General features: G+C 44.9%; 29 protein-coding genes and 6 tRNA genes. 3 read left to right on the top strand and 32 right to left on the bottom strand.

Features of this window, described 5'->3' with window-relative positions; all coding sequences use genetic code 11:
- Together OCV54_RS14820 and OCV54_RS07120 are read right to left on the bottom strand one after the other, a co-directional pair.
- On the bottom strand, positions 1 to 104 hold a 104-nt coding region (locus OCV54_RS14820), incomplete at its 3' end, for a CHC2 zinc finger domain-containing protein (RefSeq protein ID WP_465245500.1).
- 79 nt (positions 105 to 183) lie between these two features.
- Positions 184 to 1,188, bottom strand: a complete 1,005-nt coding sequence (locus tag OCV54_RS07120) for a deoxyguanosinetriphosphate triphosphohydrolase (protein WP_055223254.1) — start codon at positions 1,186 to 1,188, stop codon at positions 184 to 186.
- 160 nt (positions 1,189 to 1,348) lie between these two features.
- On the opposite strand from OCV54_RS07120, the gene uvrC reads away from it, so the two are divergent.
- Positions 1,349 to 3,172 carry an excinuclease ABC subunit UvrC gene (gene uvrC, locus OCV54_RS07115; protein ID WP_055223413.1) on the top strand — a complete coding sequence of 608 codons (1,824 nt, stop codon included), beginning with the start codon at positions 1,349 to 1,351 and terminating at the stop codon, positions 3,170 to 3,172.
- Between the two features lie 13 nt (positions 3,173 to 3,185).
- Complete coding sequence (gene yfbR / locus OCV54_RS07110; protein ID WP_055147010.1) at positions 3,186 to 3,788, top strand: 5'-deoxynucleotidase; 603 nt, start codon at positions 3,186 to 3,188, stop codon at positions 3,786 to 3,788.
- 85 nt (positions 3,789 to 3,873) lie between these two features.
- On the opposite strand, the gene ftsH is transcribed toward yfbR, so the two are convergent.
- A complete protein-coding gene (ftsH, locus tag OCV54_RS07105; RefSeq protein ID WP_055147076.1) occupies positions 3,874 to 5,679 on the bottom strand; it encodes an ATP-dependent zinc metalloprotease FtsH in 1,806 nt (601 codons plus the stop codon).
- Between the two features lie 262 nt (positions 5,680 to 5,941).
- Between ftsH and OCV54_RS07100 the strand changes: the two genes are divergently transcribed.
- On the top strand, positions 5,942 to 6,655 hold the full coding sequence (locus tag OCV54_RS07100; RefSeq protein WP_055147013.1) for a hypothetical protein: 714 nt from the start codon (positions 5,942 to 5,944) through the stop codon (positions 6,653 to 6,655).
- Between the two features lie 76 nt (positions 6,656 to 6,731).
- Here OCV54_RS07100 and OCV54_RS07095 read toward each other — a convergent pair whose 3' ends face one another.
- The 29 genes from OCV54_RS07095 to OCV54_RS06955 all read right to left on the bottom strand — a co-directional run bounded on the left by OCV54_RS07095 (position 6,732) and on the right by OCV54_RS06955 (position 51,308).
- Positions 6,732 to 25,589, bottom strand: a complete 18,858-nt coding sequence (locus OCV54_RS07095; protein WP_055223252.1) for a fibronectin type III domain-containing protein — start codon at positions 25,587 to 25,589, stop codon at positions 6,732 to 6,734.
- Positions 25,590 to 25,791: 202 nt separating this feature from the next.
- A complete protein-coding gene (locus OCV54_RS07090; RefSeq protein ID WP_015533966.1) occupies positions 25,792 to 26,415 on the bottom strand; it encodes a hypothetical protein in 624 nt (207 codons plus the stop codon).
- Between the two features lie 104 nt (positions 26,416 to 26,519).
- Positions 26,520 to 27,482, bottom strand: a complete 963-nt coding sequence (gene srtB, locus OCV54_RS07085; RefSeq protein WP_055147022.1) for a class B sortase — start codon at positions 27,480 to 27,482, stop codon at positions 26,520 to 26,522.
- A 7-nt stretch (positions 27,483 to 27,489) separates the two neighbouring features.
- Positions 27,490 to 28,464, bottom strand: coding sequence for an LCP family protein (locus tag OCV54_RS07080; RefSeq protein WP_158576563.1), 975 nt, complete (start codon positions 28,462 to 28,464; stop codon positions 27,490 to 27,492).
- Between the two features lie 97 nt (positions 28,465 to 28,561).
- Positions 28,562 to 29,797, bottom strand: a complete 1,236-nt coding sequence (gene glyA / locus OCV54_RS07075) for a serine hydroxymethyltransferase (RefSeq protein WP_015533968.1) — start codon at positions 29,795 to 29,797, stop codon at positions 28,562 to 28,564.
- 46 nt (positions 29,798 to 29,843) lie between these two features.
- Complete coding sequence (locus OCV54_RS07070) at positions 29,844 to 30,806, bottom strand: glycosyltransferase family 2 protein (RefSeq protein WP_055147031.1); 963 nt, start codon at positions 30,804 to 30,806, stop codon at positions 29,844 to 29,846.
- 25 nt (positions 30,807 to 30,831) lie between these two features.
- The gene (locus tag OCV54_RS07065) at positions 30,832 to 31,773 is read right to left on the bottom strand and encodes a hypothetical protein (protein WP_055147034.1); all 942 of its coding nucleotides are present in this window, start codon (positions 31,771 to 31,773) and stop codon (positions 30,832 to 30,834) included.
- A 146-nt stretch (positions 31,774 to 31,919) separates the two neighbouring features.
- Positions 31,920 to 34,496, bottom strand: a complete 2,577-nt coding sequence (gene clpB / locus OCV54_RS07060; RefSeq protein WP_055147037.1) for an ATP-dependent chaperone ClpB — start codon at positions 34,494 to 34,496, stop codon at positions 31,920 to 31,922.
- A gap of 130 nt (positions 34,497 to 34,626) precedes the next feature.
- Positions 34,627 to 36,075, bottom strand: a complete 1,449-nt coding sequence (locus tag OCV54_RS07055) for an LPXTG cell wall anchor domain-containing protein (RefSeq protein WP_055223250.1) — start codon at positions 36,073 to 36,075, stop codon at positions 34,627 to 34,629.
- A gap of 207 nt (positions 36,076 to 36,282) precedes the next feature.
- Positions 36,283 to 37,731 carry a glycoside hydrolase family 1 protein gene (locus OCV54_RS07050; protein ID WP_055223249.1) on the bottom strand — a complete coding sequence of 483 codons (1,449 nt, stop codon included), beginning with the start codon at positions 37,729 to 37,731 and terminating at the stop codon, positions 36,283 to 36,285.
- 65 nt (positions 37,732 to 37,796) lie between these two features.
- Positions 37,797 to 38,519: an NAD-dependent protein deacylase gene (locus OCV54_RS07045; RefSeq protein WP_022216138.1), complete on the bottom strand. Its 723-nt coding sequence runs from the start codon at positions 38,517 to 38,519 to the stop codon at positions 37,797 to 37,799.
- A gap of 23 nt (positions 38,520 to 38,542) precedes the next feature.
- A complete protein-coding gene (locus OCV54_RS07040; RefSeq protein WP_022216139.1) occupies positions 38,543 to 39,802 on the bottom strand; it encodes a CdaR family protein in 1,260 nt (419 codons plus the stop codon).
- The gene (gene cdaA, locus OCV54_RS07035) at positions 39,792 to 40,715 is read right to left on the bottom strand and encodes a diadenylate cyclase CdaA (protein WP_055147046.1); all 924 of its coding nucleotides are present in this window, start codon (positions 40,713 to 40,715) and stop codon (positions 39,792 to 39,794) included. The genes OCV54_RS07040 and cdaA overlap by 11 nt, the downstream gene beginning before the upstream one ends.
- Before the next feature lie 91 nt (positions 40,716 to 40,806).
- Positions 40,807 to 41,829 carry a hypothetical protein gene (locus OCV54_RS07030; RefSeq protein ID WP_022216141.1) on the bottom strand — a complete coding sequence of 341 codons (1,023 nt, stop codon included), beginning with the start codon at positions 41,827 to 41,829 and terminating at the stop codon, positions 40,807 to 40,809.
- Between the two features lie 2 nt (positions 41,830 to 41,831).
- Positions 41,832 to 42,263: a hypothetical protein gene (locus tag OCV54_RS07025; RefSeq protein WP_015533974.1), complete on the bottom strand. Its 432-nt coding sequence runs from the start codon at positions 42,261 to 42,263 to the stop codon at positions 41,832 to 41,834.
- Positions 42,264 to 42,387: 124 nt separating this feature from the next.
- Positions 42,388 to 43,131, bottom strand: coding sequence for a tetratricopeptide repeat protein (locus tag OCV54_RS07020; RefSeq protein ID WP_022216142.1), 744 nt, complete (start codon positions 43,129 to 43,131; stop codon positions 42,388 to 42,390).
- Positions 43,128 to 44,075 carry a vWA domain-containing protein gene (locus OCV54_RS07015; RefSeq protein ID WP_015533976.1) on the bottom strand — a complete coding sequence of 316 codons (948 nt, stop codon included), beginning with the start codon at positions 44,073 to 44,075 and terminating at the stop codon, positions 43,128 to 43,130. The genes OCV54_RS07020 and OCV54_RS07015 overlap by 4 nt, the downstream gene beginning before the upstream one ends.
- Positions 44,076 to 44,094: 19 nt before the next feature.
- The gene (locus OCV54_RS07010) at positions 44,095 to 45,126 is read right to left on the bottom strand and encodes a vWA domain-containing protein (RefSeq protein WP_022216143.1); all 1,032 of its coding nucleotides are present in this window, start codon (positions 45,124 to 45,126) and stop codon (positions 44,095 to 44,097) included.
- Positions 45,117 to 45,593, bottom strand: a complete 477-nt coding sequence (locus OCV54_RS07005) for a hypothetical protein (protein WP_055147058.1) — start codon at positions 45,591 to 45,593, stop codon at positions 45,117 to 45,119. Before OCV54_RS07005 ends, OCV54_RS07010 begins: the two co-directional genes overlap by 10 nt.
- A gap of 45 nt (positions 45,594 to 45,638) precedes the next feature.
- A complete protein-coding gene (locus OCV54_RS07000) occupies positions 45,639 to 46,529 on the bottom strand; it encodes a DUF58 domain-containing protein (RefSeq protein ID WP_022216145.1) in 891 nt (296 codons plus the stop codon).
- A gap of 16 nt (positions 46,530 to 46,545) precedes the next feature.
- Positions 46,546 to 47,535, bottom strand: a complete 990-nt coding sequence (locus tag OCV54_RS06995) for an AAA family ATPase (RefSeq protein ID WP_015533980.1) — start codon at positions 47,533 to 47,535, stop codon at positions 46,546 to 46,548.
- Between the two features lie 283 nt (positions 47,536 to 47,818).
- A complete protein-coding gene (locus tag OCV54_RS06990; RefSeq protein WP_055223247.1) occupies positions 47,819 to 49,489 on the bottom strand; it encodes a Na+/H+ antiporter NhaC family protein in 1,671 nt (556 codons plus the stop codon).
- A 984-nt stretch (positions 49,490 to 50,473) separates the two neighbouring features.
- On the bottom strand, positions 50,474 to 50,653 hold the full coding sequence (locus OCV54_RS06985; protein ID WP_015533982.1) for a DUF951 domain-containing protein: 180 nt from the start codon (positions 50,651 to 50,653) through the stop codon (positions 50,474 to 50,476).
- Positions 50,654 to 50,768: 115 nt separating this feature from the next.
- Positions 50,769 to 50,841: transfer RNA gene (locus OCV54_RS06980), tRNA-Phe, on the bottom strand.
- A gap of 11 nt (positions 50,842 to 50,852) precedes the next feature.
- Positions 50,853 to 50,926: transfer RNA gene (locus OCV54_RS06975), tRNA-Met, on the bottom strand.
- Positions 50,927 to 50,940: 14 nt separating this feature from the next.
- Positions 50,941 to 51,022: transfer RNA gene (locus OCV54_RS06970), tRNA-Tyr, on the bottom strand.
- A gap of 37 nt (positions 51,023 to 51,059) precedes the next feature.
- Positions 51,060 to 51,132: transfer RNA gene (locus OCV54_RS06965), tRNA-Thr, on the bottom strand.
- Between the two features lie 16 nt (positions 51,133 to 51,148).
- Positions 51,149 to 51,220: transfer RNA gene (locus OCV54_RS06960), tRNA-Glu, on the bottom strand.
- Positions 51,221 to 51,236: 16 nt separating this feature from the next.
- Positions 51,237 to 51,308: transfer RNA gene (locus tag OCV54_RS06955), tRNA-Asn, on the bottom strand.
- Positions 51,309 to 51,503: the final 195 nt, after the last annotated feature.

Raw genomic sequence — 51,503 nt, 5'->3', positions numbered from 1 at the left:
CTGTTGACCTTAAATGACGGAGTCTTCTCATGGTGGAACGGACAGCATGCCTCGTAATTCGCGCCCTTCTTCTTAAGGCTTGCGTAGCTTCCGATAACATCCACTATATCATTTCTTGACAAGACTTCATTTATCACGTCATCCGAATAATACAATTCGATTCCTCCTGTTTGTCAGGTATGCTCAGACCTTCCAGGACTTCGGTATATATATACTCTTAAATGTCTCTATCGCATAATTGTCTGTCATACCAGCTATGTAGTCGCACACGACTGTCTTGGGATCCTCTCCCATATATATCATCTCAACACATTCATTTGTCAGCCTGCTGGCGTCCTCAATGAAGTATTCATACAATATCCTCAGCATCTTGTCGGCCTTGAGCTCCTCGCTCTTGGCTATCGGGTTAGTGTAGAGATATCTGAACATGTATGTTCTCAGCTTCCCCAGAGCATCCCCGATCTCCGCCGACATACCGACATAATCCTTGTCCTGACTCGTATTTATCACATCATGTATGAGACAGTTCAGTCTGGTGCGGGTATTCTTCCCGAGAATGTCGGTGATATTGGTCGGAAGATCCTCCTCCTTCAATATGTTACCCCTTATCGCATCATCTATATCATGATTGACGTACGCTATCTTGTCCGCCAGTCTCACACACTGTCCCTCCAGCGTATGCGGAGTGCATGATGTCTTATGGTTTAGCATTCCGTCCCGGACCTCCCAGGTTAGATTAAGTCCCTCACCACGGTTCTCAAGACGTTCCACAACCCTTACGCTCTGAACATTGTGGCTGAAATTATTGCCCGCGCAGGCCGCAAGTGTCCGCTCACCGACATGTCCAAATGGCGTATGTCCCAGGTCATGTCCCAGCGCTATCGCCTCCGTCAGATCCTCGTTGAGCCTGAGTGATCTGGCTATCGTCCTTGCTATCTGCGACACCTCCAGAGTATGGGTCAGTCTGGTCCTGTAGTGATCATCACCCGGCGACAGAAATACCTGAGTCTTATGCTTAAGTCTCCTGAACGCCTTGCAGTGGAGTATCCTGTCCCTGTCTCTCTGGTAGACCGTTCTGAGGTCGCACTGCTCCTCCGATCTGTCACGTCCTGTGGACTGATCACTGAACGCCGCATATCTGCTGAGCACTTCGTGCTCCCTTTTTTCCTGCTGTTCCCGTATCGTCATAGAATCTCTCCTATCACATGATCAATATTTCTTACCACACATTTTTATTATTCTCCGTTTTTTCTCAAAATCCTTTTTTATTTTTCAAATTTTCTGAGGAAAGAATGACATGATAGTAAGTATAGTGATATACTTATCTAAGATTTTTGAGGTGAATGACATGTTTGATTTTGAAGAAGAACTTAAGAAGCTCCCCCATGTCCCAGGAGTATATCTCATGCACGATTCGGGGGATCATATTATATATGTAGGAAAAGCCATAGATCTGTACAACAGAGTACATCAGTATTTCCAGACCGGCTACAAGAAATCCCCGAAGATTCAGAAGATGGTATCCCATATTGCATGGTTTGAATATATTGTCTGCGGTTCAGAGATCGAGGCTCTCGTTCTAGAGTGCAACCTTATAAAGGAGCACAGACCGCATTACAACACCATGCTCACGGATGACAAGGGTTATCCCTATATCCGCATTACTGTGGAGGAGGATTACCCGCGCATACTGTACAGCCATCAGATGAAACGGGATCACTCCAAATATTTCGGCCCATACACCAATTCCAAAGCGGTGAAGGATATCATAGAGCTACTGAAAAAGCTGTATCACATCAGGAGCTGCAACAAGGTTCTGCCAAGGGATATGGGCCTTGAAAGGCCCTGCCTGTATCACCAGATAAAGCAGTGCATGGCGCCCTGTCAGGGATATATCTCCAAGGAGGATTACAACAAAAATGTCCAGGATGCCATAAGCTTTCTGAACGGCAACCACGGTCATGTGATCAGGGATCTCGAAAAGCAGATGAAGGAGCTGTCCGAGGATATGGAATTTGAACAGGCCGCCGAGATCAGGGATCTGATAAAGAGCATCCATCACATTGAGTCCACCCAGAGAGTCGGTGACACAAGCGCAGACGACAGGGATGTGATCGCCATGGCCACCGATCTTGGAAATGAGTGTGTCATATCCATATTCTTCATAAGATCCGGCAAGATGATCGGCAGGGAACACTACCACATGAGCGGCGTAAATGCTGAGGCTTACAGCACGATCATGGAGTCTTTTCTCAAGCAATACTACGCTTCCACTCCATATCTGCCAAAGGAGATCATTATCGAGCAGCAGATCGAGGACTACAAGGTCATCGAGGAATATCTGAGCGCCCGCCGGGGAAGTCAGGTACACATCATTGTTCCCCAGAAGGGAGACAAGCAGAAGCTTCTCAAGCTGGCAAAGGACAATGCTTTTCTGGTCATGAACCAGGATGCCGACAAGCTCAAGCGTGAAAAGGAGCGCACTGAGGGTGCGGCAAATGAGCTGGCACAGCTTATCGGAGTTTCATCCGCAAGACGCCTTGAAGCATTTGATATATCGCATATAAGCGGCTATCACTCCGTGGCATCCATGGTGGTATTTGAAAACGGACGCGCCAAGAAGAATGACTACAGAAAGTTCAAGCTCAGGACCATAGACGGGCCGGATGACTACGCAAGCATGAGGGAGGTACTCACAAGAAGGTTCACAGACGAGCGGTTTAATATCTACCCTGATGTACTCATGATGGATGGCGGCCGGGGTCAGGTCAACATAGCTCTGGAGGTTCTTGACGAGCTTGGTCTCAACATCCCGGTATGCGGAATGGTAAAGGATGACCACCACAGAACCAGAGGACTCTATTACAACAACAAGGAGATAGATTTCCCTGCAAATACACAGGCCTTCAACATGATAACAAGACTTCAGGATGAGGCCCACAGATTTGCAATCGAGTACCACAGAAGTCTCAGAAGCAAATCCCAGATCCACTCAGTTCTGGACGATATTGAGGGCATCGGTCCGGCAAGGAGAAAGGCTCTTCTGGCATACTTCAAGGACATAGACAAGATCCGTGCCGCCAGCATTGCTGATCTCGAGATCCCGCAGGGAATGAACAAGACTGCAGCCACTGCGGTATATAACTTTTTCCACAACGATAAACAGATGTAACGAGGATTTTATGATGGAATACAACTTTTTTGCACTTATATCACGAATGAAATATATTGACAGATGGGCACTCATGAGGAACAACCGCGAGGAGAATCTGTGTGAGCACTGCCTGGAGGTGAGCATGATAGCCCACGCACTGGCAACCATCGGCAATGTACGCTACGGCAAGACTCTGAACGCCGAGAGAGCTGCACTCATAGGTCTCTATCACGATGCATCGGAGATCATCACCGGCGACATGCCGACCCCGGTGAAATACTACAACGATGATATCAAGACAGCCTTCAAGGATGTGGAAGATATCGCATGCCACACACTTCTTGACAAGCTGCCGGGCGATCTCAGACCAGCCTATGAACCGATATTTTTTAAGGATGCCGACGACGAGAACGATGTATATCTCTGGAAGCTCGTCAAGGCGGCTGACAAGCTGTCCGCCCTGATCAAATGCATGGAGGAGACAGGATCGGGAAATACCGAGTTCTCCAGTGCCATGGGTACGATCATGAATTCCGTGTCACAGATGGCTGAGACTTATCCTGAGGTAAACGACTTCGTGTGCGAGTTTTTACCGGCATACGGCAAGACCCTGGACGATCTTCAGCAGATATAATCTAAAGCAGATATAGAAAAAAGAGAAGCCGGAGCTTTTTGCCAGCCCCGGCTTCTCTTTTTTTGATCTTATTATTGTTTTAATTTTATTCCTGTTCAACATTTTGTTCAGCATTTTCAACTCTGTTGAATATCTCCATGAACTCCTGGCCTGTTATCGACTCCTTCTCTATCAGATACTGTGCGATGGCATCCAACGCATTCATGTGCTCTGAGAGAAGCTTCTTGGCCTCATCATATGCCTTCTTGAGCTGATTCCTAATCTCCTCATCGACCTTTGCAGCAGTCTTGTCTGAACACTGGAGCACTGCATTTCTGTCGAGATATTTTCCCTGAACAGTCTCAAGCTGCATGAGTCCGAACTTGTCTGACATTCCATACATGGTTATCATCGCTCTCACTGTCTTGGTCGCCTGCTCTATATCATTTGCCGCGCCGGTGGTCACTGACTCGAATTTCAATTCCTCTGCAGCTCTTCCGCCGAGGGTCGTCACAATGTTCGCCTCAAGCTCAGCCTTGGTCTCCATATACTTCTCTTCCTCAGGCACCTGCCATACATATCCCAGAGAACCCATCGTTCTAGGAACTATTGTAATTCTCTGAACAGGCTCAGTGTGCTTCTGGAGAGCAACCAGAAGAGCATGTCCAACTTCATGATATGCAACGACCTTCTTCTCCTGGTCGCCGAGCAGCTTGCCCTTCTTCTCTTTTCCTGCAAATACAAGCTCCACCGCACCAATCAGATCAGCCTGTGAAACCATGCTCCTTCCGGATCTGACCGCAGTGAGCGCCGCCTCATTTATTATGTTGGCGAGATCTGCTCCAACCGCACCTGCTGTGGCAAGCGCAAGCTCACGGAGATCCACAGTCTCATCCATCTTGACATTTCTGGAGTGTACCTTCAGCGTGTCTATTCTACCCTGAAGATCCGGCTTCTCAACTATTACTCTTCTGTCAAATCTTCCCGGTCTCAGGAGTGCCTTGTCAAGTGTCTCCGGCCTGTTGGTCGCAGCCAGTATCACTATTCCCTTGGATGTGTCAAATCCATCCATCTCGGCAAGAAGCTGGTTCAGTGTCTGTTCTCTCTCCGAATCACCGCCCCTCACGCTGTCTCTGCTCTGGCCTATGGCATCTATCTCGTCTATGAATATTATACAAGGAGCCATCTCAGATGCCTGTTTGAACAGGTCTCTGACTCTCGATGCTCCGACTCCCACGTACATCTCCACGAAGCTTGATCCCGACATGGAGAAAAATGGCACGTTTGCCTCTCCGGCAACAGCCTTTGCCAGAAGTGTCTTTCCGGTTCCCGGAGGGCCGACCAGCAGTGCTCCCTTTGGAAGCTTTGCACCTATAGCCATATACTTCTTAGGGTTGTGAAGGAAGTCGACCATCTCAGTCAGGGATTCCTTTGCCTCATCCTCTCCTGCAACATCTGCAAATGTGACTCCGGTCTTCTTCTCCATATATACCTTGGCGTTTGATTTGCCAAAGCCCATCATTCCGCTCCGCCTTGTCACTAACGAGAGGAACAGATAGAATGCAGCTATCATGACCACATATGAGAGTATCGTTCCGACCATGGCTGAACCGCTCTCGTCTTTGCCCTTGTATGTTGTGGCATACTTCTCATGGGCTGTCTTAAGTCTGTCTGCCAGCTTATCGTCGCTTATCCTCACTGTCACATAGGTGTTCTTATCCAGAGTGCCGTCAGACTCCTTTGAGGTAAATCTGATCTTTTTGGCATATATCTCCGCATTGTCCACCTCTCCCGAATCCAGCATCTCCACAAATCCGCTGTATGGGATCTCTTTTTTCGTTCCATTTGTGATCTTGTCGTATGCTCTCCAGCACAGCAGTGTCAATATCACCGAGATGACAAGCAGAACCATGACATTCCTGTTTTTGCCTTTGTTGCCATTATTCTTGTTGTCGTCATTCTTGTCGTTTTGTTCTTTGTTGTAATCGTTATTCAACACGTTTCTCCTTTTACTCTGATATGGATATCCCATTTATCCATCTATGACTTTACCGCCTAACAAATTATAAGTCAAGTAAACTGTTTGTATGAAATTGTCTTTATTGACATTACGGGGGCTCCGGGGGTACACTTTTTTACAAATTGACAAATATATTCTATATGGGAGGGCTGCAATGCCGGGATACATAATACACCTGTGCGAGGGCAGATACATCGCAGACAAACTTCATATTTCAAAGGAATCCCAGCCGGAGCTGCTGAATGATTTCCTGCTGGGCTGCGTTCTTCCAGATGCGGTTATGGACAAAGCCCTGACACATTTCAGGCCGGAATGGCAGAACGATCTCATAACAAAATATCCGGACATCGATCACATATTGTCAGAATATCCAGTGGAAGCTATGACACCTGCCGACCTTGGCATACTTGCCCATCTCATGATGGACGCCGCCTATGTGGAGGAATTCTGGCCGCAATATTTTCAGTTTGAGGCAGGCGATAACACTCCCACCTGTGTGACACGCGACATAGACCATGTCCGAATGCACGAGCTCAGCATGCAGCCGGAGGGAAGGAGCATCCCATTCCGGGATTTCTTCTCAGAACAGTTTTTCTACGGTGATTACAATGTGACAAATCCATTGTTTATCAGGGATTTCTCACCAATCATACCGAAGGTTTCATCACCTGATATGACCATAAAAAAATGTCTATGTTTCTCACAGAGCAGACTGCAGAATGATCTCGACTCATTCACCTCCATAGACACCGATGTAGGCAATAATACAACGAATGTATTTCCATATAAAGCACTTAAGGACTTTATCATCTCTCAGGCGGACAGATTCCTCCGCCTCATAGATAACAAAAAAGCATCCACCAGATAAGCCTGTTTCCAGGCTCACCCGGTTGGATGCTTTTTATAGTTTTATTTCCGGCTTTCCCTTATCTAACTGTCAGTCACTATTTGACAACGATCTTCTTTACTGTTGAGTATGAACTCTTATATGTTGTCTTACCTGACTTGTTAAATGCACGCACCTTGAAGTAATATGTCTTGCCTTTCTTCAGGCCTTTCTTGGTGTATGAAGTAGTTCCTGCCTTTCTTATAGTTGCAACAGCCTTATACGTGCCACGCTTTGATGTTGACATGTATACGATGTAACCTGTTGCTCCCTTGGCTCTCTTCCATGCAATTTTCGCCTGCTTGACTCCGGCCTTCGCTGATACAACAGGTGTTGCAGGAAGTGTAAATCCTGATACATATGTTCCGGCATTCTCTACGATCGCCTTTCCATCCTTCTTGTATGCCACAACTCTGTACTTATACGTTGTTCCGGCACTGAGCTTTGAGCTTACAAATACGACCTTTGACTTGCTTGTGATGGTCTTGATCTTGACTGCTCTGTTGCCGCGGTATCTGTAAACTATGTATCCATCAGCGTTGTTTACCTTGCTCCATTTCATCGTTATCGATGCATTGCTTCTGGCACTGATCTTAAGATTCTTGACTGCCGATGGCGTTGTCATGATCCTTGCTGTAGCATCCTCACCAACGAGCTCCTTGCTGCCGACCTTCTTGTATGCAACTACCTTGAATGTGTAAGCTGTACTTCCAGTCAGACCGTTTACATTATAAGCTGTCTTTGATGTCGAACCAAGATATTTGTAATTGTCCTTTGCTACAAGTCTGTATACCTTGTAGCCTGTAGCTCCCTTAACTGTATTCCACTTGAGCGCTATCGACTTCTCTGCCCTGCTGCTGAATGAAATACCTGAAACCTTAGCTGGCTTTGTTGCTGCATTTATGACTGTCTTCTCGCTATACAGTGTCTTGCCTGACGACTTCACATATGCTGATACCGCGAACTTGTAATCAGTTCCCGCTGCCAGACCTGTGATATTGCTGCTTGTGCCCTTCACTGTTGCAACCTTCACATATGTCTTCTTACCTGTATCATATCTGTACACCTCATATCCCTGGGCATATGCACTGCTGCTCCATGATAGCTTCAGTGATGTTGTTGTCTCACCGCTTGCCGCAAGGTTCTTCACCTTTGCAGGAAGGATGTTGAATGTAACCTTCTTTGTTCCGTAGAAGTTGTTAAGTCCTGTGATCGTAACACTTGCAACACCCGGCTTCACGTTGTTGCTGTACTCAACCGTGTACTCCTTTGGATTTATCACTGTACTGCCGATCTTAACTGTAACCGCCGGCTTGATCGCTGATCCTGTGTAGGTCTTGTCTGCTATCGCTGATACGGTTGCCTTTGATATGTCAAATGCCTTGATCCTGAACTGCTTTGTAACGCTTCCCTTGTAGTCGCCCATGAACTTCACAGTGACTGAAGCCTTACTTGTTCTCGTCATGGTGATTCCGCTGTTGTTCTGGTATGTGATCGTGTAATCTCTGCCTTCCTTCAGCACATTTGTTCCCCATGTTATCGTGACATTATCAAACTTAAATGCTGTGCCCTTGTATATAACCTCGGACTCAATTCCGTTTATAACAGCCGTGTTGCTTATATCTGCCTTGCTTATCACAAAGCTCTTCTTTACAGAATCTGTGTAGTTGCCTGCACCTGTTATTGTTATGACTGCTGTTCCTACATGAACATTGTTCTCGTACTTCACAGTATAGTCCGTTCCCTGGCTGAGCTTCTGTCCATCCAGTTCAACTTCAATATCCTGTGTTATTGCATTACCTGTGAATACCTTTCCTGTAATACCCTTGATCTCAGCTCCAGCGATACTCTTCTTTGTAATTGCAAAGTATCTTGTCACTGAATCCTTGTAGTTGCCCTTACCGGTCACAACCACCTTTGCGCGTCCTGTCACATCTGTGTTCATATCGAAGCTGAGTATGTAGTCAACTCCCTCTGTCAGCTCCACATCACCATTCTTTACCTTTACAACAGGTATGAGCTGGTTTCCTGTGTACTCGATCGATGTACTGCACTCAACTGTACAGTTCTTGATACTTCTTGCTGTTATCTCAAATGTACCTGTTGTCTCTCCGGTGTAGTTGCCCTTTCCTGTTATGCTTACCTCTGCGGTTCCGACCTCAGTGTTGTTACTGTAAGCCACTGTGTAATCCGCTGCTGATAACACAACACCGTTGACTGTCACTGTAACGGCTGGAGTTACCGGCTTTCCTGTGTATTCCGTATCCTCTGCCACAACTACTGCATTATCGATTGATGCCGCTGTTATGGCAAATGTTGCTGTCACACTTCCTGTGTAATTAGACCGGCTTCCTGCTGTAGCTGTAACCGTTGCTGTTCCAACGTTTACATTTGAAGCATATCTCACTATGAAGCCCGCGATATCTTCATCGTCAAGCACAAATGCTCCGTCACTGCTGTTAATAGCTGTAACTGATGGAGTGAGTGCCTTTCCGGTGTATGTCATGCTGCTCTTTGAAAGCTCTGCTACATAACCTGTTACGTCTCTCTTGACGATCTCGAAAGTTGCCGTCTTAGAACTTACGTAGTCTCCATATCCTGTGATCGTCACTGTGGCAGTTCCAACATTATAGTTATTGATGTATGAAACCTTGTAATCAGTTCCCTGTACAAGCGTCTTGCCACCGTATGTAACATTTACCGCAGGTGTGATATTCTTCTTTGCAAACTCCTGATCAGGTATTGCACTGATCTTGGCTCCGCTTATATTTACAGGATCCTTTGTAATGGTAAATTCTCTCTCCACAGTTCCTGTGTAGCTTCTCTTACCTGTTACTGTTGCCTTTGCCGACTGTCCGCCTGCTGTAGGCTCAATATTATTGCTGTACTCGATCTCGTAGTCAACACCCTCTACAAGCACCAGATCTCCATATGTAATTGTGAGCTCCGGCTCTATCTTCTTGCCTGTGTAAATCTGACCCTCGATCTCGCTCACATGACAGTCTGCAAGATTTCTTCTTGTTATAGCAAAGTATCTGTTAACACTTCCTGTGTAGTTGCCAATACCTGTGATGGTAACACTTGCCTTGTCCGTCACGTTCTTATTTCCACTGTATGATACAGTGTAGTCTCTTCCTGCCACAAGTACATCGTCGCCGTATGTTACCTTAAGTCCGGCAAATGTTATTGCCTTTCCTGTGTAGGTTACGCTGTCTTTTATACCTGTTATATCTGCATCTGCAATATCTGCACCGCCAATAGCAAACAGCTTGCTGGCAGTTCCTGAATAATTGCCCTTTCCTGTTATCACCGCAACTGCTGCCGTTGTCACCTCGACATTGTTCTTGTAGCTTACGGTGTAATCCCTGCCTGCCACAAGCTCTCTCTGTCCGTCAACAACAGTGAGCTTTGGTGTAACCGCATTACCGGTATAATTCTGTCTGTCGATGTCCTTTATCTCTGCAAGAGATATGTCTCTAGCTGCGATATCGAATTTCTCAACCGCCGTTCCAGTGTAGTTGCCTATACCTGTGATGGTAACGCCTGCCTTATCTGTGTCTGTTGTGACATTCACATTGTCACTGTATGAAACTGTAAAGTCTCTGTCCTCCACAAGAGCTGTTCCGCCAAGTGAAACTGTAACTGCAGGTGTAAGTGGATCTCCTGTGTATCTTGCCGATGCCACCGTAATGTCTGCATCTGCAAGATTTCTGGCACTTATCTTAAATCTTGCTGTGGTGCTTCCACTGTAGTTACCCATACCTGTGATGGTGAGCACTGCACTGTCTGTCACGTTCACATTGTTGCTGTAGTCTGCTCTGTAGTCGCGTCCCTCAACAAGTGTCCTGCCTCCGAGTGTAACTGTGTGATCCGGAGTTACAGCTTCACCCGTATAAACTCCGTTTCCAACCTTTACTGAAGCATTGTCGACTGAAGCACCTACTATTGCAAATGTCTTGCTGACACTTCCTGTGAAGCCTTCACCCTCAAGTGCCTTTATAGTAACCTTACCTGTTCCAACATTTGTATTTGACGAGTAGCTGATCTCAAGGTTGTCAAAATCAGTAACTGTCACTGTCTTTCCAGCTCTCTTCACTGTAAATGAATTGATCACCGGTTTTACTGCTGTTCCTGTATACATATACTCGGATGCATCAAGAGCTATCTGTCCATCACTTATATCGACCGGATTGATGTTAAACTTAGCCGATAAAGATCCGGTATTTGAATTGATACCTCTAACTGTTACGGTTGCCACACCCTCATCGATGTTGTCCACATATACGAGTGCGTAATCCTCGCCGTATACAAGTGTCTTTCCACCAAATGTAACTGTCACATCCGGTGTGAGCGGCTGGCCGAAGTTGTAAAGCTGATCACTGATCTTGCTTATCACAGCCTTGGATATATCCACAAGATTCTTAGATATCGTGAAGTTCACTGTTATGCTTCCTGTGTAGTTACCAGATCCTGTGATCTTGATCTCAGCCTTCGAGCTGGCCGTTGTCTCATTTATGTTGTTGCTGTACTCTGTCTTGTAATCTGTTCCAGACACGAGAACCTGTGTTCCGTCTCTCACTGTGACCTCAGGTGTTACAGCCTTTCCTGTGTGTACCTGTCCGCCAATCGCATCGACTCTACACTTGCTTATGTCCTTAGCTGTGATCTTGAATGTTCTGCTCAGCTCTCCGCTGTAATTGCCGATACCTGTTATCACAACCTCCGCACTGTCTGTCACGTTTACATTGTTCTTATACTCTACTGTGTAATCCTCATCCTCGGACAGTTTCTTTCCGACCAGTGTCACAACGATCTCGCCAAATGTTATGGTCTTTCCTGTGTATTCTGTGCCGGCTGGTATACCTGATACCTCTGCGTCCTCAAGAGTGAGACTCTTTATACTGAAGTTCTTCTCTACAGTTCCCTTGTAATTGCCCTTACCGGTTACGATAAGCTTGGCTGAATCTGAAACCTCTATGTTGTTCTCATATGTCACAGTGTAGTCCGTTCCTGCAACAAGCTGTACTCCATCGAGTGTCACCTTTGCATCCGGTCTGATCTCACTGCCGCTGTACATCTGATCCAGTATATCATTGATCTTCGCCTCATTGATCGCCTTTGGCTCAATGTCGAATGTAGCAGTCACAGTGCCCTTATAGTTTCCTGTTCCCTTGACGGTCACAGTCGCCTTTGACTTTGCTGTCGTAGCGTTCACATTGTTGCTGTAAGAAACAACATAATCAATGTCTGCATTTAATATCTCATCATCGAGAGTTACTGTCACAGCCGGTGTAAGTGGCTTTCCAGTGTAAACTGATGACTGGACATTCACATCTGCCTTGCTCAGATCCTTTGCAGTTATCGCAAAGTATGCGACAACTGTTCCCTTGTAGTTTCCTGTACCGGTCACTGTGAGGATGGCTGCTGTTCCAACATTTACATTGTTGCTGAACACCACATTGAAATCTGTTCCCGCAGTGAGTTTCTTGCCATCAAGTGTCACTGTATATGCAGGCTTTACTGCACTTCCTGTGTACACATGGTCTTCCACATCAACTACAGCCTGTGCGATATCCACCTCTGTGATCTCAAACTTCTTTGTCACAGATCCTGTAAATCCGCTTCCCTGTGCTGCCTTTATAACCGCACCAGCAGTTCCGACATTTGTATTGTCCGTGTATGTCACATCAAATGCTGTCATAGATGTCACTGCCGTCGCCTTGCCATCCCTGCTTACTGTTATCATCTTAACTGCAGGTCTGATCTCTGATCCCGTGTACTCAAATGAGTCATTCTCAAGTACAACCTCAGCAGTTGTTATATCTACTGGCTTTATGGCAAATGTTGTGCTCACCGAGCCTGTGTTCTTGTTGATACCATTTGCCTGTATCGTCGCCGTACCTTCATTGATATTGTCGATGTATACAAGCTCGTAGTCCACATCCTGTGTCAATGTCTTGCCGCCATATGTAAGTGTAACCTCTGGTCTTATGGCATTTCCAAAGTTGTAATACTGGTCATCGACCTTGCTCATTACAGCCTTTGATATATCCACAACCTCCTGTGTGATGGTGAATACCGCACTGTTGCTGCCTCTGTAGTTGCCCTTACCTGTTATGGTGACCTCAGCACTGTCTGTCACATCTGTGTTGTTGCTGTAAGTAATGTCATAATCCTTTCCGGTCTCCAGTATCCTTGCGCCATCTCTGACTGTGATCTCAGGCTCAACCGCCTTACCTGTGTATATCTGTCCGCCAATCGGATCAATGCTGCATCTGCCGATATTCTTAGCTGTTATGGCAAATGCTGTTCTAACCTGTCCGCCGTAGTTTCCTGTGCCCTTTATGATCACATATGCAGGATTCTTCTCATCTGTAACGTTCAGGTTGTTCTCGTAGCTTACTGTGTAGTCCGTACCGTTCACAAGTGTCCTGCCGTTTACTACAACTGCTATATCTGCAAATTCAATGGCATCTCCTGTAAATACTACCGCATCCTGGATTCCACTTATCTCTGCATTGTCTATGCTGTATGCCTTTATAGCAAATGTTCTGGTCACTGATCCCTTGTAGCTTCCTCTACCTGAGATAATAGCGCTGGCCTTGTCTGTAACCGAATCGTTGTTCTCGTATGCCACTGTGTAATCAGTGCCCTCTGAGAGAACATTGTTGCCATTTACAATTCTCAGTTCAGGTTTTACTGCCTGACCGCCGTATGTCTGATCTGGTATCTCCGGTATGTCAAGCTTTGATATATCCATAGGAGTTATAGAGAACTCTCCTTGGACTGTTCCTGTGTAGTTGCCTGTTCCTGTCACTGTCACAACAGCCTTTGCTGTGTCAGATGTGACATTCACATTGTCGCTGTAGCTGAGCTTATAGTCAGTTCCCTGAACAAGAGTCTTTCCATCAAGGACTACACTGACTGTTGTCGTAACTGCGCTTCCTGTGTATTCAGCATCATCGGCCTTTACCTCAGCCTGTGATATCCTCTTAGGAGTTATGCTGAACTTCTGTGAGAGCTTTCCGGTGTAATTTCCGGTTCCCTCTATAGTAACCAGTGCATTGTCAGTAACATTCACATTGCCTGAAACTGTTACCTTGTAGTCAACGCCCTCTGCAAGAGTCTTTCCTCCAAGAACTACTCTGCATACAGGAGTGATCGCGCTTCCCGTATATACTGCACTGTCAACGCTGACCTCTGCCTGCTCTATTGAAGCTGCAACGATCCTGAAGGATGTGCTTGTGCTTCCTGTATAGCTCTGGCCTTCGCCTGCGGCGATCTTAACTGTAGCCGTACCGACATTTACATTGTCTGTACATGTGATCTCAAATCCTGCGAGATCTGTGAGTACCTTCTTAACTCCATTTCTTGTGACTGTTATCGATTCTACATCTGCTGTTACCGCATCTCCTGTGAAACCATATGAATCCTTCACAAGTGCGATCTCTGCAGTTGTTATATCTATAGGAAGGATCTTGAATGTCTTACTTACCTCGCCCTTATTCTGGTCGATTCCCTTCACTGTAGCTGTAGCCGTACCGGCCTCAATGTTATCAGTGTAGGTTACGCTGTAATCAACATTCTCTGTAAGCTTTCTTCCTCCAAGATTTACACTGAGTGCAGGTGTGAGCTCCTCACCGAAGTTGTAATACTGATCTGCGATATCACTTATCACCGCATTTGAAATGTCGAGCACTTCCTTTGCGATGGTGAACTCTGCTGTAAGCTGTCCGGTGTAGTTGCCCTTACCTTCTATAACTGCCTTGGCATTCTTGCCCACCTCGATATTGTCACTGTAAGATACCGTGTAGTCTCTTCCATTTTCGAGTACCTTTGATCCATCTCTTACTGTAACCTCAGGGGTGATCTCCCTGCCTGTATATGTCTGTCCTCCGATGGCATCGACCTTGCACTTCTCAAGACTTCTTGGGGTTATGCTGAAGGCTGTTCTTATCTGTCCACCGTAGTTGTCGTTACCCTTTATGATAACGTATGCCATGCTGTCCTCAGTGGTTGCATTGACATTGTTCTCATAACTTACTGTGTAATCTGTTCCATATACAAGTGTCTTTCCATTCATCACAACTGTTATGTCCTTAAAGGTTATGCTGTCACCTGTATATTCTGCGCTCTCAGGTATTCCTGTCACAACCGCCGGTGCTATGCTTGCTCCGCATATCTCAAACAGCTTTGTAACGGTTCCCTGATAGTTACCCTTACCTTTGACTACTGCTCTCGCCTCTGTAGTCTTGTCTGTATTGTTGCTGTATGTTACATCGTAATCTCTTCCCGCAACAAGAACTGTGTCTCCGTTTCTTACGACCACCACTGGCTCTATCGCCTCGCCGGTGTATTCCTGAGCATCAATGCTGTCAACATCGGCTGCTGTAAGAGTCTTTGCCGTGATGTCAAAGTAAACTGTGAGCTTTCCTGTGTAGTTGCCCATGGCCTTGATGATCGCTGATGCCTTCTTCTCAGCCGTTGTGACATCTATGTTGTCTGCGTATGTAACTGTGTAGTCCTCACCCTTGGTCAGAGTCTTGCCTCCAACCTCAAGAACTACATCAGGTGTCAGCGCAGATCCTATATATACCTGAGCCGGTATGCTGCACTTTCCGCCGTCTATGCTCTTTGCACTGATCTCAAATGTCTGGCTCAGTACGCCCTCATAATTACCGCATCCGGTGATCTTTAACAGAGCGTCCTCTCCTGCCTCTACATTGTTTTCAGCCGATACCGTGTAATCCACGCCGGCTGTCAGCACCTTATCTCCCAGAGTTACCTTTACATCCGGTATAACCTCTGATCCGGTGTACTCAGCATCTGCCACGCTCACGACCGCACCGCTTATGCTCTTTCTTGTGATAGTAAATGTAGTTGATGCAGTTCCGGTGTAGTTCGTATCCTTTCCTGCACTTACAGTAACCTTTGCCGTTCCGGCATCTGTATTGTCACTGTATTCCACAGCGAATGAAGAGAGATCTGTGATACTCTCAGTCACACCACCATTAGGAACGCCAAGTCTTGTCACTGCAGGTGTAATCGCCTCACCTGTGTAGGTGAATGATGTTCCCCTGAGAACTACTGACGCCTTTGATATATCTGCCGGCTTTATGACAAATGTCTTTGTAACTGACTTGTTGTAATCACCTGTACCTATGATCTTTACAGTTGCAGTTCCCGCATCAATATTATCGGTATAAGTCACTGTATAGTCGGTGTTAAGTGTGAGTGCCTTTCCTCCAAAGCTTACCTTGACTTCAGGGGTTATGGCCTGTCCGAATGTATATGTCTGATCCGGAATAGCCTCTATCTCAGCCTTTGATATATCTGTAAATACTCTTCCTATAACGAATTCCTTCGTTACCTTTCCTGTGTAGTTGCCCTTTCCTGTGATTATAGCCTTAGCCTTTGTTGTCTCTGTAGTCTCATTTATATTCGACTCATATGTGACATCATAGTCAACGTCGCTCACAAGAAGAACATTACCATTTCTTATCGTTACTTCCGGCTCTATGGCCTTTCCTGTGTATACCTGGCTTTCAATCTCCTCGACATCACATTCCCTGAGATCCTTTTCCGTAATCACAAAGTGTACATCCTTGCTTCCGGTGTAATTGCCTGTACCTGTTACTGTAAAGTATGTACCATCCTCTGTTGTGACTGCCTTGTTGCCTGTGTATGTGATCCTGTAATCAATTCCCTCTGTGAGGATCTCGCTTCCATCGGCAACTATAATATCTGCAAATGTCACATCAGCACCTGTGTAAGCCACAGACTCACTGTATCCGCTGATGGCGACTCCTGTAAGTGACTTAGGTACTATCGCAAATGTTGTTCTGAGGGTTCCTACATAGTTGCCCTTTCCTGTGATAACCACCTGTGCAGGTGCATCCTTTGTCGTAACATCTGTGTTTCCTGTGTATTCAGCCTCATAGTCAACACCGGCTTTCAGTGTTGTTCCATCAGCCATGCTTACTGTCACTGCCGGGGTGATAGGATTTCCGGTATATGTCTGATCACTGATCTTATACGCAACTGCACTTGAAATGTCTGCTGCAGCTATTCTAAAGGTCTTTGTGATAGTGTCTTTATAATTGCCGGTTCCCTTTACTACAACGTTTGCCGTGCCGACATTGACATTCTTCTCATAGGTAACTGTGTAATCCACACCATTTGTCAGAAGCTTGTCTCCAAGTGTTACTTCCACATCAGGAGTGAGCTCCTTACCTGTGTAGATCTGATCTGCGACTTCCACATCGGCATCAGTGATCGTTCTCTCTGTTATAGCAAACTCTGCACTGACGGTTCCCTTATAATTGCCACTTCCTGTAATCTTTACAGTACCCTTGCCTACGTTTGTGTTACTGCTGTAGCTCAGAGTGTAATCCCTGCCCTCTGTCAGAACCACTGTACCAAGTGTTACCCTGACAGCCGGGGTAAGAGGTGTTCCCTGATATACCGCATCGTCTACCTCAACTGCTGCGCCTGACAGATCTGCCTCTGTTATGGCAAACTCACCTGTCACGCTGCCCTTGTAGTTGGTGTTGCTCTTTGCTGATACGCTGATGGACGCTGTTCCTACATTGACATTGCTGCCAAAGCTTATGTCAAAGCTGTCCATATCAGTTATCATCACATCTCCAAACTCTATGCCTGTAACCTCAGGCTTCTGGCTCTTTCCTGTGTACACAAAGCTTTCCTGATCTATAACCACACGGCCTGCTGATATGTCCGCAGGGTTGATGGCGAAGCTTACTCTCTTTGTCTTGGAGTAATACTTTGTTCCGGTTATGATCACATATGCTGTTCCAGCATTTATATTGTTCTCATATGTTAAGGTGTAATCTGTATTCTCTTTCAGTGTAATTCCGTTATACATAACAGTGACTGAAGGAGTTACAGCCTTGCCAAATGCATATGTCTGCGCCGGTATAGCCGACACTGTAGCGCCGTTTATATCCACAACGCTTCTTGTTATCGAGAAGTAGACTACAGCAGTTCCTGTATAGTTGCCAATACCGGTGATCTCTGCCTTCGCCTCATCCGTCTCGTCTATATTGTTGCTGTATGTAACTTCATAGTCTGTTCCAGCCTTCAGGGTGACGCTGCCATTCTTTATGGTGAGCACCGGCTCTATGGCCTTACCTGTCCATGTCTGTCCCTGGATCGGGCTGATTTCGCAGTTTGCTATATCTGCCTTTGTTATCTTGAAGGCTGCAGTCTTCTCACCGCTGTAATTGCCTGCTCCGATGAATCTGACAGTCGCTGTTCCGATCTCCTTATTATCAGTGTACTCAACAACGTAATCCTGATTCTCTACAAGTTTTGTATCTCCAAGTGTGAGCTCATATCCTGTGAGGACTATGCTCTCACCGGTATACTCTACACTCTCAGGTATTCCTGTTATGACTGCATCTGCAAAGTCTGCCTTTGTTATCTCAAACTCAGCCACACACTGACCTGTATAATTTCCACGGCCTGTGATAGTTGCCTTTGCCTTTCTTGAGTCTGTTGTAACACTTACATTGTCGCTGTATGTGACGTCATAATCACTGCCCTCTGTCAGAACTATCTCTCCGTTCTTGACTGTAACCTTTGGACTGTGGGCTGTTCCGTCGTATACAACAGACGCTATAGGTGAGACCACGCACTTGCTTATATCCATTGCGGATATGGTGAATGTCTCTGATGCTGTTCCTGTGTAATTGTGCTTACCTGTTATCGTCACTGTGGCTGTACCCTTATCGGTATTTCCACTATAGTCAACATCATACTCGGTGTCTGTGATCTGCTTTCCACCTAATGTAACTGTTATCTCCGGTGTAAGCGGAGCTCCAGTATACACCTGATCTGCAACAGTTATCTTTGCTGCACTTATGGATCTTGCTGCGATCTTGAAGGTCGTCTTAACTGTTCCGGCATAGTTGCCCATACCCTTTACAGTAACCGTTGCTGTTCCGGCATCGGTATTGTCAGCATATCCCACTGTGTAATCTGTTCCCTCTATAAGCTTTGTCTGTCCCAGATATACTGTCACTGCCGGCTTGAGTGCAGCACCTGTGTATGTCTGATCGGCAACCGTGAGCTGGGCATCTGTGATGTCTGCCGCAGTGATCGCAAACTTGCCTGTAACTGTTCCCTTATAGTTTGAACTGCTTCTGGCTGTGAGAGCTATCTCTCCACTGCCTACATTTATATTGTTGCTGTATGTCACGTCAAAATCTGTGCCAGGCTCTATGCTGCCGCCAGCCAGAGTGATTCCTGTCACTACAGGCTTGATCTCGCTTCCGGTATATCCGTAAGCATCCTTCTCAAGCTCAAGGACTCCTCCTGTCACATCGAGCTGTTCGATAGTAAATGATGTATCTATGACTCCATGATACTCTCCGGCTCCTGTCACGATTATGTATGCCTTTCCGGCATTCACATTGCTCTGATAGCTTACTGTATACGCATCCTCTGGAAGCACCTCTCCATCCAGTGTAACTGATATAGCCGGTGTGATCTGCTTGCCATAGTTATATACAAATGGTCCCTTGTCTGTTATAGAGATGACCGCAGGTGTTATATCTATAACTCTCTCTGCTATCATAAATGTCTTCTGTACAGATCCGGTGTAGTTGCCCTTTCCTGTGACAACCGCCTTTGCCGGCTTGTCTGCTGTTGACACCTCAATATTGTCGCTGTATACGACATCATAATCCGTGCCCTTCACAAGAGTTCTGCTGCCATCCTTGACTGTTATGTCAGGTGTAAGTGCCTTTCCTGTGTGGGTCTGTCCCGGAATATCGCTGACTGTACAATCCTCTATGCTCTTTGCTGTGATAGTGAATGTCCAGCTTGCTTTTCCTGTATAATTACCCTTTGCACTGAAGATGATATTCGCCTTGCTGCTGGCAGTAGATACATTCAGATTGTTGACATATTCAGTCTCGTAGTCCACACCATTTACAAGCTTAACACCGTCCACAGTGAGCACAGCCTGATCAAATGTAATAGCCTTTCCTGTGTATACGACTGAACTCTCCACGCCGTCCATCTCTGCATCTGTTATATCCTTCTGTCCAATTGTAAATTCTACACGTCTTGTTGTACTGCTGTCATAGTTACCCTTACCTCTGACTATAACTGCAGCCTTTGAATCTGTGGTCGATGCATTGACGTTATTCTCATAGTCGACAGTGTAATCTGTTCCCTCTGTGAGAACCGCATCTCCATCCTTAACTGTTATATCCTGTGTTATCTCAAATCCGGTGTATGTCTTATCTGCCACACCTGCAACCGTAATGCCCTCAGCATTTATACTTCTCACATTTATGACAAATGTGCCGTCAAGCTCTCCGGTATAGTTGCCCTTACCTTTGATCTTGAATTTACCGGTTCCTGCATTTGTAACTTCGCCTTCTACATACTCTACTGTATAATCCTGGCCCTCCACAAGTTTCTCGTCTCCAAGTACAACTGAGATCTTCGTGGTGAGCGGCTTACCTGTATAGCTCTGTGCCTGAGCACTTACCTTTGCTCCCGTGAGCGACTTCGCACCGATAGTAAAGAGAAGCTTTACCTCTCCTGTATAGTTACCTGTACCTGTCACCATCACGCTTGCCTTATCGGAACACTCCACATTGCTGTCGTAGCTGAGTGTATAGTCGACATCCTTCTTGAGAATGACATTTCCACTTCTGACAACCGGCTCAGGAGTTATCTCAGATCCGGTATAGCTGAACTCTGTCTGCTCAAGGCTTGCCCAGCTCTCCTCTATCTTCGCTGCAGTTATTGTCACTGCGATATCAAAGCTTCCTGTAAAGTTACAGTCAGCCTTTGCAGTAACTGTTATTGTTCCTGTTCCAACATTTATCAGGTTCTTCTGTGTTACAGTGAAATCTGACATGTCCGTCACAGTGTACTTCTTGCCATCAACTGTGATGTCAAAGCTCTCCACTGTAAATGTCCTTCCAGCCGGTGTGTACACCGCTGAATAAGTCTTAGATGCCACTGCCTTTGCAATAGACAATGGAAGTATCTTGAATGTCTTCTCGACAGTTCCTGAATATCCCTGTACGGCGATACCTGTAACTGTCATTGTCGCAGTTCCGACATTCACATTGTTTGTATAAGTTACCGTATAGCAGTCAGCGTCAAGCTTCACGCCATCCACTGTGACTGTTGCAGCCGGCTCTATCTTATCTCCCATGTGGTATGTCTGATCTGCTATATCAGCAACATCCGCATCTGTTATCTTGACGATCTTCTTGGCAATATCAAATGTTGCCTTCACAGATCCCTTATAGTTGCCTGTTCCACTTATATCAGCAACAGCCTTTGACTCGGTTGTTGTGACATTGATATTGTTGCTGTATGCAACGGTATAATCCGTTCCCTTTACAAGAGTGTTTGCACCGTCAGTGACAGTCACTTCAGGCTCAACAGCCTTTCCTGTATAGATCTGTGCGCTGATCGGCTGAACTGTGCAATCTGCTATATCCTTCTGCTCGATCACGAACTGAACTATCTTCTCACCGGTGTAATTGCCCTTACCTGTGATAAGTATCTCTGCCTTGCTGTCAGTTGTGGAAGCATTTCTGTTATTTGTATATTTCACTGTGTAGTCAGCAGCAGTGAGCTTTCTGCCCGACACTGTAACTGCCAGTCCTGCAAATGTTATATCTGCGCCAGTGTATACCACACTGTCCTCAACGCCTGTTACAACTGCCTTGCTGACTGATGCAGGAACAATATTGAACTCGATCTTCTTTGTTCCGCTGTATACGCCCTTACCAGTTATGGTTATCGACGCCTTAGCTGAAGCCGTGCTGACATTCTCATTATTATCATATGAAGATACAACATAGTCCTCACCCTCAACAAGCTCGGTGCCATCGTAGCTGACTGTTATATCCGGTGTTATCGCTGAGCCTGTGTATGTCTGGTCAGCTATATCAGCCACATCGGCTCCGGCAATATCTATAGCCTTTATCTCGAAGCTTCCTGTAGCGGTTCCATCGAAATTGCCATTCTCCAGAGCTGTTACCGTGATCTTAGCTGTACCAACATTGATATTGTTGGCATACTCAACGCTATAACTTCCTGAAGGCACTGCCATTCCGTCCTTGCATGTAACTGTCACCGCAGGAGTCTGTGCCTTACCTGTGTATGTCACACTTGAAGCTGAAACTGTTGCACCTGTAATACTCTTCTTGTATATTACAAATTTCTGTGTGAGCTCTCCTGTATAGCTGCTGTCCGCCTTTGGAGTGATGGTCACACTTCCATTTCCAACATTTGTATTCTCACCGTATGTGACATTGAAATCATCAAATGATGTTATTCTGTTGACGGTTCCAACCTTCACAGCCACAAGTGATGGCTTGATAGCAGTACCGCTATATTCAAATGTGTCGCCTGATATGATCAGTGTATCACCTGATATGTCATACTTGGCGATCTTGAACGTGTATTCCTTTGTTCCCTTGTACTTGCCCACACCTGTTATGACAAGTGTTGCGGTACCGACCTCATAGTTGTCCTTGAAGGTATATGTATAATCACCGTTTGATCCGGCTGTCATCTCCTCGCCGTCATAACTCAGAGTAAAGCTTGGTCTGACCGCCATGCCAAAGTTGTATGACTGATCCTCAAGTCCCGTCAAAGTGATCTTGTCACTTGTGCTTATGTCTATAAATTCCTTAGTAATATTGAAGTATTTGATGATCTGACCTGTGTAATGATCACCACAGCCTGTTATGGTCACTGACGCTTTTCCGGCATCCGTGTTGTCTGCATACTCTACTGTGTAATCCTCATTCTCAACAAGCTTGATCTCACCGTTGTATATATTGATCTCAGGTGTTATAGCTGACCCTGTCCACAACTGATCCGCTATAGCATCCATCTGACAGTTATACACAGCTCTCTTCTCTATCTCGAAACGTATAACCTTCTGTCCTGTGTAATTTCCTATACCGGTTACAGTGATCGAAGCCTTCTCTCCTGAACCTGTTACCTCTATATTATTCGCATACTCAACAGTATAGTCCTTGTCTCTCTCCAGCTTGATAATTTCACCATTAACGTATCTAGTTACATTTATCACCGGTTCGATGGCCATACCTGTGTACATCTGTGACTGGTCGGCCTGGGTTATTCCCATTCCGCTTGAAGATGAAATGATTGAAACAGGTGTTATCTTGAAATACTTGACGATCTCGCCTGTATAATTATCATTTGCAGCCTTTATTACGACCTTGGCCTCATCTGTCACATCCGTGTTATTGCTGTACTCTACCGTATAGTCTACATCCTGCTCCAGCTCAACACTGCCATTCTTGATGGTGACTGCCGGCTCTAATGCCTCTCCTGTGTACTGGCTGTCGGATATATCTTTGACATCGCAGTTCTCAAGAGGCTTAGGTAAAATGTTGAACTCAAGAACCTTAGTTCCGCTGTATGAGCCCATTCCTTCTATAGTAATAGTAGAAGTTCCTACCTTGTCATTGTTCTTTCTGTCGGTGACTGTGAAGTCTGTTCCCTCCTTCAGAACATAACTGCCATTCTTAATGGTAAGCTCCGGCTTCACCTCGCCGCCGTTATAATACTGGTCAGGTATATCCTCATATGTAAGTTTGCCCATATCACCTGACGGAGCAACTATAGTGATCTGGAATGACTTTGAACCGGAATAATATACCGATGCTGACATGGCAATAACTGTCCATGTTCCGGTCTCCTTGTAGCTGAACGGGAAGGTGTAGTTAACTCCCTCAACCAATGTCATTCCGTTGTATGTAATTGTTATATCCGGCTTTATGTTCTCTCCGGTATATTCATAACTGGACTTATTCACAGTCAGCTTTACATCGGCATCTGAGAATGACTTTGCAAGTATGTTAAATGATTTGTACACAGTACCCGCATAGTCTCCCATACCTGTAAATGTAACCTTACCATTGTTGGTTCCCGGCACGATATTCTCGCCGTAAGCAACAGAGTAATCGGTTCCCTCCACAAGTGTCTTGCCGTCGTATGTCAATGTCACATCCGGCTTCAACTGTGCTCCGGTATATTTCATCGATGATATCGTGGAAAATTCCACATCATTCATGCTGATCTTAGATGTCTTTATCGCAAATGTACCTACACATGTTCCCTGGAAATTGCCGAGACCCTTGATCATGACTCTGGCTGAATTTCCGATCTCCACGTTGTTCTCATAACCTGATATCTCGTAGTCAACGCCCTCCACAAGATCCGTATTGCTGAATGTGACCTTTGACAGGGTTGTGGTCACCTCAGAACCTGTGTACTCGGCGTCATCGGCAGTTATTACAGCTTTGGATATATCCGCTGCAACAATCTGGAACTCACATGGAACAGTTCCAGTGTAATTTCCAATACCTACTATATTAAACTTATGTGTTCCTACATTGTAATCCTTGGCATTCCAATACTCACTGAAGTCATATGAGAAATCTTGGGATAACTTAAGTGTAGTTCCAAGTTCCTTATCCTTGACAGAAATATTCTGTGGAGAAACCTGTATCGTTATGTTGTTTGCGGTGTTGAACACTGCATCATCAAATGTTACGGAGAGATTTTCCGTGCTCCTAGGCTTGATGGTGAAGTTCACCGTCTTTGAACCCACATATGAACCAAGTCCTGATATAGTCAGTGATGGCTTAGATGTGGATGTGGATGCATTTGTATTGTTGGTGTAGTATGACACCTTATAATCCTTGCCCTCGACAAGTGTCGTGCCCTTATACTTAACCACCGGACTTGGAGTCTTGGCAGTTCCGTCATATACAAGGTCGTCATCCACCGTAACGTCAGCGTCTGCTATGCTGTATACCTCAGTTCCCTGATCCACGATCTGGAAAGTCTTGGTTACAGTTCCCTTGAATCTGGTAGGTGCTCCTGTTATTGTGACAGTCGCTGTTCCAACATCTGTATTGTTGGTATACTCAACCTTGTACTCATAGTCATTTGTACCCCACTCGTCTATGCTGTGCAGATACTTGTTGTTGGTCTTGTCCAGTATCTTAACAGCCGGCTTTATAGGTTTTCCTGTATATACAAATGTATCACCCTCCAGTGATATCTCCTGATCACTGAGGTTTGCAGCGCTGATTCCGTAGTATATGTAATACTCTCCGTCGCTACCGATCTTATAATTGCTGTTCTTTGCAGCGGACACTACAACTCTAGGGCCGTCCCCAAGAGGATCCTCCACTACCTCTGACTCCTCGTCGTTGTTATAATAATCGACAACATAGTCAGTTCCTTCTGTAAGGAAATATCCTGATGATGTATTCGCTGTCTTTACATATATCTGCGGCCATACACCACCAGCCTGATATGTGTAAATTTTATTTTTGCAATTTTTATGCTGGTTCGCTTTCTCTTTTCCATCTATATAGAAAAGTGCAGTCGAAGTTATACTCTTTGCCTTTATAGTAAAGGTACATGTAAGAGTACCGCTGCAGTTCATGTCTGCATTACCTCTGACTGTAACTGTTGCCGTACCAACATTAACATTGTTACTGTATTCTACAGTATAATAATCTGACGACAGCTTCGTGTCGTTGGTCGTATCTCCAATCTTCTTTACCACCAGCTCTGACGAAGTGAGCGTCCATGGTTTTCCCGAATACGTCTTACCGGATGTCACCGTTGTATAACAATAATATCCGTCCGCATTCAGATCTATGGCATCATCCGCCGCCAGCGTGGCAACAGAATCCCCCACATCACTCTGCTTCTCCGCATCACTGGCCGTCGCCACATTCTGTGACTGTGCCGCCAGCACCTGCGCAATCCCTCCGATCGCAATATCACTCTGGAACAATACGGACAATGCCATAATGAATGCCATGAGAAATGCGATCATTCGTCTGCCATAACTTCTTCTCATAAATTACTCCCTGCCTTTCTTGATATGTACATTTGCGGAATAACCAGTATAAGTGTCTGGAACCCCCATTTATATACAATTTTACCAAAAATCAATATGTTATTCAATGTGCTTTATGAAATAATCACTTGACTTTCTAAACATAAAAAAGAACTTTTGCACATATATATGCAAAAGTTCTTTTTTTTATATACACTATATATTATTTTCTTATCTTTCTCACTGATACAACCACAAGTGCCGCCGCTACGATTCCGGTAAATATGTATATTGGAAGTCTGTCTCCTGTCTGTGGTGCCTTTCCTGCCTGTGATACACCCGCAGTCTGAGGATCATCATCATCCGGTATATCTATGTCATCCTTGACAAACACTGCAAGCTGTCCATCCGATGGGAATTCTGCCAGAAGAACTCCGCTCTCTACGCTGAATGGGATCTTGGTCCAGTCTCCGTCATCCGGAAGAAATCTCACCTGAACTGTCATATCACTGGTGATGGCCGCTCCTCTGATCTTTGTCGTCTCTATCTCAGAATAATCATAATCATTCACCGCTGTAACTGAGAACACTGCAAGAGTTGAATATCCATCCAGTGATTTATCTCCAAGCACCTCCGATGGTGCATCTCCAAGCATGAGATTGTCAATATCCGCTATAGTTGTATCCGCCTCGGATATGAGAATGTGTGTCGAATCTGTCTCATAATCATTCTCCGGGCTGTTATTCGCAAATGCTGTTGTTCCGCAGCCTAATGTTATCGCCACCGCTGCAAGCCAGGCTGCCGCTTTTCTCTTAAATGAAGCTGCCTTCCCCAATCTTGTTGTCATAACCTTCACTCCTTGTCTCCCTGATGTCCTTCTCCTGACATCATACTTTGTTCCAAAGTATACCATCATAAAAAGAGAGCGTCAATTGTGCAAAACTCCCTTTTTTATCTGGCATCCGCTTCTATTTCCCCTGTGAGTACCGACTGCACGATCCATCTTTTTCCATCCATTCCACAACATGTAGAAAGAGTCAGCAGTCTGCTGTCAACATCTATTTTTTGGTCATTTTGCACAACCCCAGTATCAAAATTCTCGTCAAATATTCCATCTATGTACGACCGTCTGCCTTTTTTGTCAGAGAAATCATTGTATGTGAATATATGTCTGTCATTTGTCCTGTATGCAGCAAACACCGTATAACACAGCGTACTGTTCGGTGTGTATACATACACATTCCTGTTGTTTCTGAGGAATTCCTCATCCTCATAATTGTGCAGAGTCTTGAACATAGTTCCACTGGACATGTTGTGTCCATACATGACCGTATCAAAATCCGAAAATCCTCTGGAATTTGCAGAGTCTATGAAGATTGCTCCATCAGGGCTGTACTCCCCATATGCATCATGGCTCAGATAATAGCTGTTGTCACTGCCCTGCAGTACCGCATAATCGACATCTGTTCCAGGTATGTATATCCACGCACATATATCCTGATTCTTTTTCTGAAGTTCATCAAAGTCCACCTTCACATGCGGGAATATCACATCATCAATTCCTGCATCCTGCTTGGACGAGGCATCGCTCTCCGTAGCTCCATCTGTTCCATAATCCACATACTCCCTGAGTGCCCGGTTTGCACGGTTGCTCCGGTTATGTGCAAACGCATATCTCACGATCAGGCAGATGCACACCAGCAAAACCACCGATGATACCCCCAAGACCACCTTCCATAAGAGCTTCTTACGCTCTCCTCCCGGTTCGGTCATCACTGCCTCTATCTCAGGGCTGTCGGTATTTCCATTTTCTGCGTGACTTTCCCGCTCATTGTCCTCGACAACGGATTGCGCGAGCGCCACCGCCTCTGCAATTTTTCTTTCTAATTCTTCCTGTCTATCATCGTTCTGCATACAGGCATTACTCCACTTCTCTGTAGAACATTTCGACAAGCTGCTCCTTTAACGCCGCATCGTCAACAATATATTCATCATAATAATTCTCTCTCTCATATGAACCCGGGAACTCATACATTCCGTCATCAGTAAACTCCGCCCCGGCAAATTTCCACGCCAGATACAGCATCCCGGTTCTGGATATGTCTGTTGATATATATCCCGACATCTGTTCATACATATCCCATATCTTCAGGGGATTTCTCTTAAGCTTTTCCTTTAGCAGGCCGCACCATGCACACATGTACTGCTTCTGCCTGTCCATACGGGCGGCATTTGTTCCTATATCCTCCGAGGCACTGTTGCGCTCCGTCACATAATATACCGCCTGCTCCCCCGACAGTGTCACTGTCTCGCCCTGGCGTATATCTGCTCTGTCCAGATCCTCCATGGCTTTCACCGTCACTCCTCCGACAAGCTCGTTCATCTTGCTGATCCCATCAAAGTCAAGCGTCACATATGCATGTATCGGAAGTCCGTCAAGCAGTTCTGATACCGTATATTCCGTGAGTTCCGCACCGTCAGCCACATCACTGCCATATGAAAATGCCAGTGCTGCCTGAAGATTCTGGGTCGTGATATATTTGCCCGCAACACCAAATACCTTGACAGGTGCCAGAGTATCCCTGTTGATATTCAGGCATCTTATCGTCTTGTCCCTGACATTGAGTGTGACAAGTATCAGGGCATCCCCCTGTCCCACGGTGTCAGCCTCTCCTCTGGCATCCACACCGATACACAGTATATTAATGTTGTCTTCATCATACATGTAGCTGTGACCTTCATACAGCATTTCAGCATCCCTGGATCTTTGTCCTCTGAGGGAGCTTCTGCCCGCATGAAGATATGCCGCACATACCAGGATCACCGCCACAACTATAGCCAGAACAGCCACGGCTGCTATGAGTAATTTTTTCTTAACTTTACTGTTACTTTTCATGTTCATGTTCTCAAAAAGCGGCACGGAAACTTCCGTGCCGCTCTTGTTCTTATCTTATATGCCTGACGTACTGCAATGCATCAATATTTCTTATCGATTATGCATACAGTGGATACTTCTCTACAATACTCTTTACAAGCTGCTCAGCCTTTGCCTTATCATTGTCAAGGACTGCTGCCTTTATGGCGTCTGCTATGATCTCCATGTCAGCCTCATTTGCACCTCTTGTGGTAACGGCTGGTGTACCAAGTCTTATTCCACTTGTTACAAATGGTGACTTAGGGTCGTTTGGAACAGTGTTCTTGTTTGCTGTGATATGAACCTCGTCAAGAAGCTTCTCAACTTCCTTACCTGTAAGTCCAAGTCTCTTGAGATCCATGAGCATCAGATGATTGTCTGTTCCGCCTGATACAATATCAAAGCCTCTTGCCATGAGTGCCTTTGCAAGTGCTGCCGCATTCTTGACAACCTGCTCCTGATATGCCTTGAACTCAGGTGTAAGAGCCTCCTTGAAGCATACTGCCTTACCGGCTATCACATGCATGAGAGGACCGCCCTGGATTCCAGGGAATACGGCCTTGTTGAAATTAAACTTCTCATTTATCTCGTTGCTGCACATGATCATACCACCACGAGGTCCGCGGAGAGTCTTGTGCGTTGTGGTTGTTGTCACATGGGCATATGGGATTGGGCTCATGTGAAGTCCTGCTGCCACAAGTCCGGCGATGTGTGCCATATCTACCATGAGATATGCTCCAACCTCATCAGCGATCTCTCTGAATCTCTTGAAATCAATAGCTCTGGCATATGCTGAAGCTCCTGCTACGATAAGCTTTGGCTTGCACTCCTTTGCGATCTCGAGAACTCTGTCATAATCTATAAATCCGTCATCGTTTACACCGTATGGCACGCAGTGGAAATACTTTCCAGACATGTTGACCGGTGAACCGTGGGTGAGATGTCCGCCGTGATCAAGATTCATTCCCATAAATGTATCGCCAGGATTAAGTATTGCGAAGAATACTGCCATGTTTGCCTGTGCTCCTGAGTGTGGCTGTACATTCACATACTCACAGCCAAACAGCTCCTTGGCTCTCTCTCTCGCAAGGTCCTCAACAACATCCACATACTGACATCCACCGTAATATCTCTTACCAGGATATCCCTCTGCATACTTGTTGGTGAGATGGCTGCCCATGGCTGCCATAACCGCCTTTGATACGATATTCTCGGAAGCTATGAGCTCCAGATTGTTATTCTGTCTGTTGAACTCGTCTGTCATTGCTGCCGCTACTTCTGGATCTACCTTTGTTATCTCGTCAAAACTGAACATCGAATTTACCTCCATCAAAAATTTGTTCCTATTATACTCATATATATCACTGTTTTTCAACAGTAAAATTTAACATGTCCTTGTACTGGCCATACTCGTACTCATTATAAAAATATTCCTCAGGTCTTGCGGATATTCCAAGCTCGTCATACCATTCGCCGAGAAGCTTCTCTCTGAGCTTTGTCTTTGTCGGCTCCGCCAGCGTGTTGTAGTTCCACAGGCTGAAGTGAAGAGCGTAATTTATATAGTCCTTCTCTATCTCTGTGTACAGACCGTGATCCTTCAGCATCTGTCTGAGTGCCAGCAGCATGTGATAGAAGTTATCCCACGACTTCTCTCTGGTCTTGGACAGCGAATCCCGGGTATCCACTCTTCTGTGGATGAGTATCTCACTTACTGTACATATGCGCTCAGCCAGCACCAGCGCGCTGAACACGAACAGCGCATCATTTGTGGTTCTCTGCTCCTGAAATTTCAGATCATTCTTCATCACAAATTCCCTGAGATACAGCTTATCCCACGCCCATCCCACAAATGCTCTGAATATATTTGTGGATATCTGTCTGCGGTTAAACGGCTCATACGGTGGAAGTGCCCACTCTATCATGGCCCACTTCTCATATACATACTCCTCAGTATCCATGTTGTACTGGTCTGATTTGTAGATGACTATCTCCGCCTGCTCCTCCTCGGCTCTGCGGAAAGCCTTCTCTACCATCTCAGGCTCGTAGAAATCGTCGCAGTCGAGAAACAGTATATATTTTCCTGTTGCCTCCTGCATTCCACGGTTTCTTGCCGCACCCGCTCCGGCATTCTTCTCTCTTATAAGTACGATCCTGTCATCCTTCTGCGCATACTGTTCTATGATCTGCGACGAATTATCGGTGGATCCATCGTCAACGCATATTATCTGTATATTTCTAAGGGTCTGTCCGGTTATCATGTCCAGACATCCCTCTATGTAACTCTCCGCATTGTATACTGTCAACACAATCGATACATCAATCACTGATACACCCCCTCCATCTCATCTGTTAGTTTCTATGCAAAAGCTTCTTTACAGCCTTCTTCAGTGTCACCGGAACAAACATCACAGCCTTGCCCACACGGAAAGTGGTTGATGTCTCATAATTGATCCGCTGAGCTTCCATCTCTCTTCTGAGTTCATCATTTTCTCTGTGACTCGCATCCAGCTCTTCAGCGCGTCGCCCCAGTTCATTGTTAAGGTCAAATATCTTTTTGCTGTAGACTACCTTGCCGAGATAATATCTCTTGAGAAATCCCGGATCCTTAGCAAGAACATAAAGCCCTGTCTTCTCCTCCTGGCTGAACAGCTCCTGGTCAAGCTCATCAAGTTCCATGCTCCTGTGGAAATCAACAGCCATACGCTCAGCAAACTGCCAGCCCGCATCCTCTGTCATCCAGTGAAGCATCTCGTAGTAACATCTCCATCTCTGAAGAGTGTAATATCCCTTCCACTTCTCCCACACAGACCAGTCCTGCATGAGATGATCCTTTATGCGGTCGTAGGTTATATTGACCGTGTACGCCGCATCCACATCGTCTATCCACACTGTGTCTATCTCAACTCTGTCACACATGTCACAGGCTGCAAACATCGCCCTATCAGCATGTACAAATGCCATCCACAATATATACAGATCAGGAAACAGCCCCTGCTGATGTGCCTCCACTCCGTCGCAGTATGTGTCCAGAAAGCTTCTGCTGTAAAGCCCCGCGCACACATGCCGTATCGCTATCGATATCTCAGGAGACGATGCCAAGCTCATAACCACTTCCCGCTGGACACTGTCATCCATTCTGTCATCAAACACTCCGATAAATTCCAGTTTTCCCTGCACGGCCCTTTCTGCCAAATGCTTCACAGCCTCCTCCGAAACAGCCACGCATGGTCTCGCCAGAAAAACATAATCGCCAAGATCTATCTTTTTTAAGCTGACATTCTCTGTACTCACTCCCTGCCCTCCTCATGTAAATTTCAAATAATATACCGAACATTTTTCATCAGCGCCAATTATACCATTAATTTCATTTTTTGTGAATACAGAGAAGGGCACAGGAGTATTACCCCTGTGCCCTTCTCTGTATGACCTGTATTATTTTATCTCTCATTTCCTGCCACAAGAGCCGTTCCATCATAATCGATGACTATGGCTGACTGTGTGCTCACGCTGCCCGCAAGTATCATCCTGGCAACAAGCGTCTCCACATTCTTCTGCAGATATCTCTTGAGCGGTCTTGCACCATACACCTGATCATATCCCTGATCGATGATGTGCTGCTTTGCACTCTCCGTAAGTTTGATAGTGATCTCCCTGTCTGCCAGTCTGCTGTTGAGATCTGCCATGAGAAGATCAACGATACCACTGATGTTGTCCTTGGACAGTGCCCTGAATGTAATGATCTCATCAATACGGTTCAGGAACTCAGGTCTGAATCTGCTCTTAAGCTGAGCCATTACGTCATTCTTCAGTTCATCTGTGATCTCTCCGCCGGCAGCTGCAATATCTGCACCACCGATATTTGATGTCATGATAATGATCGTATTCTTGAAGTCCACAGTTCTGCCCTGAGAATCCGTGATACGTCCATCATCAAGCACCTGAAGGAGCACATTGAACACATCCGGATGTGCCTTCTCTATCTCATCAAAGAGGACAACCGAATATGGCTTTCTACGAACAGCCTCTGTCAGCTGACCGCCTTCATCATAACCTACATATCCCGGAGGCGCTCCTATAAGTCTTGACACACTGTGCTTTTCCATGTATTCACTCATATCGATACGGACCATGTTCTGCTCATTGTCAAACAGCGCCGCAGCAAGACTCTTTGCAAGCTCTGTCTTACCTACACCGGTTGGTCCAAGGAATATAAATGAACCGATTGGCTTGCTAGGATCCTTTATTCCTGCTTTTGATCTGATGATCGCATCGCTGACATACTCAACAGCCTCATCCTGACCTACAACTCTCTTCTTAAGTTCACTGGCAAGATTAAGAGTTTTACTCTTTTCACTCTCCGTAAGTTTTGCAACAGGTATTCCCGTCCACTTGGATACGATCTTGGATATCTCGTCCTCTGAAACCACCTCATGTACGAGCTCCCTCTCCTTATCTGAAGCTGTAGACTCAGCCTCTGCAAGTTCCTTCTGGATAGCAGGAAGCTTACCATACTGAAGCTCTGCTGCCTTGTTCAGGTCATAGTTTCTCTGAGCAGCCTGTATATCGGCCTTGACCTGCTCCATCTCTTCCTTGAGTGTTCTTATCTTCTCAACTGCAGCCTTTTCATTCTCCCACTTTGCTTTCAGGGAATTTGCCTGATCCTTGAGTTCTGCCAGTTCAGCCTGAAGGTCTGCCAGTCTCTGCTTTGACAGATTATCCTCCTCCTTCTTAAGGGCTGTCTCCTCAATCTCCAGCTGCATTATCTTACGTGTGATCTCATCCACTTCAACAGGCATTGAATCAAGCTCTGTCTTGATCATGGCACACGCCTCGTCAACAAGATCTATTGCCTTATCCGGCAGGAATCTGTCTGTTATATATCTGTTGGAAAGAACCGCTGCACTTACAAGGGCACCATCTGATATCTTAACTCCATGGAACACCTCGTACCTCTCCTTGATTCCTCGAAGGATAGATATTGTATCTTCAACGGTTGGCTCATCCACCATAACCGGCTGGAAACGTCTCTCAAGAGCCGCATCCTTCTCTATATACTGTCTGTACTCGTTCAGTGTTGTGGCACCTATACAGTGCAGCTCACCTCTGGCGAGCATAGGCTTAAGCATGTTTCCCGCATCCATTGCACCATCAGTCTTGCCTGCTCCGACGATAGTGTGAAGCTCATCGATGAACATAATCACTTCACCCTCAGACTTCTTAACCTCATCAAGGACATTCTTAAGTCTCTCTTCAAATTCACCTCTGTACTTGGCACCAGCCACAAGAGCTCCCATATCAAGTGCAAATATCTTCTTGTTCTTAAGTCCCTCTGGTACATCACCTCTGAGTATCCTCTGTGCAAGTCCCTCTACAACCGCAGTCTTACCTACACCAGGCTCACCGATAAGCACCGGATTGTTCTTTGTCTTCCTTGACAGGATCCTGATCACATTTCGTATCTCAGCGTCACGTCCTATTACCGGGTCAAGTTTCTGCTGTCTTGCCCTCTCGACCAGATCATATCCGAACTTCTCCATAGCCTCATATGAGCTCTCCGGATCATCACTGTCCACCTTGTGGTTACCTCTGATTTCTGCCAGCTCCTTGAGGAATGCATTCCTGCTAACTCCCCAGCCTTTAAGAAGCTCCTTGATATCCGAATCAGCCTTATCCACCATGCCGAGGAACAAATGCTCAACAGACACATATGTGTCGCCCATCTGCTTTGCTTCCTTCTCTGCCTGGATGAGAGCCTTTGAGAAGTTATTTCCGGCATACATATTGCCACCGCTGACCTTCGGCAACCTTGCCAGCTTATCCTCCACCGCATTCACGGCACCAGTAACATTCACGCCCATCTTCTCAAATATCTTGGCTATCAAACTGTCATCTATCTCAAGCAAGCCAGCCAAAAGGTGCATCTGCGTAAGTTCCTGATTGTCGTACTCCAGAGCTTTTTCTTTTGCTTTCTCTACAACTTCCAACGATTTACGTGTGTATTTATCCATCTCCATAGCTGTTTACCTCCTAAACTAAACTTTCAGGGAACTGATACCTTAATATCACTTCCCTGTCTGATGATAATATAACACACTCGTTAGCACTCGTCAACACTGAGTGCTAACATTTTTTTATTATTTTAAATTATTTCTCTCTATGGTAAACTACCACCCCGGCAGCCCCTAATAAACATGCCATCATGACTATGAGCATCAATGCCACATTTCCGTCATCTCCGGTATTTGGTACACCTGACCCCTTTTTTGAGTCTGCTACAGTTGTATTCTCTGTTGAGGTCACGTTAGTTTTCTCATCGGTTGTCTGTCTCTCTGTTGTTACCTTCTCTGTCGTCTGCTCACTTGACGTTGGTTTTTCAGTTGAAGGTTCATTTGTAGTCGGTTCATTTGTTGCTGGTACATTCCCCTTCTTTACCACTACCTTTGCAGCAGGAGATGCATAATAATTTTTGGTCTCCTTATATCTCACATAATAATTTCCATCTGCAAGTTTCTTAAGTACCGTGCTTTCACAATCCAACCATTTTTTCTTGTCGACACTATATTCCATTGACGTCTTCAGATTAGATATCTGACCATCATTTTTCCCATCCACAGTCTCTGCCGTTGCGACCAAACCTGTAGGTGCCTTCTGCTTTGCCTTATCTATTGTGAACTCTTCCACGATCTGTCCGTGCATGGTATTTTCACCCTTGATAGTAACTGTAGCTGTTCCCGCATCAATATTATCCGCATATACACATGAGTAACTTTTTCCTTCTGTCAGAGTCTTTCCGCCATAAGAAACCGTAACCGCAGGTTTCTTTTCTTTTCCATCGTACACATACGATTTTGGAGCAATGCTGACAGCGACATCTGCACCATCCGACAAGCTGCGGTAACGGAGAATAAAATCCTTAGCCTTGGCTCCTGTCTCATCATCAATGATTGTCGTTCCTTCTACAGAAAGTCCCTCTGGTACAAACTCCTTCACACCGTCAAATCCATCTGCAATATGCCCAAAGTTGCTAAGTCCGTCACTGTTCTGTACCGTAAATACACAGTCTGTATCCATCTCAAGTTTTTCAAACCAACACTGTGAACCGTTGAGCGTCACATTTGAGCCATTATTCAGACAGATTCCATCTTTTGTCATCCAGTTGATACTATCCGTAATGAATTTGACATTTGACAAAGTCAGCATAGCATTAGTAAATCCAACACTTCCATTTGTGATACCGCAATTTAATGTTCCGTTTTTCACGTATAACGAATAATCAAAATTCATCATCTGCAAAGTGACACTTTTACCGTTGAGATCTATAATGATATGTTTATTATGTTCACCATCATTGTATCCTATAGAAGCCGAAGGATCATATATATCACTAATTATACATATTGTATAGCCATTCTGTGCGGCTGCAAATGCATCAGCCAGTGTAGCATATGATCCGATCTCATCGCCATTGCCATCCGTCACAATTGCCACATCCCCATCCGCGGCCTGCACCTTCACAGAGTTCTTTCCCGCAATAATCACTACAGCAAATATACATGCCATAATCAACCCAGTTACCAATTTCTTTGATTTCATAATTATCCCTTTCCTCCTGTCTTTAATCCCTGGCAGTTACTGCCAGATATTGCCATCAACATAACAAATAATTATAATACACTGAGTTTTTTAGTAAACTAGCCAAACGGCTAGTTTTTAAAATTAAATGACTAAATGCATAACTTTAGTACGAAAAAGAACCAGCACTCAAATGCCGGTTCTCCCTGTTATGATATTATTCTATTATCACAGCTCCTCACCATTGGTCTCTATAACATGTTTGTACCAATAATAAGAATCCTTCTTGTATCTGTTCAAAGTTCCACTGTTCTCGTCCTCTTCTCTGTCCACATACACAAATCCGTATCTCTTCTGATATCCGTTGAGCCAGCTGAGAAGATCTGTGTAAGACCATGTGCAGTATGCCAGGACACGGCAGCCATCATCACACGCTTTCTTGAGCTCCTCTATGTGATGTTTCAGGTAATCTATCCTGTACGGATCATGGATCTCCCCATCCTCGAACTTGTCAAATGCACCAAGACCATTCTCAGATATTACGATCGGAAGGTCGTATCTTGAAGTGATCTGTCTGCAGCACATGCGAAGTCCCATCGGATCGATGGTCCAATCCCAGTCTGTCGTAGGAAGGAATTCATTTGCAGGATTCTTGTAAAGTCCCGGAACACCCTGAACCTTTGCCGTGCCCTTCTTGCCGGTCGTGTTCATCTCGTGAGTCGTTCCCACTCCGTTTATCGGGTTGTGCTCGACAACGCATGACTGATAATAGTTTACACCCATGAAATCTATGAGACCTGCAGCCTTCCTGAGGATATCCTCGTCACCGTCCTCCATAACCGGAGTTAGATTCTTGCTCTTGAGGTAAGCAGCGGCAGCCCTTGGATAACGACCATAGGCATACATATCCATCCAGTAGAAGTTGTTCAGATCATCATAATCCATCTTCGCCATCGCATTTTCAGGCTTTCTGTCAAATGCGTATGACGGTGTGTATGCGAAGGATGAACCGACCTTAGCATCCGGGCAGATCTCCTTGAGTGCAATAACGCTCTTGGCGTGTGCCATAAATGCATGATGGTTTACCTGATAGAACATCTTCTGGTCATCAACCTTTCCTGGTGGGTGCATTCCTGCATTCCAGCCAAGACCTGTAAATACATTCTGCTCATTCATGATTATCCAGTGCTTTACCCTGTCACTGTATCTCTCAAACAGAACCTTTGCGTATCTGACGAAATCATCGACTATTCGTCTGCTCTCCCATCCGTGATACTGCTCCTCAAGTGCCTGTGGCATATCCCAGTGGTACACTGTTACCATAGGAACAATTCCATACTTAACCAGTTCATTGATCAGGTCATCATAGAACTGTAAGCCCTTTTCATTTATCTCGCCATTGCCATCAGGTATGATCCTTGGCCAGGATATTGAGAACCTGTAAGTCTTAAGTCCCATCTCCGCCATAAGTGCCACATCTTCCTTGTATCTGTGGTAATGGTCAACCGCCTTATCACCTGTCGTAGCCTTAAATGTTTTTCCCGGGATCCTTACGAACTGATCCCAGTTGGATGGGCCTTTGCCATCCTCATTCCACGCTCCCTCTATCTGATATGCAGCAGACGCACTGCCCCACAGGAAATCTTTCGGGAAGCCATTTGATCTGTCAAAATACATAAACCGTCCTCCATACTATATAGAATCTGTATAGCATGCCTTCAACATGCCTTTGTCGTCATATGCTACAGACTGCCCAGCACATCTCCTATCTTATCCGCTATCAGAAGATCTGCATTGCTGTCCGACTGTGTCGGGGACATATTTATAACCACCAGTTTCCGCCCCCTGAAATATCTGATAAGTCCTGCTGCCGGATACACAACAAGCGATGTACCACCGATTATCATCGTATCCGCCTCGGATATATACTGGAGTGCCCTCGACATATTGTCCTCATCAAGTGCCTCCTCATACAGCACCACATCCGGTTTTACAGTGCCTCCGCACTTTTCACACTTAGGCACACCATCCGAATTGACTATATAATCCAGGTCATAGAAAGCATGGCATTTCTCACAGTAATTTCTATGAACAGAACCATGGAGCTCTATGACATTCCTGCTACCTGCCATCTGGTGAAGTCCGTCGATATTCTGCGTTATCACCGCCTTGAGCTTTCCCTGTTTCTCAAGCTCCGCCAGCTTTATATGAGCCTTGTTCGGCTTTGCATCAGCAAATATCATCTTGTCCTTATAGAATCTGTAAAATTCCTCCGGGTTACGTCTGTAAAAGCTGTGGCTGATTATAGTTTCCGGCGGATACTTATACTTCTGATTATACAGTCCATCCACACTTCTAAAATCTGGTATACCGCTCTCCGTCGATACTCCTGCACCGCCAAAGAAAACGATATTATCCGAATCTTCTATGATCTGTCTCAGCTCATTCAACTTTTCTGTATCCATATACATACACCTCCAGACAATGACTACTGTGTCTCAGTAACCTTTACCATAACTGTACACGTATTTACCACGGTGTACTTATCTCCATCAGGGACACTGAGCGTGATCGTATTATCGCCATATGAGAGCTTGGAAGCATCTATGGACAGCTTCAGGCTCTTGGCCGATACCTTGGACACCGCACTTGAGATTCCACTCACGGTTATCGTATTGCTATCACCCATGCTCATCTCATAGCTGTATCCACTCTGCTTGCCCCTCAGGATGATATCCCCTGTGGTCACCGTTATATTTCTTGTAACTGATTTCTCGATCGCTATCTTCACATTGATGTATGCGCTCTCCTTTGTCACGACCACACCCTCTGGAAGATACTTTGATACATCAAGTGTCGTCTCAACATCTGCTGTACATCCGCTCACATCAACATCCGTTATATCAAGGCTTGTTATATCCTTTATTATCGATGCGTCTCCACCTATATCAACGGTCTCCGGTACATATGTTATATCTGATACAAGATATCCATCCGCAGGATCTCCTGTGACATCCACATGAACAGGTATATTCTTAGTCTTGTATACCGGAACTGTGACTGCTATCGATATCTCATCGTAGGATATCGACTTGTCTGATATCTTCTCACCATCAGCGGTTACAAATACAGGCGTACAGTTTGTCGTTATATCATCCTTTGCACTGGTCACATCAACTGTCACCTCTGCACGATCTATGCTCGAAACTATACTTGCAGCACCCTTTATCGTTATGAGGTTTGGAGCTGCCACACTGTTACCAACCGTATATCCGGAAGCAACCTCGCCTGTTGTCACCACGGACACAGGAACTGACACTGACTTCTCGTCCTCAAGTTCAACTGACAGCACGTTGTCCACAACAGTTATGCTGACCTTTTTAGCTATGTTGGTGCTGTTCGCAGTTACAGTGATAGGCACCGCATTTGTTATGGATATCTTTGACATATCCGCTACAGCCTTGAAATCCGACGCATCAAGATCGCTTATAAGTGATTTACGTCCTTTGACGACTATATCCACGGTATCACCTGAAGTTATCGTGTACAACTGATTCTGACTTGTTATGGCGTCAGTATTTACCAGATTGACCGGAATGTCCCTTATGGTCCTTGTCACGGCTGAATCATCGATGTTCAGTACAAGAAGCCACACCAGAAATCCAAGCACAACCGACAGAAGCTTAAGACCTATATTGCTGTATATCTTATTTGCCTTTTTCTTAGGCTCTGCGCTGTTATTTTTCATTCTCATCAGCCTCCTTTCTGGAAGCTTTATTCTTATTCTCCACAACGACTCTCTTTCTCCGCTTAACCGGACGGGCACCTGAAGACCTGTGGCTCTTTCTTCCATTATACTCCTTGCACAGCGTCTGAAGATGCCTTCTCACGCCCTCGCTGTCCAGATTCCTGAAGAGCTCGCCTCCCTGTGCAATGGATATTGAACCTGTCTCCTCAGATACGATAAGAGTCATACTGTCTGACACCTCACTGATACCTATACCGGCTCTGTGTCGTGTTCCAAGCTCCTTGTTGATGGAGTCATTTGCAGACAGTGGCAGATAACATGTGGCAGAAACTACCCTGTTCTTTCTTATGATCACCGCACCATCATGAAGCGGTGTGTTGTGCTCAAATATATTGAGAAGTAACTGGTTAGTCACGACCGCATCGATCGGTATTCCCGTATCAATATACTCGCCCAGTGCAACTTCATTCTCAATGACTATGAGTGCACCGGTACGGTTTGCAGACAGGACCTGGGCCGTCTTCACAAGCTCATATATCGTTTTCTCCGATATAACACCATCATCCTCGCCATCTCGTATAATGTAATTGATCAGCTTCTTTCTTCCAAGCTGTTCAAGTCCTCGTCTGAACTCCGGCTGGAACAGGATCACCACCGCTATTATTCCCACACTGAATGCATTCTTAAGCAGATATAAGATCGTATTGAACTGGAACACCGCCGCAATGGCAGTGAAGAGCACGATCATAACTATACCCTTCAGAAGAGTCCATGCTCTGCTCTGCTTGAACCACAACATGATCCTGTATATAAAGAATGACAAAATAAGTATCTCTATTATATCTACTGTGCCTGGAACTGTTATATAAAACCAATCAAAATACGTTGATATAAACGTTGATATCTTATCCATTTCATCCTCCTTTCGGTATATAAATACTCCGTATAATTAATGTGACCTGACAAAAGTCAGGTCACTCACATGTAAGCTCTTTTCAATGTATCTATCTTGTTGATCCTGTAACAGAATCTTCCTTTGCCGCAGACCGGCTTCTCTGTGCGCCTGATCCGGACGAAGTCGACCTCTTCTGCTGTGGTCTTGGCGATGGCTGCTCTCTTCTGGCTGCCTTTCTCTGGGCACCACCCATGACCTTTGGCACAGCCTTTACATAGTAGTAGTAGTCATCGTCCTCAAACTGTGTATTCTCAACACTTGAGTAGTCCACAACTATCTTGAAGAACTGAACCACTATGGCCACCAGTATCGCCAGTATGCATCCAAGCAGAGCCCCCGCAAGGGATACCTCAACTTCCATGGACAAAGTTCCAACCAGGAACAGTATGATCTCTACCACACCGCCTGTGATGATGGCAACGTACCATGAATATGCAAATGACATTCTATATATTATGTATGTAAGAACTATAACAACTGCAAACACTATTATGGTGAGCAGAAGTGTCTTATCCTGCACCAGATGCTGGAAAATATACTTGTATCCCTCTATCAGATCACCCTCTGCTGAACTTGAGCTTAAAGCAACGTAATCAGCAGTATGCTTCAGGAAGAAGTAGAATATACAGCCAAATGCTGCAGGAACCATTCCTGTGAATCCAGCTGTCATTCCAGCCAGGATCGGCATGAAATACTGGAACTTTATAATGTAAAAGAATGGCATAAACAGAATGATCCATGATGCCTTAGGGAAAAATCTTATATATACACAATACATTATCACAAATATGACAACAAATGAGATTCCAAGCTCCAGACTTGCGCTGGCAACCTGGGCACATGCGTACAGTCCTGCAATGGCAAGTGTGAGCTGGCCTGAAAGGAACGCACACACAAAAGCTGCTGCCAGGACCACTACGATACTGCTTATCGTGCTGTTATATCCTGTAAGATGGTTTATTGACCAGAACACAACAAGTGCCAGTATAAACTTACACAGTGGTGAAACAAATTTATCATACTTACTACAAAAATTCTTTACTCCATCGCGGAAATCCAGAAGTGTTGACATTATCAGTTAGCCCTCCTCTTTTTTTTGACAGAACGGCGTGTTCCGTCCTCGTTCTCATAAAATTCTATCAGTTTCTTAAGATTCTGGTTATACTTTATGAGTTTTGGCTTTGCCTTCATATATCTGTATGTATATAAGACCCACGCGAAAAGCGCAAATGCAATACACACCACTGCATAGCCGCCCACAATGCTGCTCGCCACCTTCACATAGTCAAGCTCTGTGAGCTTCTCAACTATATCTGCAAGATTATAGTATATGTAAGCTGCGGCAAAAACTACAAACAGCACCGTAGATGAAACAATTGTCTTAAGACAGTTAAGCTTCACATAGTCACTTTGAAAATATTTACCCTTTTCGAGATCCTCACGCCCAAGCGACTCCTTGTACATGGCGATCTTCGTCATTAGAATGACCTTTTCTTCATTTACCATTGCTCGATTCTATCTCCTTATTCTGGTCACTTTTCCACAAATGACCATAACTAGCAGTATTATACCCCGCGTCTTAATATTGCGCAAGTTTTATATTTAGAATTTAATGTCTATTAATGTATGATCACCAAGTGCGTCCGCCGTAGTAATCATGTTCATTTTTGTATGTCTCGTATGCATCCATCTCCTGATTTCGTTGCTCAAGACTGTCTCCCTGGATGGCATCGAGCTGCTTTCGTATCTCCGATTCCTTATCAGAAGACTGAGGCTCCTGTGTATCCTCTTCGTTTTCATCGTCACTGCCCTGATCCTTCTGGTCATTTGGATCCTGATCACCTTTCTGATCCTGTTCCTCCGTCTGCTTCCTGAGCTGTTCCTCAAAGGCATCTATCTCATCCTTCAGAGTCTGTGCATCCTCGTAATGTCCATCCTCATCATCCCTATGAGCGCAGTCATTCTCTATGAGAATGTCCTTTGCCCCCTCAAGTATGTCTATCACCTCATCCAGATTCTCTTTGGTAACACCCTCAGGATCTATCTGCTTCACTATGGACAGCGCAAGGTTGACCCTTGTCTTACAGTCGGACTCACCACCCGGCTTCTTTTCAAGTGCCTTACGAAACTCCTGCTCGGCGCCCTCGTAATCTCCCTGACTGTAATATACATCACCAAGATTATAATGGTATATATGTGGCTGAGTAAAGCCAAGCACGGCGTTCACTGTGCTGTCCACATATTGTCCCTTTTTGTATTCACTTATAAAATGCTCATTGCACAGATAATTCACCAGAAGCACCGCCATACACAGCAGGCTGACAGCTCCGGTCACTGCAGCAACGATCTTTATTATTCCTGATCTGTTTTTCATTTTATGACTTTCTTTCTCATATCAAAAAATTCATATACAACAAGTCCTGCAAATAATGCTGCAAACAGATAATATATATCCACATATCCTATGGTCTTACCCTTATCCGTTGACTCAGCGGTTCCCCGTGACTTCTCCACAACCTTATCCAGCGCAGAACCATCGTTCATATTTATATAGTCGACGCCCAGATCATCGGCAATCTTTTTCAGATTATCCTCATCGATCTTCGACACCGCTGGTTTATACGGGTAGTCCGATGTGTCCTCAAGCAGCTCCTTCCGGTCATCGTAATATGATTTCACATACATGTTACCGCCTTCCTTTGTGCCGTACCCCAACACTGCGCCTCCATCAATATATTTTTTCGCCCCGTCAAATGACTTGAGTCTGTCGTCGTTGGTTATTTCACCATCGCTTATAAAGAACACGACCACATTTCCATCATTTTTCTCCTTTGCACGCTTAAGGGTATCCGTCATCACATCTATGCAGACATTCATGGACGACCCCCTGGCATATAGCGAATCCAGCGGATATATTGAATCCAGAACACTTTTTGCAAAATTTGAATCATCCGAATATGGCGATATCAGATTTGCACTATTATTGAAAGTTATGACTGCAAATTTAGCACCGTCCATCTCATCAACTATGTGCTCGCAGTCTTTCTTCACCGCCGTCAGCCTCTCTGTATCCCCAGCATAATCCTGAGCCAGCATGCTTATGGTGTCATCCACAACGAACAGCACATATGTGTCAAGCTTCCGGACACTTGTCTCCACGTTGCTGCTTGGGACCATGATCCTCAGATTGATGAGAAATATCAGTATGATGGCAGCTATCTGCCTTATATATGCGCTTCTCTTCCGCCTTTTCAGGAACGCCATGCCAACGCACAATATGAGCATAAGCCAGATTGGTATAATTGGATCTATTCTCATAATTCTCTCCTGTAACGTCTTATAATTTGAGCCAGCGGCCAAGTCCTAGCATTCCTGCAAACAGAACCAGCATCAATACAAATGGATATAACAGCTCAGGTGTCTCAACATCCACCATCCTCACCTTGACCAGATTCTTACTCAGCTTTTCTATCGATGATACTATCTCTCCAAATGATCCGGATTCCTCCTCAAGATAGAATTTACCACCGGTCTTCTCCACCGCATTCTTCATGGACTCCTTGTTTTCCGGTGTCATCTCCTTTGTTCCAACTCCATACACCGTGACATTGTTTGAAACACATATATCGGCCGCCTCATCCAGAGTTGCCACCGGTGTTCCCTGTATATCATTGTCAGTGGAGAATATTACCACCTTTGTCCTCTCCTTGTCAGCATCCGAAAAATCGATTGCCGCAGCAGCAAGGCCGTCCCCTATAAGTGAGCTTCCCCTCTGCTCATTTCCAATCAGAGTTCCAGATGATATATATGCCTGATAATATATCCAGTCGTACCCCGATGAAAATGCATCGTCCAGATTCACTTCATTTCTGCTCTTCAGACACTGTGCGATCAGATCAAGCTGATCCTTCACATACTCATAATCATCCGTGAGCGGAGTAAGCAGCACCGGACTTGTGTTAAATATCACGATTCCAAAACGTTCGCCCTGAAGCTCATCAACTGTTTTCTTCAGCTTGTCCAGCAGATTCTCGTTGAGATAATCCACGGATGTTGATATGTCGATACACAGAATGATGTCCCTGCAATACTTTTCATCCTGCATACGCCTGCTCGTGTATGGTTTTGCCATGAGCAGGAATGCCGATACGACAACCAGTACGCAGCATATGAGCGTGGCTGTAAGCCCGGTCTTATATAATATTTTTCTTTTCCTGAAATATGCCTCATCTTCCTGGCATATGAGCCCTGCGATCTTTTTTCCTCCGGCATATTTCTTTGTCTTTTTGTATTTCACAAACACAAATACCAGCATAAACAGCGCAATAGCCAGGCCTGCATATAGAACAATATGATATTTTATTGCCATCTCTCAATCAAACTCCTTGTCTTCTCAAGGGAAGCCCTCACATCACCATCGGACTTTCTTGCAAATTCCGGCGCATAATACTCAGCCACAAGATAGTACAGCTCCGGCATGTTTAATCTTTCTATATCATACAGAGTATAATTCTGAACCCTTATGCCGGTTGCAGCATGAACAAATCCCCTGATACAACGGCTCATACGCTGATATGCACCTCTTACATCAAGTTTTCCCTGATCATACTGTCCCGCAATATCCGCCAGTTCTGACAGATATCTGGCCTTCACTCTACCCATATCCATAGGCGCAGGCTTCACCACCTTCGGCAGCTCCGCCGCCATTTTTCTACGTCTTCCCAGATACCAGCAGACACCAAAGAACAACAGCACTGCGGCTGTTATCGCTCCGGTCAGCACGATCGGCCATACCACATACGAAAGCGGCTCCTGCAAATTCACTGAACTTTCCATATCTTATATCTTCTTCCTCTTATCTCCGGGCATCAGCCCATTTAACTACTTTCCAGAGCTCTCAGTCTTGTGCTTGTTGAGCAGCTCTACTATCTTTTCATCCATGCTGTCAGAAGACCTGACCGTCAGGTACGAAATACCAAGTTTCTTAAGCTTGTCGTCACAGGCACTTGAAAGCTCCTGCCTTTTCCTCTCTTCTTTCTTTGCCAGCTTCATGTCCCTGGTAAAAAATTCAGGAATATATGTGTCACCGGATATGTCATATACATTCTTACCGTTCATCCCGGCATCCTCAACATTTATAAGCAGTATATCATGCAGTACCTTTAACTGCTTTACAGTTGCCTCCGACATATTCAGGATACCTCTGGTGTCCGTCACCACAAGTATGATCATTCTCCTCCTGAAATTCCTCGCAATGAAGCTCAGCGCATCCCCCGTATCCGAGTCATTAGTCATGGTAACGTTCCTGTGGTAACCCGCAAGAATATTTTCGACATTTGCAAAGCCTGTCTTAAACGGATAGTGCTCCACGCCCCTGTCTGAAACATAAGTAGCGCTCACATAATCACCATTGTCACACACCATATATGCCAGGGTTCCTGCCGCCATAAGTGCAACGTCACTCTTCTCCTGAACATCATTGGCATATCCAAGCATACGTTTTCCGGCATCCATCACCAGCATTATATTATGCTTCTTCTCGGCGATATACTGTCTGACCAGAAGCTTCTGGCTCCTGGCAGATGCTTTCCAGTCCATGTCCTTGATATCATCGCCAACGACATACTCCCTGAGCTCATCAAAGTTCATACTCCTGCCCTTATAGATGGAATTGTACGAACCATCGATTATCCTCGACGTTGCCTTGGTAGTATATATGGTCTTATATCCCTTCATATTTCCCTGTATTCTGGATATATATGTCATCTTCATAATTAACTGTCTTCCCCTACGGCGTCTTAACCGAACCTATTATGGCATCTATAATCTTCTCAATCTTCACGTCTTCCGCAACAGCGGCAAATGTAAGCATGATCCTGTGTCTCAGGACTGAATATCTGAGTGCTTTCACATCATCAGGAACACAATATCTTCTCCCATTTATAAGTGCGATTGCCTTTGCTACCTCCATGAACGCAATAGCCGCTCTTGTGCTCGCACCCATGGCAACATACTGTGCAAGCTCAGGTGCAAGTATCTTATCCGTCATTCTGGTTGCCTGAACTATATCAACTATATATTTCTTTATCGCCGGATCTATATAAATCCTCTTGCACAGCTTCTGAAGATACACCACATCGTCAACGCTGGCAACGGACTTCACGTCTGAAAAAACTCCTGCCTCCACTCTGTTGAGTATCTCCATCTCATCCCTTGCGCTTGGATATGTCACAGTCTCCTTGAGAAGGAATCTGTCAAGCTGTGCCTCTGACAGCACATACGTACCCTCAGATTCGATCGGATTCTGGGTCGCTATTACCACGAACACCTCCGGCAGCTTATATGTCTTTCCTCCTATACTGACTTCTCTCTCCTGCATCGCCTCCAGCATGGCACTCTGTGTCTTCGCACTGGACCTGTTTATCTCATCGAGTAGTACAAAGTTCGAATAAACCGGACCTATCTTATCCTCAAATGTATTGGTCGCCATGTTGTACATCTGGGTTCCAATTATGTCGCTCGGTATAAGATCCGGTGTACACTGGATCCTTGAAAATGATCCATTAACCGCCTCTGTCATAACCCTGGCAGCAGTGGTCTTGGCAAGTCCTGGAACGGATTCCAGAAGCACATGACCGTTTGTCATCATTGCAACCAGAAGTGAATATCCCAGATAAGGCTGTCCCACAACCTTACTGTTATAGTAACTCAGCAAATTGTTGATTATCTCCGAAGCCTTCTGGACTTCTTCATTTGTTATCTCTCTGTTATCCTGCATAACTACTCTCTTTCCTTTATTTATTATGATGTCTGTCTCCCCGGCATCTATGGTATATAGAATATACCTTTACATGTGATTGCTCAAGTTAACAAATATAAAGTGCCCATGCTATATTTTGTCCATATAAACAAAAAAGTGACCAGGGGGTACCTGGTCACCATAATGAGGGGAGAGAGGATTCAAATAAATGAAAACTCTACTCTCACATATTAACTTATGTTCCATCATAAGTCAACTATTTTTTTCGTTAAATATACCTTTTATTTACAATTTGATCTGCCTACTCCGCATCCGCTACTCTAGTATCCGCATTCACATAACTTGCAGGATTCCTGCGCTTGATGACCCTGAGTACAAATATCAGAAGAACCATCATTGCTATGAATATCGGAAGCATGATAAACCACTTAACATGCAGATGGTATGTAAGCGGTCCAACTATAGCATATGACACGAATGACATGATAGCCGCTGTTATCGCATATGGAAGCTGTGTTGCCACATGATTTACATGGTTACACTGCGCTCCTGCTGATGCCATGATAGTGGTATCTGATATAGGTGAGCAGTGATCTCCACACACAGCTCCAGCCATACATGCTGATATCGCTATGATCATAAGCTCATTATTCTTACCCTCAAATACTGCACACACAATAGGGATAAGTATTCCAAATGTTCCCCATGATGTTCCTGTTGCAAACGCCATGAGACATCCAACTATAAATATAACCGCAGGAAGGAAACTAAACAGACTTCCCGATGCAGATGTCATTGCTGCCTGTACAAAATCCTTTGCACCCATCATATCGGTAGTTCCCTTGAGCGTCCATGCGAATGTAAGGATCAGTATAGCCGGTACCATTGCCTTAAAGCCCTCTGGTATAGCCTCCATACATTTACCAAAATCCAGGACTCCTCTTATCACATACAGAAGAATTGTAATAAGCAGTCCGAACAAGCTTCCAATTGCAAGTCCAACAGATGCATCACTGTTTGAGAATGCCTCTACAAAGCTTACACCGCTGAAGAATCCACCTGTGTAGATCATTCCTATAATGCAGCAGATAACAAGACATATGATAGGTATTATAAGATCAACTACCTTGCCGTTGCTGTTGACCACATCAGTCTCCTCTGCTGTGACAGTCTTCTTGCCATCTCCCATTGAGAGAAGATCTCCCTTCAGGGCATTGAGCTCATGCTTCTCCATGGAACCAAACTCAACCTTCATAACGATCATTGCGATCATCATCGCAAGTGTGAGGAATGAATAATAGTTATATGGTATGGCTTTTATAAACAGACCAAAGCCATCCTCACCCTTTACAAATCCACTGACGGCTGCAGCCCATGATGATACAGGGGCTATGATACATATAGGTGCCGCTGTTGCATCTATAACATATGCAAACTTCGCCCTTGATATCCTGTGTTTATCAGTTACAGGCTTCATAACACTGCCGACTGTGAGGCAGTTAAAATAGTCATCGATAAATATCAGAACTCCCAGAAGAACTGTGCAGAGCTGCGCGCCCTGTCTGGTCTTGATATGGGTAGCTGCCCAGTCACCAAATGCCTTGGATCCACCTGCCTTGTTCATAAGTGCAACTATGGTTCCAAGAATGACAAGGAATATCAGTATACCTACATTATATGAATCTGAAAGCTGTGCGATCAGTCCATCCTGCAGTACATTCGATATACTGCCCGTAAAACTGAATCCGGAGGCAAACACACTTCCTATTACAATTCCTATAAACAGTGAACTGTAAACCTCCTTCGTTATAAGTGCCAGCGTGATAGCGACAACCGATGGTACAAGTGCCCAGAATGTCGCATATGTCGATGGCGATGGAATCTTATCTACATATATAGACAGAATTCCGAGAACCGCAATAATGAGAATTACCACGGCGATGGCAATAAGATTTTTCTTGCTGCTCTTCATCTTGATCCTCCCTGATCTTTTTTCGTATGCATATTATCTGTGATAATTCATCTGTGGAATAATGTATTATCACGTCATATAAGTAAAGTTATATCACATAAACATACCATTTGAATAGTACAAATGTCTGATTTATTCCTTTTCAGTCAAAAACAGTCAAAATTTATTATGAATATGTGAATATGACGGAAAACAGTCAAATGCTATTGCATAAATAACGTTTATGTCATATTATCAGCTTGTAAGCAAGAGATACAAAAACAACAGAAACATCTTCAGCTTACACTGGAATTTGACAATTTACTATTTTTTGTTTTTACTCCCTTTTTTCGTAGTCAGAAATGACTACACCCCCCAATCCCTTAATTGACGCAGCCGTCAAGCGGCTGCGTCCCTCCCTTAAAGGTGAGTAACCAAATGTTATGATATATTCAATATCAGCTCACAAAAAATCTTATATAAATAAAAAGAGCAGAAGCATGATCGCCTAATCGTGATTCTGCTCTTTTATTATTATATATCTCTTCTGTATTGCGCAACTTGTCTGTGTGCAACTTGCGCAATATCGTTGCGTTATGTTACATCAGATGATTTTTTACGATTATACATGCAAAAGTAGTCAAAAACAGTCAAAATCGCCAACAAATATGGCATTATAACCTAAATGAGCCAAATGCTATTGCAATCCTGATCCATTTATCATATTATCAACTTGTAAGCAAGAGATACAGAAAGACAACAGAAAGCGTTGACAGCTTACACTGAAATTTGACAATTTACTATTTTTTGTTATTTACTCCCTTTTTTGTAGTCAGAAATGACTACACCCCCCAATCCCTTAATTGGCGCAGCCGTCAAGCGGCTGCGCTCCTCCCTTAAAGAGAGTAAAGCTAATATATGAGTTATACTCAATCGGCTCACAAAAAACTTTATATAAAAAAAGAAGCAGAATCATAATCGCCTAATCATGATCCTGCTTCTTTTTTATTCTTCAATAAATCCCTTGAAGTTCTTCTCCACCAATTTTCTGGGCACCATGACCTGATGATCACAGCCAGTACATCTGAGTCTGAAATCCATTCCTACTCTGAGTATCTCCCAGGAATTCGTTCCACAAGGATGCGCCTTCTTCATCTTTATAACCTGTCCAACCTCAAATACCATTCTGATATCTCCTCCTTCGGAATCCTATAAATATACATACTGTACGTTTTGGAGGGCTTTGCCCGCATAAACAAATAAAAGCTGAAACTCATAAAAGTTTCAGCTTTTCATCTAGTGCCCAAAGCTGGAATCGAACCAGCGACACGAGGATTTTCAGTCCTCTGCTCTACCAACTGAGCTATCTGGGCTTACATAAAAATAGCGGGGACAGGATTTGAACCTATGACCTTCGGGTTATGAGCCCGACGAGCTTCCAGACTGCTCCACCCCGCGGCAAAAAAATAAAATGGGCGGAGATGGATTCGAACCATCGAAGCATTACGCAGCAGATTTACAGTCTGTCCCCTTTGGCCACTCGGGAATCCACCCATTTATTGCTTTTGGCAACTTCTTGCTTTAAGCAAAAAGCCGATGATCGGACTCGAACCGATAACCTGCTGATTACAAATCAGCTGCTCTGCCAATTGAGCCACATCGGCATATTTAATTGTCAAATGACCCCAACGGGATTTGAACCCGTGTTACCGCCGTGAAAGGGCGATGTCTTAACCGCTTGACCATGGGGCCAGGTTTTCAAAAGCAGCTCCCCGAGTAGGGCTCGAACCTACAACCCCTCGGTTAACAGCCGAGTGCTCTACCATTGAGCTATCGAGGAATATCACCTGGTAAACCACGGCGTCTTTGTCAATGTTAACACATTTGACTTGAAAATGCAAGTGTTTTTTCATATTTTTTCAACTTGTACCTTCAGAATTTCACACAGAAAGAGGTATCTTCTAAAGCTTATCTCTTAGAAACCTCTAAGGATAAGTCCTCGACCTATTAGTACTTCTCAGCTGAGTGCGTTACC

It is taken from the genome of Coprococcus aceti (assembly GCF_025567285.1).
Classification (GTDB): domain Bacteria; phylum Bacillota; class Clostridia; order Lachnospirales; family Lachnospiraceae; genus Coprococcus; species Coprococcus aceti.
Note: the sequence above shows the minus strand (reverse complement) of the source record. Positions and strands in the feature narration are given on the sequence as shown.

What these genes read in the sequence shown, in the direction of transcription:
- OCV54_RS07120 (WP_055223254.1), bottom strand. Translation starts at nt 1,188, where the DNA reads ATGACGATACGGGAACAGCAGGAAAAAAGGGAGCACGAAGTGCTCAGC.
- uvrC (WP_055223413.1), top strand. Translation starts at nt 1,349, where the DNA reads ATGTTTGATTTTGAAGAAGAACTTAAGAAGCTCCCCCATGTCCCAGGA.
- yfbR (WP_055147010.1), top strand. Translation starts at nt 3,186, where the DNA reads ATGGAATACAACTTTTTTGCACTTATATCACGAATGAAATATATTGAC.
- ftsH (WP_055147076.1), bottom strand. Translation starts at nt 5,679, where the DNA reads ATGGTTCTGCTTGTCATCTCGGTGATATTGACACTGCTGTGCTGGAGA.
- OCV54_RS07100 (WP_055147013.1), top strand. Translation starts at nt 5,942, where the DNA reads ATGCCGGGATACATAATACACCTGTGCGAGGGCAGATACATCGCAGAC.
- OCV54_RS07095 (WP_055223252.1), bottom strand. Translation starts at nt 25,589, where the DNA reads ATGAGAAGAAGTTATGGCAGACGAATGATCGCATTTCTCATGGCATTC.
- OCV54_RS07090 (WP_015533966.1), bottom strand. Translation starts at nt 26,415, where the DNA reads ATGACAACAAGATTGGGGAAGGCAGCTTCATTTAAGAGAAAAGCGGCA.
- srtB (WP_055147022.1), bottom strand. Translation starts at nt 27,482, where the DNA reads ATGCAGAACGATGATAGACAGGAAGAATTAGAAAGAAAAATTGCAGAG.
- OCV54_RS07080 (WP_158576563.1), bottom strand. Translation starts at nt 28,464, where the DNA reads ATGAAAAGTAACAGTAAAGTTAAGAAAAAATTACTCATAGCAGCCGTG.
- glyA (WP_015533968.1), bottom strand. Translation starts at nt 29,797, where the DNA reads ATGTTCAGTTTTGACGAGATAACAAAGGTAGATCCAGAAGTAGCGGCA.
- clpB (WP_055147037.1), bottom strand. Translation starts at nt 34,496, where the DNA reads ATGGAGATGGATAAATACACACGTAAATCGTTGGAAGTTGTAGAGAAA.
- OCV54_RS07055 (WP_055223250.1), bottom strand. Translation starts at nt 36,075, where the DNA reads ATGAAATCAAAGAAATTGGTAACTGGGTTGATTATGGCATGTATATTT.
- OCV54_RS07050 (WP_055223249.1), bottom strand. Translation starts at nt 37,731, where the DNA reads ATGTATTTTGACAGATCAAATGGCTTCCCGAAAGATTTCCTGTGGGGC.
- OCV54_RS07045 (WP_022216138.1), bottom strand. Translation starts at nt 38,519, where the DNA reads ATGGATACAGAAAAGTTGAATGAGCTGAGACAGATCATAGAAGATTCG.
- OCV54_RS07040 (WP_022216139.1), bottom strand. Translation starts at nt 39,802, where the DNA reads ATGAAAAATAACAGCGCAGAGCCTAAGAAAAAGGCAAATAAGATATAC.
- cdaA (WP_055147046.1), bottom strand. Translation starts at nt 40,715, where the DNA reads ATGGATAAGATATCAACGTTTATATCAACGTATTTTGATTGGTTTTAT.
- OCV54_RS07030 (WP_022216141.1), bottom strand. Translation starts at nt 41,829, where the DNA reads ATGTCAACACTTCTGGATTTCCGCGATGGAGTAAAGAATTTTTGTAGT.
- OCV54_RS07025 (WP_015533974.1), bottom strand. Translation starts at nt 42,263, where the DNA reads ATGGTAAATGAAGAAAAGGTCATTCTAATGACGAAGATCGCCATGTAC.
- OCV54_RS07020 (WP_022216142.1), bottom strand. Translation starts at nt 43,131, where the DNA reads ATGAAAAACAGATCAGGAATAATAAAGATCGTTGCTGCAGTGACCGGA.
- OCV54_RS07015 (WP_015533976.1), bottom strand. Translation starts at nt 44,075, where the DNA reads ATGAGAATAGATCCAATTATACCAATCTGGCTTATGCTCATATTGTGC.
- OCV54_RS07010 (WP_022216143.1), bottom strand. Translation starts at nt 45,126, where the DNA reads ATGGCAATAAAATATCATATTGTTCTATATGCAGGCCTGGCTATTGCG.
- OCV54_RS07005 (WP_055147058.1), bottom strand. Translation starts at nt 45,593, where the DNA reads ATGGAAAGTTCAGTGAATTTGCAGGAGCCGCTTTCGTATGTGGTATGG.
- OCV54_RS07000 (WP_022216145.1), bottom strand. Translation starts at nt 46,529, where the DNA reads ATGAAGATGACATATATATCCAGAATACAGGGAAATATGAAGGGATAT.
- OCV54_RS06995 (WP_015533980.1), bottom strand. Translation starts at nt 47,535, where the DNA reads ATGCAGGATAACAGAGAGATAACAAATGAAGAAGTCCAGAAGGCTTCG.
- OCV54_RS06990 (WP_055223247.1), bottom strand. Translation starts at nt 49,489, where the DNA reads ATGAAGAGCAGCAAGAAAAATCTTATTGCCATCGCCGTGGTAATTCTC.
- OCV54_RS06985 (WP_015533982.1), bottom strand. Translation starts at nt 50,653, where the DNA reads ATGGTATTTGAGGTTGGACAGGTTATAAAGATGAAGAAGGCGCATCCT.